Raw genomic sequence first — 41,507 nt, forward strand, 5'->3', positions numbered from 1 at the left:
CATGGAGCCGATCTCCGACGTTCGCCATCATGGCTCCCATTATCGGGGACAGTGGTGCACATCACAACCCGTTCGGTTCTGCTATGGCGCGCGCGACGGCGGTCTCGATCAGGTGGCGGCTCTGCTCCGCGGTGAAGATCTCGGGCAGGGTGAGCCGGTCCACGATCAGCCAGTTCAGGGCCAGGTAGAGCAGTAGCACCGTGTCCTCGTCGCCGGGCATGCCCGAATCGATGTGGTTGCGGACGTTGTATTCGATATCGGCGCGAACCCGTTCGGTGAGTACCTTGCGCAATTCCGGCCGCCGGGTCGCCTCCAGGCGCAGTTCCAGTAGGGCGAGGGAGCCGGTGCGGAACGTTTCGAGCCGGTCGACGACGTCGGTCATCAACTCGGTGACCGTCTCCCTGGTCCGCGGTCCGCCGAGTTTGGCCATCATCGCCGGGCTCGGCTCCAGTCGTTCATAGAACCGGCTGCCGGTCTGGGTCAGCAGATCGTCGCGGTTGGCGAAATAGTTCGACGCCGTCCCCGCCGGGACGCCCGCCTCCTTGTCCACTGCGCGAAAGGTCAGCCCGCGCGCTCCCTCGCGGGCGAGGACTTCGATCGCCGCGTCGACCAGCGCTTGCCGACGTTCGGGGTTGGTCCGCACTTGACACCACTCCATTCGTAGTACTACGTTGAAATCACTACAAACAGAGTACAACACATCGGGTGGTGCAGATGCGAAAGCTTGTCTACTACGTTGCCGTCTCACTGGACGGATACATCGCGGGTCCGGGCGGTGAGTTCGACTTCTATCCGGGCAGCGATGAGTACACCGAATGGATGTGCGCCGAGTTCCCGGACTCGATACCGAGCGATATTCGGCCGCATATCGGGATGCCGGTGGATACGCCGAACAAGCACTGGGACATGGTGCTGATGGGTCGTAGTACCTATGAAGTCGGCGTGCGCAACCCCTTTCCGCCCATGAAGCAGTACGTCATTTCCAGCACCCTCGAGGGCGCCGATCCTGCCGTAGAGGTGGTCTCCGGTGATCCGGGCGCTCTTGTGCGGGAGCTGAAGCGAGCCGACGGTCTCGACATCTGGCTCTGCGGCGGCGCCACACTCGCCGGCGCGCTGCTCGACGAGATCGACGAGTTGATCATCAAGAGCTACCCGGTCGTCGCGGGCTCAGGCATCGCAGCCTTCACCGACGCGTTCAATCCGACCCTGTTCGTCCCCACCGAGCGCAAGAACTTCGACAGCGGAAACCAGGTCACCTGGTACTCGCGCGCCTGAATCGGCCACCGACACACGCTGAACTCTCCGAGAAAGCAGGACCCCCTATGCGAAAGCTCGTCTACTACGTCGGCATGACCCTCGACGGCTACATCGCCGGCCCGGACGGCGGCATCGAATTCTTTCCGCTCCCACCGGACTTCACCGAATGGATCGGCGCCGACTACCCGGAAACCCTCCCGACGCACGCCCAGCCCCATTTCGGTGTCGCGCCCGGCACGCCGAACAAGAACTTCGACACCCTGGTGATGGGCCGCGGCACCTACGAACCCGGCCTCGCCGTCGGCATCACCAGCCCGTACTCGCATATGCGTCAGTACGTCGTCTCCACGACGCTCGAGCGGATCGAGGACCCGGCCGTCGAACTGGTGTCGTCCGATCCGGTGGCGCTGGTGCGCCGGCTGAAGCAGGAGGACGGTATGGACATCTGGCTGGCGGGCGGCGGCAAACTCGCGGGCGCACTCATCGACGAGATCGACGAACTGATCATCAAGAGCTATCCGGTATCGGCAGGCGCCGGAATCCGTGCGTTCGACGGCCCGTTCCGCCCGACGCTGTTCACGCCGAGCAAGCGCCGGGAGTTCAGTAACGGCACGCAGGTCACCTGGCTCACCCGGGCCTGAACCGGCTGGTCGAACAGGCCGGTCACCGGCGGCAATAGCCCGTCGGCATCGATATCAAACGAGATCCGGTGCCGTTGTGTCCTTTTCCACAGGCTCGGAGGTAGCCCCGAAATGCCTGGATCAGGGCCGGTACGCTGAAGCACTGGAATCAGCTTGTTTGTCGATCTGGGAGGACCCTGACGTGGCTCTCGTTGTTCAGAAGTACGGAGGATCGTCGGTCTCCTCGGCCGAACGCATCCGGCGCGTCGCTGAACGGATCGTCGAAACGAAGAAGCAGGGGCACGAGGTGGTCGTGGTCTGCTCGGCAATGGGCGATACGACCGACGAGCTGCTGGATCTGGCCCAGCAGGTCTCCCCGGAGCCGCCGGCCCGCGAGATGGACATGCTGCTCACTTCGGGTGAGCGCATCTCCAATGCCCTGGTCGCGATGGCAATCCACACGCTCGGCGAGCAGGCGCGCTCGTTCACCGGCTCCCAGGCGGGTGTCATCACCACCGGCGCGCACGGTAAGGCCAAGATCATCGACGTCACGCCGGGTCGGCTCCGGGAAGCGCTCGACGAGGGACTGATCGTTCTCGTCGCGGGCTTCCAGGGCGTGAGCCAGGACAGCAAGGACGTCACCACCCTCGGTCGCGGCGGCTCCGACACCACCGCCGTCGCATTGGCCGCGGCGCTGAAGGCCGATGTCTGCGAGATCTACACCGATGTCGACGGCGTGTTCACCGCCGACCCGCGGATCGTCTCGGACGCGCAGAAGCTCGAGCAGGTCTCCTATGAGGAGATGCTGGAGATGGCCGCGTGCGGATCGAAAGTCTTGATGCTGCGTTGTGTGGAGTACGCGCGGCGCTACAACGTGCCCGTGCATGTGCGCTCGTCGTACACCGACAAGGTGGGCACCACCGTTTACGGATCGATGGAGGACATCCCGATGGAGCAGGCAATCCTGACCGGCGTTGCGCACGATCGCAGCGAGGCCAAGGTGACTGTCGTCGGCCTGCCGGACGAACCGGGCTACGCCGCCAAGGTGTTCCGGGCGGTCGCCGACGCGGAAATCAATATCGACATGGTGTTGCAGAACGTCTCCGAAGTGGAGACCGGCAAGACCGACATCACCTTCACCCTGCCCAAGAGCGAACTCGTGCGCGCGGTGCAGATCCTGGCCGAGCGTAAGGCTGAGATCGGCTTCTCCGAGGTGCGCTTCGATGAGAACATCGGCAAGGTCTCGCTGGTCGGCGCCGGAATGAAGAGCCATCCCGGCGTCACGGCGACGTTCTGCGAATCGCTGGCCGAGGCCGGAGTGAACATCGACCTGATCTCCACCTCGGAGATCCGCATCTCCGTGCTGGTCGCGGAATCCCAGCTCGACGAGGCGGTCAAGGTGCTGCACCGGGCATTCGACCTCGGTGGCGACGAGGTCGCCGTCGTGCACGCGGGAACGGGGCGCTGATCATGGGAGTACGGGTAGGTGTCGTCGGCGCGACCGGTCAGGTCGGCGCCGTCATGCGCGCGCTGCTGGAACAGCGGAACTTCCCGGCCGATGAGGTGCGGTTCTTCGCCTCGGCCAGGTCCGCGGGTAAGACGCTGCCCTGGCGCGGCGGCGAGATCGTGGTGGAAGACACCGAGACCGCCGATCCGTCCGGGCTCGATATCGCGCTGTTCTCCGCGGGCGCCACGATGTCGCGGGTGCAGGCGCCGCGCTTCGCCGCCGCCGGTGTGACGGTCATCGACAACTCCTCGGCCTGGCGCAAGGACCCCGAGGTCCCGCTGGTGGTCAGCGAGGTGAACCCGGAGCAGACCCGCAATCTGGTCAAGGGCATCATCGCCAACCCCAACTGCACCACCATGGCCGCGATGCCGGTGCTCAAGCCGCTGCACGATATCGCCGGGTTGCGCAGGCTCATCGTGTCCAGCTACCAGGCGGTGTCCGGTAGCGGTCTCGCCGGTGTGGCGGAGCTGGCCTCACAGGCCCGCGCCGTGATCGACGAGGCGGAGAAGCTCACCCACGACGGGGGTGCGGTCGATTTCCCCGCACCGGACAAGTACGTCGCGCCGATCGCATTCAATGTGCTGCCGCTGGCCGGATCACTGGTCGACGACGGCTCCGGTGAGACCGATGAGGATCAGAAGCTGCGCAACGAGAGCCGCAAGATCCTCGGCCTCCCCGACCTGCTGGTGAGCGGCACCTGTGTGCGGGTTCCGGTGTTCACCGGGCACTCGCTGTCGGTGAATGCCGAGTTCGCCGAACCGCTGTCGGTGGTTCGGGCGCAGGAGATCCTGGCCAAGGCGCCCGGCGTAAAGCTGGTCGACGTTCCGACGCCGTTGCAGGCGGCCGGTGGCGACGAATCGCTCGTCGGCCGGATCCGTCAGGACCCCGGTGTGCCCGACGGCCGCGGTCTCGCGCTGTTCATCTCCGGTGACAATCTGCGTAAGGGCGCCGCGCTCAACACCATTCAGATCGCGGAAGTTCTGCTCGCCGACCGCTGAGTCCGAAACGACGGAGCCCGGCCGCCGCTGCCGATGCGCAGTGGCGGCCGGGCTCTCGTTGTCAGCGGATACCTGGTGTGCGTGGATCGGGTCCGAGGCAGGCCAGGATCGCGCAACCCGGTGGTGCGTCGCTGAAGGGTGGTCGCAGCGGCTGGTTCAGGCAGTCGAAGACATTGCAGCCCGGATAGGCCGACGGGCCGACGCCGACGATGGCGAGCAGGATATCGGTATCGATGAAGGCGTTCGGGTCCAGCGTCAACGGCGGTTCGACGTACGGTCCCGGATCGGGCACCGGCGGCTCGTGGAAGGCGGCGAACAGTCGGCGGAAGAACTCGTGCGGCAGTTCGGCCATGTTCTGGATCACGCCGGACGGTCCGTACGCGCTGACGTTGCCGTACATCCCGGTCCACATCACGGTCAGATCCTGGCTCGGGAAGACGAAGACGTTCTGCATACCCATGCCCGCCATGGAGTACATATCCGGCGGCAGGAAGCTCGCGTTCTCCGCGCAGGCGGGCCCGATCCAGAACAGGTACCCGTAGCAGTGGTTGGTCGCCGACGGGCTGCGGGCCTTGTCCAGATAGCCCTGTGAGACCAGTTGCCTTGCACCCCAACGTCCGTCGTTGGCGACGAGCAGCCCGAGCTTGGCCAGATCGTCGGGCGGGATCATCAGATGCGCGTAGCCGTAGGTGTGTCCGACGCGGTCGCGAGCCCAGTAGTAGTCGCTCCGTGCGATACCGAGCGGATCGAACAGCTCACGCTGCGCGAACTGCTGGAGCGGCTCGCCGACGGCCAGTTCGATCACATACGACAGCAGATCGACATTGCGCTGGCTGTAACTGAATACGGTGCCGGGTTCATGGTCGAGTGGCACACCGAGGGCCTGTACCGCGCTGTTCGGATCGAGCGGAATCACGCCGGTGATTCCTTCGGTGACCACGCCAACGCGCATCCCCGACGATTCGGTCAGCAGATTCTCCACGGTGATCGCGCGCCGCTGCTGATCACCCAGTTCCGGCGGAAGATACCGGCCGATCGGTGCCGAGATATCGAGTTTTCCCTGGTCCGAGGCGATTCCGGCGAGCAGCGAGACGATGCTCTTGGTGACGCTCCAGACATTCCACGCCACCTGGCCGGTCTGATCATTGGTCGGGCCCTCGCCGATGAGACAGTTGTGCCGGAAGACCTGAACGTTCAACCGATTCCGGGTGCTCGCGAAGGCGAGTGCGTCGGCGAGCCGCTGCGCGTCGAGTCCGACCGCTTCGGGTTCGGCTCGCTGGGGGTCGCGACCTGATTGCACGGAGCATTCGACGGTCGCGGCGGCGGCCGGTGCCGCTCCTGCGGATGCGGCGAATACGTGCCCCGCTACCAGTGCAACAGCCGTGACTCCTACGAGGAGTCCACCCAAACGCCCCATGCGGATCAGATTAACGCTCCCACCCCCACCGGGGCGTCATATGCGAAACGCCGCCAGGTCGGGGGAAACCTGGCGGCGCCTGGTCGCCGGACGTCACGCCGACGTCACGACTCACGAGTCGATGCCCGGCAAGCGCCTCTCGGCGAGTGGTCGCTCGTAGCGACGAATGGGGTGAGGCCCGGGGCTGCTCGGACACCGACAGCGGGTATCAACGAGCGCCTGTCGAGAACTATTCCGGGCCACAGAAGTGATCGGTATCACTACACTGGGCCGCGCGTCATCGACTCGGCAATCGTCCGGTTATTTTCTTGACTAATTCCAGAAAAGGTGGAGACTCGACGTATGCACACCGACGGCACCGATACCCGCGAGCAGTTGCGCGCGGCCGGTCTGCGGGTCACCGCCCCGCGGGTCGCGGTGCTCGACGCGGTCGCGGCTCGTCCGCATTCCGACGCCGACACCCTCGCCGTCACCGTCCGCGAACATCTGGGCTCGGTCTCCACCCAGGCCGTCTACGACGTGCTGCACGCCTGCGTCCGCGCCGGCATCCTGCGGCGCATCGAACCGGCCGGGTCGGCGGCGCTCTACGAGGCCAGGACCGGGGACAACCATCACCACCTGGTGTGCAGAAACTGCGGCACGGTCGTGGACGTGGACTGTGTCGTCGGCAGCGCCCCCTGTCTACAACCCGACGACGAACACGGTTTCGCCATCGATGAGGCGGAGGTCGTCTTCTGGGGCCTGTGCCCGAACTGCCGTCCGGACCGACGGCCGACACCCTGACAGTCCCGGGTCAGCCCACCCGGGTCCGTTGAACAGCTGAGGAGGCTTCGATATGACCAAGCCGACAACCACCAACTCCGGCATCGCCGTCGAAAGCGATAACGAATCGCTGACAGCGGGTACCCAAGGCCCCGTTCTGCTGCACGACCACTACCTGATCGAGAAGCTCGCCCAGTTCAACCGGGAGCGGGTGCCAGAGCGCATCGTGCACGCCAAGGGCGCGGGCGCCTACGGCGAACTCGTGGTGACCAACCCGGAGATCGCGAAGTACACCAAGGCCAAACTGTTCCAGCCCGGCGCACGCACCGAATCGCTGGTGCGTTTCTCCACCGTCGCCGGTGAGCAGGGCAGCCCCGATACCTGGCGTGACCCACGGGGTTTCGCGATGAAGTTCTACACCGAGGACGGCAATTACGACCTCGTCGGCAACAACACCCCGGTCTTCTTCATCAAGGACTCCATCAAGTTCCCCGACTTCATCCGTTCACAGAAGCGTCTGCCCGGCTCGGGCCTGCGCGACCACAACATGCAGTGGGATTTCTGGACCCTGCGCCCGGAGTCGGCGCATCAGGTCACCTGGCTGATGGGCGATCGCGGTGTGCCGAAGAGCTATCGGCATATGAACGGCTACGGTTCGCACACCTATCAGTGGATCAATGCCGAGGGCCAGCGGGTCTGGGTGAAATACCACTTCCGCACCGATCAGGGCCAGGATTTCCTGACCCAGGCCGAGGCCGACCGGCTTGCGGGCTCCGACCCCGACCTGCATCGCAAGGATCTGTGGGATGCCATCGAGCGCGGTGATTTCCCCAGCTGGACCGTCTATGTGCAGATCATGCCGCTCGATGAGGCCGAGAGCTACCGATTCAACCCGTTCGACCTCACCAAGGTCTGGTCCAAGAAGGACTACCCGCTGATCGAAGTCGGCAAGTGGACACTCAACCGCAATCCGCGCAACTTCTTCGTCGAGATCGAGCAGGCCGCGTTCGAGCCGTCGAACATCGTGCCCGGTATCGGCTACTCGCCGGACAAGATGCTGCTCGGCCGGGTGTTCGCCTATGCCGACGCCCACCGCTACCGTATCGGCACCAACTACGCCCAGCTGCCGCCCAACGCACCACGCGCCGCGGAGGTCAACTCCTACTCCAAGGAGGGCGCGATGCGCTACGACTTCAATGCCCCGGAGGTCCCGGTGTACGCGCCGAACTCCTACGGCGGCCCACACGCCGACCCGGAACTCGCCGGTGACGGCGGCCTGTGGGAGTTCGACGGCAAGGCGGTGCGCGCGGGCTACATCCAGCACGCCGAGGACGGTGATTTCACCCAGCCCGGCACCCTGGTCCGCGAGGTGCTCGACGATGAGCAGCGCGACCGGCTGGTGAACAATATCGTCGGCCACGTGCTCGACGGTGTGCGGGAGCCGGTGCTGAGCCGGGTCTTCGAGTACTGGAAGAACGTGGACGAAGATCTGGGCAAGCGCGTCGAGGAAGGCGTGCGGGCCGGTCTCAACGGCAACGCCTGACCGTATCGACGATGATGCCCCCGAGCCGCACCGGCCGGGGGCATCACTCGTATCCGGCTATGGCGCGGCTATTCGCGCCCGCCGATCGTGGCCGGAGTGATGCCGTCGAGGATCAAACCGAGTTCGTGGATGAACGATTCATCGCGCGAACGTGGGTTCGCTACTTCGTCCGGTCGCACGAGATAGCGTTTGTGCACGGTGGGAAAGGGGCGGGCGGCGGCTTCGGCGGCCGGCCACAGCCGACGCATCCACTCCACCTCGTCCATCCCGCTGCGCGCGACCATGATCATCGACGCCGCCTCGACCGTCGCGTTGCCGAGGACGTAGGACGAGACTGTGTTCATGGCGTGATCGGCTTCCTCCATCGTGAATCCGGCCGCCTCCAGGGTGGCCAGCACCGAATTCGAGACCCGCATCATGTTCGGTCCGAGGTAGAGCGTGCCTACCTCGCCGACCACCGCCGCCAGCCAGGGATGGCGCAGGATCGTCGCCCTGAGTTCCTGGCCGAACCGCATGGTCGCGGCGCGCCATCGGCTCGGGTCGGGCACCGACATGGTGGGTAGTTCGCCGAAGACCTCGTCGGTGACCAGTTCGAGCAGCTCGTCCTTGTTGGCGACGTGCGTGTACAGCGATGTCGCCCCCGCATTGAGCTTGGCCCCGAGCTTGCGCATGCTCAGCGCGGCAATGCCCTCGGTATCCAGTAGCCGGATCGCCTCGGCCACGATCTGGGCCCGGCTCAGCGCCGGCTGCTCCCGCTGTCGCCGCTGCGGGCGGGCCCATACCGACGGAACCTCATGCTTCTCGACGGCCACGCTTCCTCCTTTTGTCGCTGCTTTCCCAGCATAGCGGTCTCCCGCACGGTGTTCGCTTCTCTGAACGGCGTTCAGTATTGCGAACACTGTGCGGCGACCGTACAGTGTTCGGAATAACGCACGCTGTGCGGAACGATTACCGGGAAGGTTCACGAAATGACCGACAAGACGGAAGTGAGCGCACCGCAGCAGCGCGATCCGCGCCGCTGGCTCATCCTGGTGGTGTTGTGCCTGAGCAGCCTGGTGCTGGTCGTCGACAACATGGTGCTGAATGTCGCGGTGCCGCAGATCGCCACCGATCTGGACGCCGACGCACAGGACATCCAGTGGATCATCGACTCTTACATCCTGGTGTTCGCCGGACTGCTACTGACCTCGGGCAGCCTGTCCGACCGCTACGGAAGGCGCTTGGTGATGGTGGTCGGGTTGATCCTGTTCGGCGCGTCCTCGGTGCTCGCCGCCTTCGCCACCACCCCGGAACTGCTGATCGCGGGCCGGGTGATCATGGGCATCGGTGGCGCGCTGATCATGCCGAGCACGCTGTCGATCCTGATCACCGTCTTCGACGAGCAGGAGCGCCCACGCGCCATCGCGGCGTGGAGTGCGGTCTCGGTGGTCGGGCTGGTCGGTGGTCCGGTGCTCGGCGGCATGCTGCTCGATCACTTCTGGTGGGGTTCGGTCTTCGTTCTGAACGTGCCGATCGTGGTGTTGGCGATCGTGGCCGCGCTGGTCTTGATGCCGGAGTCGAAGGGGCCGTGGCGTAAGTCCGATCTGCCCGGCGCCGTACTCTCCATCGTCGGTATGACCGCGTTGGTCTGGACCATCATCGTCATCCCGACCGACGGTTTCACCGCGCCGGGCACCCTCACCGCGCTGGTCGTCGCGATCGTCGGTCTCGGCGGATTCGTGATCCGCGAACTCAATACATCCGCGCCGATGGTGCCGCTCGAGCTGTTCGCCGACCGGGTGTTCACCGGCTCGAGTTTCTCGTTGGTGCTGCTGACCTTCGCCAATGGCGGTCTGCTGCTCGTGCTCACCCAGTACCTGCAATTCGTGCTCGAGTACTCGCCGATGGAGACGGCGCTGGCCTTCACGCCGATGGCCGCGACCGTGCTGGTGTTCAATGCGCTCGGCGCGAGCCTGGTCGGCAAGGTCGGTCATCGCGGCGTCGTCGCGACCGGCATGTTGATCACCGCCGGCGGCTTCCTGGCGCTCGCCACGCTCGATGTCGGTGTTCCGTTCTGGCGGCCCGCAGCCGCGGTCGCGGTGCTCGGCTGCGGTATGGGCCTGGCCATGCCCGCGGTGATCGGCGCCTTGATGAGCGCGGTGCCGGGAGAGCACGCTGGCATCGGTTCGGCGGTCAACGACACCGTCCAGCAGGCAGGCGCCGCGCTCGGTGTCGCCGTTCTGGGTGCGGTGCTGGCGAGCACCTACACCGGCAAAATGCCCGAAGCGGCCCCCGACGCCGCTCGCGAGTCCATCACCGACGCGCTCGGTCTGGCTGCGGCGGCGGGCGACGGCGCCCTGGCCACCGCCGCCAGAGACGCCTTCACCTCGGCGATGTCGGTGACGTTCGTGGGCGGTGCCTGCGCGGTGCTCGGGGCGGCCGTGCTGTCACTGCTGCTGATGCGTGGCCGTATCGCGGCAGCCGACCCGGTCGAACCCGAGGAACCTGCCACCGTGCCGGTCTCCTGATACGCCCCGGAAAGCATTCCGCCCCCGACCGTTCCGGTCAGGGGCGGATTCTTCTGTCCAGCGGGTGCCACGAGGTCGTTACAGCATCCCGAACCAGTACATCACGCAGGCCAGCATCCACACGACCACGGTTTCCATCGACGCTCCCAATCTTGTTGCCGCACTTGTTTCCATCATGGCGCGAATCGGGCACCCGCGCCGCAAACCGGTCCAGTTTCGCTGATCGGAGCCGCTCGACCTGGGATTTCGACGCTGCAAGTTCTTCTTAAGGGCGCGCCAAGCCGGGGGCGGCATTGTTTGTGTCAACACCGGAACACACCGGAAAAGAACAGACCGAAACCCCGAACAGGACGTAACGACGATGATCGGCAAGCTGACCACCGCCCTCGCTCTCGCCACCACGACCACCGCCCTCGTTCTCGGCGCAGGCACCGCCTCGGCTGCCACCGAGGGCAACCCCGGCGCCGCCGTCACCGGCCAGGCCACCTGCACGCACAAGGGTGACAAGATCCGGATCGAGATCGACTCGCCGGTCGTCTACGCCCAATCCGGCTACCTGCCCGGTGAGAACCAGCAGATCCGCTACCGCACAGTGATCATCGACGCCGCCCAGGGCACCCTCGCCGGTGCGGGCGAATGGGAGACCGGCAAGGCCACCGACACCAAGTCCGCCGATATGGACGACACCAAGATGGATGTCCTGCGCAACGACCCCAACGCCTACCTGGTGATTCAGGAGGTCGAGTGGCTGGCGCCCGACGGTGAGAACCCGGTCGCCAAGACCGATCTGCGCGCGACCAGCTACCTGATCAAGGATGGTCGCACCGAGCTCGGCACCTTCGACTACTGCCAGTAGTCGCGAGGTCCGAAAACGGGGGAACGCGGCGCCGTCATCGGGGAGGGTGAACGCTGCGGGCGCCGGACCGGGGAGATCCGGCGCCACCGGGGCCGGGCCGGGGAGGGCCCGAGGGTATCCGAGCGGAGCAGGCCGGGGAGGACCTGACGGGGACGGATACCGGGGTGGGGCCCCGATCGGGGGATCGGGGGCGCGCCGGGAGGGGTGTCATCGAGTGCGGGGACTCGATGGACAGGACCGGCGGGGATCGGTGACCTCCTGACTGCCTAGGGGGTGGGCAGTCAGGAGGGGCCGATGGGGGCACTCGAGATCCGGAATGTCGGGTCCGAGGTCGGATGCCCGGAATGTGGGATCCCATGAGTCGAATCCGTAAATGTCGGGTCGACGACAGCCCGCAGAGTGGGCTCGCGATATCGGCGCGCGGTCGGGACCGGAATGTCGGTCCGAAGGTGGGCCGCCGCGACGGACGGATGGCCTCGCATGGTGGGGCATCCGGGAGGGGCCGGATAGGGGGACCAGGGGGAGGGGGAACAGGGCTCGGCCTGTCTCGCGGGGTGACAGGCCGGACCCGGGCCATATCGGCCGGACCGGTCTCGCGGGGTGATCGGTCCGGCCGGGCAGGTCGACGAGACACGTTGCGGCTCTTCCAGACGCTGAGCAGGAGCAACCGGACCACGATCCAGAGCGATGATCGCGCCGGGCTCCGCCGCCGCCGAAGGTAACCATCCAGGTGTTCGCCGACCGATCGCGCTGCCTGTGCGGACCCGGTACCTGCCGACCCGATCCTCCGTGGAGGGTTCGGAGAACGAGTGATGGACGAAAGGTCGCCACACTCGCACGGCCGACCGAATGTCGCGAGGCCGAAGATAATACGGCGTCGCCGCTCACCATCTGGTGGACGGCGACGCCGTATTTCAGCGGGTGGGCGTGGTAGCCGGATAGTCGGGCAGATCGTAGGTCTCGGTCGTCGACAGCATGCGCATCATCAGCGGCTTCATGATCGGCGCGGTCATCAGCTTGCTCACCAGCAGTCCGGCTCGGATGCCGAAACGGGTCTTCGGGGTCATCGCCCGCAAGCCGCCGAATTGCAGTTCTTGGGCAAGGGCGACGAATGGACGCAGCACCCGCTCGTAGTTCTCCAGTGCCCGGCGCGGATCCTCCCGGCGCGCGGCGATCTCACCGGCCAGCACATAACCGCCCACCAGTGCCATGGCGGTGCCCTGCCCGGTCAGCGGGGAGCCGCAGTAGCCGGCGTCGCCCACCAGGGCCACGCGGTTGTCGATCCAGCTCGGCATATCGATGCGAGCCAGTTCGTCGAAGTAGAAGTCGCGGGCTTCGGCCATTGCGGCGGTGATCGCCGGTGCGGCCCATCCGCCACCGGCGAGCCGGTCGCGGATGAGGCGCTGCTGTGCGTCGATATCGCGGCGCAGCGCGGGGTCGGCCTCGGCGCGGATCACCACCAGCGCTTTCGACGTCGACGGATCGGCATCGGGACGCATACCGAGACCGGTCGCGCCGGGCAGCGAATGCATGCTGAACCAGTGCGGTTCGATACCGGCGGGGGTCGGCATGGTGAAAAAGGACATGTAGCCGCCGAGGTAGGTGCTGAACTGCTCCTCCGGACCGAAGACCAGACGGCGAGTCGCCGAGTGCAGGCCGTCGGCGCCGATGACGAGGTCGAAGCGTTCGGTGCTGCCGGAAGCGAAGGTGATCGCGACGCCGTCATCGTCCTGGTCGAGTGCTTCGATCCATTCGCCGTACCGGTAGTCGAGGCCGCCCGCGGCCGCGATGGCGTCGAGCAGGACCTGGTTCAGATCACCGCGGGTGATCTCGATCTCGGCGACGCCGCCCTTGCCGTCGAACATGTCCGCGGGCATCCGCAGGAGTTCCTTGCCGTCGGCGTCCACATGCAGCATGCCGCGTTCGTCGAGCTGATGGGCGCGGATACCCGGCATCAGGCCCATCCGTTCGGCGACGTCGCGGCTGGGTCCACGCAGGTCGACGGCTTGGCCACCCGGTCGGGGAGCGGCGGCGCGTTCGATCACCGTCACCGGGATGCCGTACCGGAGTAGTTGCAGCGCAACGGCATTGCCGCCGATACCGCCGCCGGAGACGAGAACACGCGGGCGGGCGGCGGGCAGTGGGGAGTGGGTGCTCATGGTCTCGTCCTTCGTTTGCTCGAACGTCTTAGACAAATGTCTAACAGATGATTTGCACGTCTGTCTAGTACGAACGTTCAAGACGCACGTACAGTGGTGCGCATGGGAAACAAGGAGGATCTGCTCGCGGCGGCTCGGACCTGCGTGTACGAGCGTGGATTCGCCGCGACGACGGCCCGCGACATCGCCAACGCCGCGGGGGTGAGCCTGGCCGCGATCGGCTACCACTTCGGTTCGAAGGAGCGCCTGCTCACCGAGGCGCTCACCGCGGAATCGGGTCGCGAGATCGGCGACGCCCTCGATGAGCGGATCACCGCGGCCAGTGCGGACGGCCGATCACCGGCCGAGGCGTTTGCGATGGTGTGGAACGGTTTCGCCGAGGTTTTCGCACGGAACCGGCAGATGCTGGTGGCGAGTGTGGAGAACGTGATCAGGATTCACCGCACGCCGAGCGAGACGGCGCATATGGCCGGACTGCTCGCCGAGGCCGTCACGGAACTGGCGAATCTGGTCGCCGAATCGCATCCCGAACTGACCGCAGAACAGGCACGAGCGATCGCGCGACTGTACTTCGCGCTGTTGAACGGGCTCGCGCTGCAATGGATCACGGAGCCGGACGGTGAGCTACCCAGCGGCGATGAACTGGCCGTCGCCATCGCCGCCCTTGCGCCGGGGAACTGAGCCGTACGGCACCGCCGCACCTGCACCGAGCCGACCCGCGGTGGCGGGTGGGCTCGGTGCACGCGCCGTACAGGCTCAGCTCAGTTGTTCCAGGTACTTCTTCCATCCACCGAATTCGGTGATGTCGGTGGCCGCAACGGCGGCGTCATAGGTGCAGGCGAAGCCGACCACCGTGCGGCCGTCCTCGAGTTCGATGCTGGTCAGCGCCATCGGTGCGGGCAGCGCGGCCAGGAAGGAACCGAGGCCCGCGGACGAGAGCTGGAACAGCTCACCCACGATCGGCGCGCCCTGCCCGTCGCCGTGCCGGACCAGGCCTGGCTTGGGTGGTGTGGTGTCGAGTGCGGTGAGTCGGTAGGCGTCGGTGGTGCGGATCTCGCCCGCGAAACGCGCGCCGATCTGCTCCAGTTGCCAGAACAGCGGCTGGCCGCGTAGATGCGCCCCGAAGACGGCGAGTTCGGCGTCATGGGCGAACAATGCGGGCGTGCTGTCGGTGCCAACCAGCCGGGCCGCGATATCGATCGCGATCTGATCGGCGAAGGCGGGCACCACCACCATCACGCCGAACGGCGCACCCGCTGCCGTCGGCGCGCCCGGTACGGCCACCGCGGCCATATCGAGCAGATTGCAGAAGTTGGTGTAGGTGCCCATCCTGCGGTTGATGGCGAGGGGGTCGGCCTGCACCGCGGCGATGCTCGGATGTTCGGTGGTGGTCGGCAGCAGTAGGCCGTCGTAACCGTCGAGCAGCACTGTCGCGGCGGCGCGTGCGGTGACGAGAGCGTCGAGATCGGCGGCGAAGCCGGGGCCGGTGGTGTGCTCGGCGGCGCGGATGATGCCCGCGACGGTGGGGTCGAGCGCATCGGATGAAGCGGTGGCGAGGAAGTCGCCGACCGCCGCGTACCGCTCTGCGACGATCGCGCCGTCGTAGAGCAGCAGAGCCGCATCGAGCAGCACCGAGATGTCGATCTCGGTGACGGTCACACCGGAATCAGCCAGTCCGGCAACGGTTCTGGTGAACGCCGCGCGGTATGGCGCACTCAACGCGGTCAGATCGGCGGCACGAGGAATCGCCACCTTCGGCTGCTGCGGTGCGGATAGCAGCGCGTCGGCGGGGCGGGTTCGGCTGCGCGGATCACGCGAATCCGGACCCGCCATGATTGCGGCCGCTGCCACGGCACGTTCCAGATCGGCGGCGAAGACGGTGACGGCGTCGAAATCCGCGCACGCGGGCACCACACCGTGGGCCGGGATGACGCCGAGGGTCGCCTTGATCCCCACGAGGCCGTGCAATGCGGCGGGCACCCGTCCCGAACCCGCGGTGTCGGTGCCGATGCCGATATCGGCAATCCCGAGCGCGACCGCCACCGCCGAACCCGAGCTGGAACCTCCGGAAACCAGTTCGGGATCGAAGGCATTGCGCACCGGGCCGTAGGGGCTGCGCGTGCCGACCAGTCCGGTGGCGAACTGATCGAGATTGGTCTTACCCAGCACCACAGCGCCCGCCGCGATCAGCCGCTCGACGGCAGCGGCGGTGACCTCCGGTGTATAGGCGAACTCCGGGCAGCCCGCGGTGGTGGGCAGCCCACCGACGTCGACATTGTCCTTGACCGCGACCAGCAGGCCCGCCAGCGGCAGATCGACGCCCGCGGCCAACCGCTGTTCCACCGCCGCGGCGTCGGCGGCGACTTCGTGTTCCTGGCGCAGGGTGATCCACACCTCCGGCCGATCCACCTCCGCGATACGGCGATAGGCGGCGGCGACGCGCGCGGTGGGCGAGCCGGAGACGGCGGTATCGCCGAGGATGCCGGTGGACATTCAGTCGACTCCGATCACTGCTAGAGGGGTTCCGGGTTCCACTTTGGCACCCGGAGTGGCGAGCACCTTCAGCACCGTGCCCGCGTCCGGACTCGGTACCGGCAATTCGAGTTTCATCGCCTCCAGCACGGCGACCGCCGCACCGGCGGTGAGTCGTTGTCCCGCTTCGATTTCCACCCGCCAGACGTTGCCGATCATCGGTGCGGTCACCACCACGGCGTTATCGGGCATACCGGCCAGCGGATCGTCGACGGTCTCGGTGACGGCATCGGCGTCGGTGCCGCGGTCGAATTCGCCCGCGGCCCGCCAGGCCTGTTTCTCGGCGTCGAACGCGGCCGCCTGTCTGGTCTCGAACTCCGCGATCGACTCCGCTTCGTCGCTGAGCAGCCGCAGATGGTCGGCCAGGGCGAAGGTGCCGTCGCTGATCTCGGCGTCGAACCGTCCCGCGGTGGCGGCGGCACGGTATTCGAGCAGCTGTTCGGCGCTCACCGGCTCCCAGACGATGCGGTCGAAGAACCGGAACAGCCAGGGTGTGCCGGATTCGAACGGTGCGGGCTGCCGATAGCTCGACCAGATGGGGACGGTCCGGCCGATGAGCTGATAGCCGCCGGGGGAGGCCATACCGTAGACGCACAGATACTTTCCGCCGATGCCGACCGCATCGGACGGCGTCCAGGTGCGCGCCGGGTTGTACTTCGTGGTGACCAGTCGGTGGCGCGGATCGAGCGGAACCGCGAGCGGCGCACCGAGATACACATCGCCGAGGCCGAGCACCAGATATTCGGCGGCGAAGACGGTGGCGCGCACATCGTAGACGCTGTCGAGACCATTGATGCGGCGGATGAATTCGGTATTGGACGGCAGCCAGGGCGCGCTGTCACGAACTCCGCTGCGGTAGCGGTCGATGGCCTCCGCGATGGACGGATCGTCGAACGAGAGCGGTAGCCGGATGGTGCGGCTCGGCACCACCAGATCCTGGGTGGCGGGCAGTTCGGACTCCAGCTCCGCCAACACACCGAGGAGCCGATGCTGGGCCAGCACATCGGGATCGAAGTGGATGTGCAGTGAGCGCACGCCGGGTGTGACGTCGATGATGCCGGGAAGTTCCGCCGCGGCGAGCGCGGTCGAGAGTGCGTGCACCCGCATGCGGAGGCCGAGATCGAGCACCATTTCGCCGTATTCGACCAGGACGTTGTCGTCACCGCCGCGCAGGTACCTGACCTGTGGCCGTCCGTCGGTGCCGTCGACGCCACCGAGGATGCCGCGATCACCGAGACCGGCCAGCGGATTCGGTACGGCCGCACGGGCGCGAGCCGGGTTGGAAGCACGCAGTTCGCCCGCGGTGGCGTCATCCACCGGTACGAAGCGGACGGTATCGCCGGGACGCAGCTGGCCGAGCTTCCAGCGATGCGCCGACACCACCGTCAGCGGGCAGGCGAATCCGCCGAGGCTCGGGCCGTCGGGGCCGAGCAGGATCGGGGTATCGCCGGAAACGTTCAGCGCGCCGACGCTGTACGGGTTGTCGTGCAGATTCGACGGATGCAACCCTGCCTCACCACCGTCGGTGCGCGACCAGTCGGGTTTGGGCCCTTCGAGTCGGATGCCGGTGCGGTTGGCGTGGCTGCCGACGCGCCATTCGGCGGTATAGAACTGTGCCATATCGGCGTCGGTGAAATAGGCGGGCGCGGTCTGCGGGCCCTCGCCGACGGCCAACTCCCAGGTATGGCCGAAATCCGGGCGCTCGGCCGGTGGGATCGACCGCGGTTCGGCGTCGCCGGCATCGGCCAGATGCAGTACATCCCCGTTGACGAGCGCTTTCCCGGTGACGCCGCCGAAGCCGCCGAGAGTGAAAGTAGCCGCGCTGCCGTGATAGAGCGGTGCGTCGATGCCGCCGCGTACGGCGATATAGGTGCGCAAACCCGCGTCGTCGGGAGCGCCGACATCCAGGACCCCGCCCGCGGGCACGGTGATCGGCTCCCATTGAGCGACGGGTTCGCCGTTCACCTCGACGTCCGCGTGGGCGCCGGTCACGCACACCACGGCGGCGGTGGCGAAGCGCAGCCGCGGACCGTGCAGGGTGCATTCCAGCGCGGGCGTGCCCGCCGGATTGCCGACGGCGATATTGGCGCGGGTGAACGAGAGATCGTCCATCGGACCCGAAGGCGGAATGCCGACCTCCCACAGACCGATCCGGCCCGGATGGTCCTGGATGGTGGTCATGGTGCCGGGCCGCTCCACATCGATGCGCGTGCCGGTCGGGCGGATATCGGCGAGGGTGGCGGTGATGTGGTCGGCCTGCCGAACCGTGGGGTCGGTCGCGGCGGCGCGCAGTTGCGGCAGGTTGGTCTGCACGCCGTGGATCCGGGTGCTTGTGAGCGCATCGGTCAGGGCGGTGAAGGCCGCATCGCGGTCGGTGCCGTGGGTGATCACCTTGGCCAGCAGCGGGTCGTAGTAGGGGCTGACCTCGGTTCCGGTGCCCACCCACGTGTCGACCCTTGCGTCGTCGGGGAACACGGTCTCGGTGATCAGACCCGCACTCGGCCGATAGTCCTGACCGGGGTCCTCGGCGTAGACGCGGGCCTCGACCGCCCAGCCATCGACCGGCGGACCGGTCTCGGGCAGCCCGTCCAGCATCGCGGTATCGCCGCCAGCCAGCCGCACCATCCACGCCACCAGGTCGACGCCGGTCACCGCCTCGGTCACCGGATGTTCCACCTGGAGGCGGGTATTCATCTCCAGGAACGAGGCGGTATCGCGGTCGGCGTCGTAGACGAATTCCACGGTGCCGGCGGAGCGGTAGCCGACCGAGCGGGCCAGCTCGCGCGAGACCGACAGCAACCGCTGCGACAGTTCTTCGCCGAGTCCGGGTGCGGGGGCTTCCTCGATCACCTTCTGATTGCGCCGCTGTAGCGAGCAGTCACGGGTGCCGAGACTGACCACCCGGCCCTGGCCGTCGCCGAACACCTGCACCTCGACGTGGCGGGCTCGCGCCACGAAACGTTCGAGGAAAACCCCCGAGGTGGCGAAATTGGTCGCGGCCAGCCGCTGGACCCGCTGATAGGCGGCACGCAGCTGGTCGGCGTTGTGACAGGCCTGCATACCGATGCCGCCGCCACCGCCGACCGCCTTGAGCATGACCGGGAAGCCGACCCGTCCGGCTTCGGCGACCGCATGCTCGGCCGATTCCAGCAGCCCGGAGCCGGGCACCAGCGGCACACCGACCGCGCGGGCCGCTGCACGGGCGGTGTGCTTATCGCCGAAGATCCGCAGCTGCTCCGGCGTCGGGCCGATGAACGCGATACCGGCCGCCGTGACCTCGGTGGCGAATTCGGCGTTCTCGGAGAGAAAGCCGTAACCGGGGTGGATCGCACCTGCGCCGGTGGCGAGCGCCGCCTCGATCACCCGATCGGTACGCAGATACGACTCCGATGCGGCGCTCGGTCCGAGATAGGCGGCCACATCCGCCATTTCGACATGGGCGGCTCCGGCATCGGCCTCGGAATAGACGGCGACCGTCTTCAGTCCGAGAGCGCGGGCGGTGCGCATGATCCGGCAGGCGATCTCGCCCCGATTGGCGACGAGGACGGTATCGAAATCCAGGCTCACGTCGGGCTCCTCAGTTCGGTACTAGTCGGTGGCCAGTGACATGGCGGCGATCGCGCGGGTGACCCGGTCGAGTACGACGTCGAGCGATTCGCCGATATGGGTGTGCAGCAACCGGTAGGCCAGCGAAAGATCTTCGGCGAGAACGGCATCGAGAATCGCCAGATGCTCGGAGATGGTGGTCTCGACCCGGTTGTTGACCATGAAGTCGTACATCCGCACGTGCCGGATCCTGGAGTTCACCGAGCGCAGGGCGCGCACCATCTCGGCATTGCCGGATGACGTCAGCAGGGTGACGTGGAATTCCTCGTCGCGGACCACGAAACCGGGTTCCTGCGCGGGTGGGTCGGCCTGTAACGCCAGCCAGGCCTCGCGTTCCGCCGCGAGCAGTGTGTGATCGTGCACCACATCCGGGTTGTGCATGGCGCGTTGTAAACCGCCGAGTTCCAGCGTGATTCGAAGTTCGTACAGGTCGCGCACGAGCGGGATGCTCGGACGGACCGGCGAGAAACCGTACTCCTCCCGCTGGAGCAGCCCGTCCGAGCAGAGCACGGTGAGTGCTTCGCGGACCGGGGTGCGGGAGATCCCGAACCGCGCCGAGACCTTGGGTTCGGTGAGGCGTTCGCCGAACTTGATGCCGCCGTTCATCAGCTCCGCGCGCAGTGTTTCGTACACCACGTCCCGCAGCGGTTTGCCCGAGGTATCAGCCGGTGTGGCCACCTGTGTCGACATGCCTGTATACGCTATGGACCTCGCGTTTCCGCGGAATCACCTCGCGTAACCGGCAGGTAAGCGTCTGCTCACCGGTGCATCGCCCGCTCGGAGCGATCGCCGATTCTCCAGTCCTTTCGCGTCGGGAAACCCTTACCGAATTTCCCCTTGTCGCTGGGGGCGCCACCGATCCCGATATAGACAAAGTGGCAATTCTGTCTTACCGTCGGAACATGTTGGACAATGAGTATCGCGTCGATCCGCTGTTCGAACTGCGATCGGGCGCGAGCTGGCGCGAGCCCTGGTCGATGTATGCCGCACTGCGCGAGCACGATCCGGTGCACCACGTGGTCCCCGCGCAGCGACCCGACCACGACTACTGGGTGCTGACCAGGCATGAGCACGTCTACGCGGCCGCCCGCGACAGCGCCACCTTCTCCTCCGGTGACGGTCTGACCGTCGAATACGGTGAACTCGAGCAGATCGGGTTGACCGCCAATCCGCCACTGGTCATGCAGGATCCACCCGAGCACACCGAATTCCGCAAACTCGTCGCGCGCGGTTTCACCCCGCGTCAGGTCGAGGACGTGGAGCCGGTCGTGCGGCGTTTCGTGCGCCAACGGCTGGACCGGCTGGCCGAACAAGGTGGCGGCGATATCGTCAAAGACCTGTTCAAGCCGCTGCCGAGCATGGTGGTGGCCTACTACCTCGGGGTGCCGGAGGCCGACCGGGATCGTTTCGACGGCTGGACCGACGCGGTGGTCGCGGCCAGTACCGAACGCACCGCCGACGCACAGCAGGCGTCGATGGAGATGCTCGGCTACTTCGCCGAGCTGATCAAACGCAGGCGCACCGATCCCGGCGACGATACGGTCTCGCTGCTGGTGCAGGCCGGTATGGCCGCCGACGACACCGATGTGAACGGTCTGGTCCAGATTCTGGCCTACACCTGGACCATGGTCGCCGGCGGTAACGACACCACCACCGGCCTACTCGGTGGTGCCGTGCAGCTGTTGCAGCAGCATCCCGAACAGCGCGCGGCGCTCGCGGCCGACCCGGATCGGATCAAACTCGCCGTCGAGGAGTTCGCCCGGTTGACCTCGCCGGTACAGGGGCTGGCCCGCACCGCGACCCGTGACGTCGAACTCGCGGGTGTCACCGTGCCCGCCGGTCGTAAGGTGCTGCTGGTGTACGGGTCGGCGAATCGGGATGAGCGGGCGTTCGGCGCCGATGCGGCCGAACTGGATATCGACCGCAATCCGCAGCGCATCATGACCTTCGGGCACGGGCCGCACCACTGTCTCGGCGCCGCCGCAGCACGGATGCAGGCGCGGGTGGCCCTGGAAGAGTTATTGGATCGGTTCCCCGCGTATCGGGTCGACGTCGACGCGGTGGAGTATGCGACCGGGCCTTATGTGCGTCGGCCGACGACGGTCCCATTCGCCTGTGTGGCATGAGTAGCGTGACTCTTACCGGCGGCGCCCGGTGGAGTGTGCGAGCCCGAGCGGGCCGGGAAGGGAATTGGCGTGAGTAGTGACTGGCTGGCCGGTGGGCGGGCCGAGTTGGCGGCGGAACGGATCCTGGACGCCGTGCGCACCCTGTTCCTGGACAAGGGTGTCACCACGGTCGGCATGGCGGAGGTAGCCGAGGTGGCCGGCTGCTCCCGTGCGACGCTGTACCGCTATTTCGACAGCAGGCAATCGCTGTATGTGGCGTTCGCGGGCCGCGAGGCGCGCCTGCTGATCGAGCGGGTGTGGCGCGAACATCGGCTGGACGGTTCCGATCCCGAAGGCCAACTGCTCGATGTGCTCACCGCGATGCTCGCCGAAGTGCGCAAGACCCCGCATCTTGCGGTGTGGTTCGAACCGGCCAATGCCGGGATCGTCGCCCAGCTGTCACAGTCTCCGGGCGTCATCGACACCCTGACCACCGGATTCGTACACAACTTCCGCACCGACCTCACCCCCGAAGCCGCCGTTCGCCTCGGCCAGTGGGCAGTCCGCACCATGGTGTCCCTACTGACCCTGCCCGCCATCACCGAAGACGAAGAGCGCGCCCTGCTCCGCAACTTCCTGCTGCCATTCCTGCTCGACGATCGCCTCGAGATCACCTGAGCGGCCGGTAGAAAGAAGGAAACCCTGACCAGCTGTGCTGATCAGGGTTTCCATCGTGTCTCAACCACACGAGTCGGGGTGGCGGGATTTGAACCCACGACCTCTTCGTCCCGAACGAAGCGCGCTACCAAGCTGCGCCACACCCCGTGAAGCGGACCTGAGGTAGCTTACAACAGGTCGGGTCCGGACGTTAAACCGGCAGGTCAATCAGTCTTTCAGGGGGCGGATGCTGCTGAGGATGCGCTGGGCGGTCGCGGTGTCGACGGCGTCGGGGACGCCGGTGTCGGCGGCGAGGACGAGCACGATGCTTCCGGTGCGGCCAGGGATGGCGTAGGTGTAGACGGAGAATTCGGTCGCGCAGCCGGGGCGGCCGGTGTCCAGCTTGCCCGTCGTTTCGACCAGCATGCCCTGTTGCGAGCCGTCGACCGAGGCGAGCGGGCGGGCGGCGCCGGAGCTGACGTCACGACTGCCCGAGTAGGCAACGGTAGCGGCTTTGGCACCGAGTTCGGTGGCCGCGGTGGCGGGGTCGGTAATGTCGGAGCCGGTGATGAAGGCGACGGTGCGGGTGGAGCCCGGGCAGTAGTCTTCGCCGTCGGTGGCGAGGCCGCTGCCGACGACGCCGTCCGGTGGTTCTCCGAAGCCGCCGACATTGCCTTCGGGCGCTACCCGCCACCCGGCGGGCACGTCGTAGACGGCGCTGCGGTTGGGTACGGCGACCGGCTGGAATCCGGGGACGATCGGGCCGACGCGGGCGGCGGGCGGGGCATCGCTGGGGCGTGGCCCAGCGGTGGCGCCGACCGAGGTTCGCGGCGACTTCGATGCGGATTCGTCGGTCGTCAACGCACTGACCATCGAGGGCGTCGACCCGCTCGCCGTGGATTCCGCGGACCCACCGGTGGTCACCGCGACGATCCCGACTCCGACCGCAATCACAGCCATCGCCGCCGCACCGTATGCGACGTACTTCCCACGAGCACCTGATTGTCGAGTGGGCGCGCCCCAGCCGGGCGTCCCGATGGGCTGGCCGCCCCGGTACGGCTCGATCGGCGGCACCTCCCCGTATCGATCGAACCCTCGGGGTGCGCTCGGCGCGCTCGGATCCGTCCAGGTCTTCGGCCCGGCCACAACCTCGGGATTCGCCCGATGCTGCCCGCCAGCCACCCCCGACCCGGTGTACATCGGTGCCACACCGGGCTGCTCCGCTGTCGTGCTGGATACGGGATTCGCGAATCCTGCCCCCGATCCCCACGGCATCCCCTGCACCGGGACCGCTCCGGGCGGAACCGGCTGCCCCCGCCACGCGCGCTCCCCGGCCTGCGTCACCGCCGCTTCAGGCGGGCTCGGCTGCCATGGCCCAAGTACGAAGCCCTCTGGCCCGCCAGGTATCCGCTGCCCGGTTTGTGTCGGCGCTGCCTCGGGCGCGATGGGCTGCCCTTGCGTCGGTCCGGATGGGGGTGTGGCGGGTCCGCCGGTCGGCGCCCACGGCCCACGTTGAGTAGATGCTGCTTCGGGACCGGAACCCGGCTGAGGTCCAGACGCGGGACCCGCGAGTCCGGAGTCATCCGGTGCCCACTGCCCGGCCTGCGTCGGAGCTGCTTCCGGCCCGACGGGTTGCCATGGCGCTGGTCCAGGTAGGGGACCGACCTGCCCCCGCTGCGTGCCCGGTCCACCCCCGTTGCTGGGGTCGAAAGTATTCACGGTCGTCCTCTTGCCCGACAAAGTCTCGGCAAGCGACCCTAGCGGGCGACGGTCTCCGAGGTGGAAACGCCCTGTGCGGTATCGGAGTTCGGGCGCTTCGGGGGTGCGGCGACCAGGGTGAGCAGGGTGGCTTCCGGGCGGCAGCAGAACCGGTACGGAGCCCATGGTGAGGTGCCGAGTCCCGCGGAGACGTGCAGGCGGGTGTGCTCGCCCCACTTCGACGGGCCCTTGACCCGCGACCGGTCGATCGCGCAGTTGGTGACCAGCGCGCCGTAACCGGGTAGGCAGAGCTGCCCGCCGTGGGTGTGCCCGGCCAGCACCAGGTCGTAGCCGTCCTCGGCGAAGCGGTCGAGTACGCGCGGCTCGGGGGAATGGGTGAGACCGATCCGCAGGTCGGCGAGCGGATTCGGTGCGCCGGCAATGGTGTCGTAGCGATCGCGTTGCAGATGCGGATCGTCGACGCCGGCGGTGGCGATGCGGATGCCCGCCACCTCGAGGTCGCGGCGGACATGGGTCAGATCCAGCCAGCCGCGTTCGGTGAACGCCGCACGCAGGTCTTTCCACGGCAGTGGCGCGCCGTGTACGCGGCGGTGATCGGTCTTGAAGTATTTCAGCGGGTTCTTCGGCACCGGCGCGAAGTAGTCGTTGCTGCCGAAGATGAAAAGTCCTGGGCGCGAGAGCAATCCGCTGAGCGCCTGGACCACCGCCGGCACCGACTTCTGATGCGAGAGGTTGTCACCGGTGTTGACGACCAGATCGGGTTCGAGCCGATCCAGCTCGCGTAGCCACTGCTGTTTGAGCTTCTGGCCTGGCATCATGTGCAGATCGCTGATGTGCAGCACCCGCAGCGTCGCCGAACCCGGCCGCAGCACGGGCATCGTCGCCTCACGCAGCACGAACGCATTGCGTTCGATGAGGGAGGCATAGCCGACTCCGGCCACCGCGGCTCCGGCGGCGCCGAGCGCGGTTCGGCGGACAGCGGAGGTCGAGATCACGGGCATTTGCCCAGCATAGGTGACGGTGCTCGCGAACGCGGCGTGTGTTCAGGCACAGGTTCATCGACCGGCCGGGCAAATGTGGTGGGCCGGTTCCGGCGCAGCGGCTACCGTGTGGCACATGTCGGAACTGAAATCGCAGCTGCGCGCGGATATGACCGCCGCTATGAAAGCCAAGGACACGCTGCGTCTGGCCACGTTGCGGATGCTGCTCGCCGCCATCCAGTCCGCCGAGGTCGCGGGCCCCGAGGCACGTGAGCTCTCCGATGCCGAGGTCGTCGCCGTGCTGTCGAAGGAATCGAAGAAGCGCAACGAGGCCGCCGAGGTGTACACCCAGGCCGGTCGCGGTGAGCTGGCGGCCAATGAGCACGCCGAGGCCAGGATCATCGACGAGTATCTGCCCACCCAGCTCACCGAGGCCGAGGTCGCCGACCTCGCCGATACCGCGATCGCCCAGGTCGCCGAGCAGATCGGGGAGCGGCCGGGTATGCGCCAGATGGGGCAGGTCATGAAGATCGCCACCGCGCTGGCCGAGGGCAAGGCCGATGGCGCGCGGATCTCGGCCGCCGTCAAGGCGCGGCTGTAACCGTTCGACGACCAGTACAACGAAACGCCGACCCGGTCAGACCGGGTCGGCGTTGTCGTCATCGGGGGAAGGGCAGCGGGATCGGGATGGGGATCGGTGGCAGTCGCGGCGGTGGCGGCAGCCCCGGTACGCCCGGCGGTGGTCCCTGCGGTCCCGGTGGCGGCGGGGTGCGCACCGTGCCGTCACTGACGTAGATCGTCACCAGTGACCCTGGAATGGCCGACCCGTTGGGTGAGGACCCGGTGACGGTGCCCTTCGGCGCCGATCCGGACGACTCCTGCGGGGTGACCTTGAAACCGGCCGCGATGAGCGCGGCCGTCGCCTCACCCTGTTTCATACCGACCACATCCGGCACCTGGGCGTTGTTGGCGCCGCGGACGTACTTGTCGTCGAGCGGCGGCAGTACGGGCGGCGGGAACTGCCCGACCACGGGTTTGATCGCGTTGAACCAGGTTCTCGCGGGTTCGTTACCACCGAAGAGGCCGTTCGCATCGCTGGCTCCGCAGTTGCGCAGCGGGAAGGAGCAGATCTCGCCGGGGGTCGGGCTGTCGCCGTAGACGTAGACCGCCGAGGCCAGCGAGTTGGTGAAACCGACGAATGCCGAGGAGCGGTGGCTTTCGGTGGTTCCGGTCTTACCGGCCATCGGCAGTGTCCAGCCGGCGTTGGCGGCAGCACCGAACGCGGTACCACCGGCCTGGTCGTCCTTGCTCATGGCGTTGGCGAGGGTGTTGGCCAGGCCGGGCTCGACGACCTGCTCGCAGGCCTGCTGGGTCAGCGGCACCTGCCGACCGCTGCGGTCGATCACTTCCTTGATCGGCGAGGGCGGGCACCATTTGCCGCCCGAGGCCAGCGTGGCGGCCACATTGGACAGCTCCAACGGGTTGATCGGCACCGGTCCGAGGGTGAACGAACCCAGGTTCTGGCCCTTGATCATGTCGGCGAGGCTCTGGTTGCCGTGCCCCGAGGTGCCGGGCTCGGTGTAGGAACGCATACCGAGGCGCACGGCCATATCGACGGTCGGCGTGACGCCGACCGCCTGGATGAGCTTGACGAACGCGGTGTTCGGCGAGGTCGCCAGCGCTTCGGTCACCGACATCGGCGATTTGTAGCGGCCCGCGTTCTCGACGCAGTAGGTGGCGGGCGGGCAGCCGGGCGCACCACCGTTACCCATGCCCTGGGCGTTGAACCGGCCCGGCACGTCGAGCTGGGCATTGATGCCCATGCCCTTCTCCATCGCGGCGGCCGTGGTGAACAGTTTGAACACCGAGCCCGCGCCGTCGCCGACCATCGAGTACGGCTGCGCCAGCAGCGTCTCGTGCGCCTCGCGGTTGAGGCCGTAGGTGCGGCTACTGGCCATGGCGAGTACCGGATGGGAATCCTGACCGGGGCCGACCACCGACATCACCTCGGCGATGTTCTCCAGATCCGGCGGCGCGGCCTCGGAGACGGCGCGTTTGACCGAATCCTGCACGGCCGGGTCGAGGGTGGTGCGGATCAGGTAGCCGCCCTTGTCGATCTGCTCCCGGCTGATCCCGGCGTTGGCCAGGTATTGCAGCGCGTAATCGCAGAAGAAGCCGCGGTCGTTGGCCGCGATGCAGCCGCGCGGCAGGCCCTTGGGTTCGGGCAGCACGCCCAGCGGCTCGGTCTTGGCCTTGCGGAATTCGTCGGCGCGGCTGGGGATGTTCTGGATCATGGTGTCCAGCACGGTGTTACGGCGGGCCAGCACGCCCTCGGTGTTGGTGTAGGGGTTGAGCTTCGAGCTGCTCTGCACCATGCCCGCGAGCATCGCCGACTGCGCGACGTTCAGCTCGGCGGCGTCGATACCGAAGTAGGTCTGCGCAGCATCCTGGATGCCGTAGGAGGAGTTACCGAACGGGACGAGGTTCAGATACCGGGTGAGGATCTCGTCCTTGGTCAGTTCCTTGTCCAGTGTCAGCGCCATCCGGATCTCGCGGATCTTGCGGGCAGGGGTGGTCTCGATGGCGGCGCGGCGCTCGGCGTCGGTCTTGGCGACGACCAGCAGTTGGAAGTTCTTCACATACTGCTGGTCCAGCGTCGACGCACCCTGCTGCACCTCACCGCTGGTGGTGTTGGTGAGGAACGCGCGGAGCGTGCCCTGCCAGTCGACACCGTCGTGGTCGGCGAAACGGCGGTCTTCGATGGAGACGATCGCCAGCTTCATATCGTTGGAGATCTTCTCGCTCGGCACCTCGAAGCGGCGTTGTTCATAGAGCCAGGCGATCGGATTGCCCGCCGCGTCGACCATTGTCGACACCGCGGGCACCGTGCCCTCGACCAACTCCGCCGAGACGTTGTCGACGGCGTCGGCGGCGCGGTTGGACACGAATCCGAAACCGCCTGCGAGCGGGAACAACAGCCCGGCGACGAGCACGGCGGCCAGCATGCAGCTAACGGCCAGCTTCGCGAGCGTATGTCTGATCGGCACGGGACCAGCCTAAGGGGTGGGCCACCAGCTCTTGCGGGTGTGTTTGGCCCGAATTGCTGGATTGCAGGTCGGGGCCGGTGCGACACCGTATCGAGGTGGTGGCGACGGGGCAGTGGGCATCTCGTTCGATCGAACACCCGATAACGGTCGATTCTGTGGTGTGTCGCGATTGGATCACTGGCGTGTCGCGTGGTCGCGGCACGGACGTACCAAAAAATCACAGCTCGGTCTTGACCTTCCCGCATACCTTTACCTAGATTGAGAACCCAGTGTGATAGAGGTAACACTCAAAGTGGAATGTGGTGCAGTTCGCAGCGGGGTTTGGGTTGCTGCGATGCTGACACGCGATTCTGGAGCGCCGTTCACCGGTGTTCGGACAGCAAAGGGGCACACCAAATGCACATGACAACCCCCATCGCTCGATTGGACGTAGAGCAGGCCGAGGCGAGGATCGCTTGGGTATCCGAGGCTCGATGCAAGGAAGTAGACCCCGATCAGCTGTTCGTACGAGGCGCGGCGCAGCGCAAAGCGGCAACGATTTGCAGGCACTGCCCGGTGTTGATGCAGTGCGGAGCCGACGCACTCGACAACCGGGTCGAGTTCGGCGTGTGGGGCGGAATGACCGAACGGCAGCGGCGCGCGCTGCTCAAACAGCACCCCGAAGTGACGTCATGGGCCGATTTCTTCCAAGCCCAACGCCAACATCAGGTGGCTATGTGACCGGAACGGCCGAATCCGAGGCCGGAGTCCGGGTGAGCTGATCGCCGACCGCGCGGAGCGCTTCGAGATCGGAGACCTCGAAGGGCAGCGCGGTCACCGGCACGATCGGCACCCGAGGGTGGGCCCCGGTGAAGCGCAACAGCAGGTGTCGTTCCCGCTTGGCGGTGGCCACCCGGTGCGCATGGATCCGCAGCACCGCCGCCGTCAGCGGGTTCGATTCGGCCAGCTGATCAGCGGCGGTCAGCGCGTGATCGGCGGAGAGCGCGCTCAGCACCGGATGGGTCCGATTCAGCACCAGCCCGGCCAGCGGCATCTTCTCGGTGGAGAGCCGGTCGACGAAGAACGAGGCCTCACGCAGGGCATCCGGTTCGGGCGCCGCCACCACGAGGAAATGCGTACCCGGTGTGGACAGCATTGCGAAGGTCCGGTTGGCCCGGTCCTGGAAACCGCCGAACAGTGATTCCAGTGATTGCAGGAAAAGCGAAGCGTCCTTGAGCATTTGACCGCCGACGATCGTCGACACGCCGCGCACCGCCAGACTCATCGCGCCGGTGACGAACCGGCCGACACCGCGGCCCGGCGCCATGATCACGCGGATCATCCGGCCGTTGAGGAAATTGCCGAGCCGTTTGGGCGCGTCGAGGAAGTCGAGCGCGTTGCGCGATGGGGGAGTGTCGACCACGATCAGATCCCACTCACCCCGGTTCGCCAACTGGCCGAGCTTCTCCATCGCCATGTACTCCTGCGTCCCACCGAAGGACGATGCGACCGTCTGATAGAAGGGGTTGGCGAAGATCTGCTCGGCCTTGTCCGGGCTGGTGTGCTCGAGCACCATATCGTCGAAGGTGCGGCGCATATTGAGCATCATCGCGTGCAGTTCGCCCTTGACCTCCGGACCGAGTTCCACCCGCTGCGGGGTGTTGTCGAGATCGGCGACACCGAGCGATTGGGCCAGTCGGCGCGCCGGATCAATGGTCAGCACGACCACCTTGCGTCCGGCCTCGGCCGCCCGCAACGCGATGGCCGCCGCGGTGGTCGTCTTTCCGACACCGCCGGACCCGCAGCACACCACCACGCGTGCGGTCGGATCGCCGATGATCGTCGAGATGTCCAGCTGTGGGGCGCCTGCCTGCTGCGGCGTGCTCATCGGACTCCCTGTGCGGTGAGATGTTCGGCCAGCTCGTAGAGCCCGCCGAGATCCATGCCATCGGTGAGCGCGGGCAGCGAGATCCTGGCGATATCGATGGTGGCGAGTTCGCGCGCGCTCTCGTCCTGGGCGCGCAGCGTGGCCGAATGCTCGACGGTCTCGGTGATCAAGCCATGGAAATCGTTGTCCGACAGGTTGATTGCCGCGCTCTCCAGCCCGGCTCGCACCTCGGCGATGTCGATATCGCCTGCCGCCGCGAGATCGCGTTGTTCTGCGGGCAGTTCGTCACGGCTGGCGCGGTTGACGATCACGGTGCCGATGCGCAGGTCGGCTTCGGTCAATTCGGCGATCGCGTCGGCGGTTTCCTGTACCGGAAGCGCTTCGAGCAGCGTCACCAGATGGATCATGGTCTGATCCGAATGCAGCAGCTTCGATACACCCTCGGCCTGTGCGGCGATCGGCCCGCCCTTGGCGACCTCGGCCATGGCCTGGGTGACATCGAGGAAGCTCGCGATCCGTCCGGTGGGCGGCGCGTCCACCACGATCTCGTCGTAGACCGGCTTGCCCGCCTTGTCCACCCGGACGGCGCACTCCTTGATCTTGCCGGTCAGGATCACATCCCGCAGACCGGGCGCGATGGTGGTGACGAACTCGATGGCCCCCATTCGGCGCATGGCCCGGCCCGCGAACCCGAGGTTGTAGAACATGTCCAGGTATTCGAGGAAGGCGTGCTCGATATCGAGCGCGAGCGCCACCACTTCACCGCCACCGTCGGCGGTGGCGATCCTGGTTTCGGTGGGCGGCAGCGGTGGCAGGTCGAACAGCTGGGCGATGGACTGTCTGCTCTCCACCTCGACCAGCAGCACCCGACGTCCCCCCGCGGCCAGCGCCAGCGCCAGCGACGCTGCCACCGTGGATTTTCCGGTCCCGCCCTTACCCGACACATAGTGCAGGCGGGCCTTGGCGGCGCGGTCCGGCCAGCCGGTCGACGGCTCCGGATCGGCCGAAACCGGCGCTGTTGTTGGTGCTCCCACGTTCGCGAGCCTATAACCCGTTCTGAGATCGCGCCCCAAGGATCCCGATACCGAAGGTGTGGTGTATCAGACAGTGACGTTCGCCTCGTATGACCCGTGGCCGGTCCGGCCGCGGTCGGAACGTGGCACGCCGCACCCATTAGGCTCCAGCCATGAGCGATGTGACCCTGTGGGAGTACGCGACCGTTCCGCTGCTCACCCATGCGACCAAGCAGATCCTCGACCAGTGGGGCGCCGACGGCTGGGAACTGGTGACCGTGCTGCCCGGCCCGACCGGTGAGCAGCACGTGGCGTACCTGAAGCGTCCGAAGCAGTAGGGCGGGCCGATATGGCTATCGAATCGCCCGCGGCCGAACCCGCAACCCCCTGGCAACGCAATCTGGCCCGGCTCGGACTGAGCCTGCCCGAGGTCGCGGCGCCGGTCGCCGCCTACCTTCCCGCGGTACGCACCGGCTCGCTGGTCTACACCTCGGGGCAGCTGCCGTTCGTCTCGGGCGCGCTGTCGGTGACCGGCAAGGTCGGCGCCGAGGTGTCGCTGGAGCAGGCCGCCGAGGCCGCCCGGCTGTGTGGGCTCAACGCGCTGGCCGCGGTGCACGATCTGGTCGGGCTCGACGAGGTGGTGCGGATCGTGAAGGTGGTCGGATTCGTCGCGTCGGCGCCCGGTTTCACCGATCAGCCGCTGGTCATCAATGGCGCCTCGGAGTTCCTCGGTGAGGTCTTCGGCGCCGCTGGCACGCATGCGCGCTCGGCGGTCGGGGTGTCGGAGCTGCCGAAGAACGCGCCGGTCGAGGTCGAACTCATCGCCGAGGTGCGGTGATCAGGAGGTAGGTCCATGACGCTGAGCCATCCCGCGTACGGACAGGTGCGGCAGGTCACGCCGACGGCGGCGGTCCTGCTCGCCGACAATCCCGGCCAGATGACCCTGGACGGGACGAACACCTGGATCCTGCGGGCGCCCGGCGGCTCCGGGTACGTCGTGGTCGATCCGGGTCCGAAGAAGCGTGAGCACATCGAGGCCATCGCACGGGCGACCGACGGCGATATCGCGCTCACCCTGATCACGCACCGGCATTCCGATCACACCGACGGTATCGATCGCCTGGTGAAGCTGACCGGAACGCCGGTGCGAGCCACCGACGGCGCGTATCTACGCGGCAGCGACGCGGTGCTGACCGACGGTGAGGTGATCGTCGCCGCCGGACTGCGCATCAGCGTGCTGCACACCCCCGGCCATACCGGGGATTCGGTGAGTTTCGTGCTCGACGATGCCGTGTTGACCGGCGATACCATCCTCGGTCGCGGCACCACGGTGCTCGATTCGACCGACGGGACGCTCGGCGATTACCTGCGATCGCTGGATCGGTTGGTCGATGCGGGTGCCGGTAAGGCGCTGCTGCCCGCGCACGGCCCCGATCATCCCGATCTCGAACCCGTCGCGCGCTACTACATCGCGCATCGTCACGAGCGCCTGGAACAGGTGCGCGCGGCGTTGGTCGAACTCGGACCCGATGCCGGGCCGATGGCGGTGGTCCGCAAGGTGTACGCGGATGTGGACAAGAAGCTGTGGCTGGCGGCACGCAGTTCGGTGCAGGCTCAGCTGGAGTATCTGCGGTCGCAGTCCTGACCGGTCGCATGTTCGAGGCCCGGTCCGCAATAGGCGGCCGGGCCTCGAACGATTATGCGGATGTGCGTGCGATCAGCGCGCGCGACGGGCCAGACGCTCGGAATCCGAGATCAGCACGCTCTTACCCTCGAGCCGCAGCCAGCCACGATGCGCGAAGTCGGCGAGCGCCTTGTTCACGGTCTCGCGGGAGGCGCCGACCAGCTGGGCGATCTCTTCCTGGGTGAGATCGTGCGTGACGCGCAGCGCACCGGCCTCCTGGGTGCCGAACCGCTGGGCGAGCTGCAACAGTGCCTTGGCGACTCGACCGGGGACGTCGGTGAAGATGAGGTCGGCGAGGTTGTTGTTGGTGCGGCGCAGGCGGCGGGCCAGCACGCGCAGCAACTGCTCGGCGATCTCGGGGCGCTGGTCGATCCAGGACTTGAGCGCCTCACGGTCCATGGTGACCGCGCGGACCTCGGTGACCGTGGTCGCGGTCGAGGTACGCGGACCGGGGTCGAAGATCGACAGCTCGCCGAACATGTCCGACGGGCCCATGATGGTCAGCAGGTTCTCCCGGCCGTCCGGGGAACGGCGACCGATCTTCACCTTGCCGGACGTGATGATGTACAGCCGATCGCCGGGCTCGCCCTCGTTGAAGATGACATGGCCGCGCGGGAAATCCACGGGCTGTAGTTGTTTGGCGAGTGCCGCCACCGCGGTGGGCTCCACGCCTTGGAAGATGCCTGCTCTGGCGAGGGCCTCGTCCACGAATGTGCTCCTTATGGGAATTGGCTGTAGTCCTGGACCGAAGTGGGTCGGCCGACAGTGCAGTCTACGCGGCATTCATGGCGCGTAGTGACAGACACCACGTAATGACCGGATTACGTGGTGTGAACGTCGTATCGTTCGGGCTCAGCTGGCCCGGGCGATGTCCAGCTCTTCCGTGCGGGAGCGGCGCCTGCGCATGCGGGCCACCGCCGCGGGCAGACCGAGCCTTGTCAGCTCTTTCACCTCGGCGTTGCTTGCCTTGTCCAAGTACAGCTGAACTTCTTCGTCGGGTTCGAGAAGTTTGCGGAGCCGGTTCTCGACCCGCTCCATACCCAGGGCGAACAGCATCAAAGCCACTGGGAAGAGCACCACAGCGAGTCCTTGCATGCCGAGCAGTAAACACTGTCCAGGTCTCAGATGGAACACGGCACCAGATCTCGGAAGGCAACGATGTCGGTGCGTTCCGTATGGTGGACGGGTGCCTGCCTCCCCCTCTACCGCCGCCGGGATCGGGCCTTCGGCCACCGCGGCGGCGGCTGGTCCTGCGGCAGCGGCCGCAGGCGCGTCGAGACCGAAAACCCGCGCTCGACCGGCGGAAACCCGGCTCGGTCTCGTGCGCCGTGCCCGCCGGATGAACCGGAAACTGGCACTTGCATTTCCGGACGCGCATTGCGAATTGGATTTCACCACTCCGCTGGAATTGGCGGTCGCGACAATACTTTCCGCGCAGTGCACCGATGTGCGCGTGAATCTCACCACGCCCGCGCTTTTTGCCAAGTACCCTGACGCCCGCGCATATGCCGAGGCCAATCGCGCCGAGCTGGAGGAGTACATCCGCCCCACCGGCTTCTATCGGAACAAAACGAACTCGCTCATCGGGCTCGGACAGGCCCTCCTGGAAAATTTCGATGGTGAGTTGCCTCACACCATGGAGGAACTGGTCCGGTTACCCGGCATCGGGCGCAAGACTGCCAACGTCATCCTCGGCAACGCGTTCGGGGTGCCGGGTATCACCGTCGACACCCACTTCGGCAGGCTGGTGCGCCGCTGGGGATGGACGACCGAAGAGGATCCGGTCAAGGTCGAACACGCCGTCGGCGAGCTGATCGAGCGCAAGGAGTGGACACTGCTGTCCCATCGGGTGATCTTCCACGGTCGCCGGGTCTGCCATGCGCGCAAACCGGCCTGCGGGGTATGCCTGCTGGCCAAGGACTGCCCCTCGTTCGGGATCGGGCCGACCGATCCGGACGTCGCCGCCGAGCTGGTGAAGGGGCCGGAAGCGGAGCATCTGCTCGAGCTGGTGGGCCGGTGAGCCGAGTTCCCGTCGTCTGGCGCTGGATGCTGTCGGCGCTGATCGTGGTGATCGCGCTGGCCGTGGCCCTGTGGCCGCGCGGCACCGACGACGCCGACCGCGTGGCCGACCACGCCACCTCGGCAGCACGGGTCGATCCGCAGTCGCGCGCCGCCGCCGGTCTCGCGCCGTGCCCGCATCCCGCCGACGGCTCGGTGGGTTCGGGCCCGCTGGCCGGACTGTCGCTGACCTGTGTGGCCGACGGACAGCCCGTCGACCTCGCCGCCGCTCTCGCGGGTAAGCCCGCGGTCCTGAATCTGTGGGCCTACTGGTGCGAGCCGTGCCGGACCGAGCTGCCGATCCTCCAGGAGTACGCGAACAGCGTAGGTCCGGCGGTGACGGTGCTGACGGTGCACAGCGATCCCGACGAGAACAAGGCGCTGGCCATGCTCGCCGCATTGAACGATGAGCAGCGCACCGCGGGTCGACCACCGTTGACCATGCCTGCCGTCGAGGATCCGGGCGCCGCGGTACGCGCGGCCGCCGGTGCGCCGACCGCGCTGCCGATCACCGTGCTGGTGCGCCCGGACGGTTCGATCGCCGAATACCTCGCCCGTCCGTTCCACGATGTCGCCGACATCGCCGACACCGTCTCCGGGGCGCTTGGAGTCTCACCATGACCGATATTCCGCCCTGGCTGGCCGGTGTCACCCAGTCGCAGACCGACTTCTCCGACACCCTGGCCAAGGCCCGCGCCCTGCGCCGGGTCATGACCTTCACCTCCGAGCCCCGCCAGGCGGCGGTGCTCGTGCTGTTCGGCGGTTCACCGGAGCCGGACCCGAACGCACCGGGCGGACTACCCGCCGACGCCGAGGTGCTGCTGACCCAGCGCGCCTCGACCATGCGCCAGCATCGCGGGCAGATCGCCTTCCCCGGCGGTGCGGTCGATCCCGGTGACACCGGCCCGGTCGATACCGCGTTGCGGGAGGCGTGGGAGGAAACCGGCCTGGATCGTGACGGTGTACAGCCGGTCGCGGTGCTACCGAAATTGTTCGTTCCGCCGTCGCGCTTCGATGTGGCGCCGGTGGTGGCGTATTGGCGCACGCCGAGCGAGGTGCGCGTGGTCGATCAGAGTGAAACCGAACGGGTGGTGCGCGTGTCGTTGTCCGATCTGCTCGATCCGGCGAACCGGTTCCTGGTGCGGGGCAGCCTCGGCTACCAGAGTCCCGCCTTCCAGGTGGACGGGATGCTGGTGTGGGGTCTGACCGGCGGGATCCTCGCCGGGCTGATCACCACGCTCGGCTGGGAGCGCGAATGGGATCGCGCCGATGTGCGTGATCTGGAGACCTCCCTCGCCGCGGTGGGGATGACCCTGTGAGCGCATCGACCTGGCTCGATATCGCGGTGGTCGTCCTCGCGCTGCTTGCCGCCTCCTCGGGCTGGCGCCAGGGCGCGGTCGCCTCGGCGTTGGCGTTCCTCGGCGTGGTGCTCGGCGCGGTCGCCGGCATCCTGATCGCGCCGCACATCCTGATCCATATCGGTGAGGGTCGCAGCCGGGTGCTCGCCGGTGTGCTGCTGATCGTGGTGCTGGTGATCGTCGGCGAGGTCGCGGGCATGGTGCTCGGGCGCGCGGCCCGCGGCGGTATGCGCCATCCCTTCACCCGCAGCGTCGACAGCGTCGTCGGTGCGGCGCTACAGGCGGTGGCGGTGCTGGTGATCGCCTGGCTGCTCGCCCTGCCGTTGGCGACCTCCTCGCAGCCGTCCATCGCGACGGCGATCAATGGCTCCCGGGTGCTGGCCGATGTCAACGACGTCGCGCCGAACTGGTTGCGCAAGCTGCCCAACGAGTTCTCCAAACTGCTGAACACCTCGGGCCTGCCCGATGTGATCGGGCCGTTCGGCCGCGCGCCGATCGCAGCCGTCGAGCCGCCGGACCCGAGTGTGCTCGCCAGCCCGGTCGCCGCCGATCTTCAGCAGAGCGTGCTGCGCATTCGCGGAGTCGCGCCGAGTTGTCAGCGGGCGCTGGAAGGTTCGGGCTTCGTTATCGCCCAAGAGCGGGTGATGACCAACGCGCATGTCGTCGCGGGCACCACCAGCGTCACCGTCGACACCGCCACCGGTCCGCTGGAAGCCGATGTGGTGCTGTTCGATCCGTCCACCGACGTCGCGGTGCTCTCGGTACCCGGGCTCACCGCCCCGGTGATCCCGCCGGCCGCGTCCCCCGCCCGTTCGGGCGACAGCGCGATCGTGCTCGGCTATCCGGGCGGTGGGCGCTACACCGCCAGCGCGGCCCGAGTCAGGGAGACACTCGATCTGACCGGCCCGACGATCTACCGCGACGGCACCATCGAACGCGAGGTCTACACCGTGCGCGGACAGGTGCGCGCCGGCAATTCCGGTGGGCCACTGGTGGATGCCGAAGGCAATGTGCTCGGCGTGGTGTTCGGCGCCGCCGTCACCGATGACGACACCGGCTATGTGCTCACCTTGCATGAGGTCGAGCGTCAGCTCGCCGCGGCGGTCGGGTCGACGGCACCGGTCGCGACGGGGCCGTGTGTGCTGAGCTGATCGGTGCGCCGCGGTCAGGCCAGCAGTTTCGCCAGTTCGGTGGTGACCGCGTCCGGGTTCTCCTGATGCGCGAAGTGTCCGGCATCGGGAATCGTCACCACGCTGCGCCGCGGGGAGAGCCGGTGTCCGCGATGCAGGGTCGCGGCCAGCACATATCGGTCCTGCTCACCGTGCAGTGACAGCACCGGGATCTCGATCGGCTTGCGCATGATCGCCATGAACCGGCGACCATCCGGCCGCCACTGGCTGCGGAAAGCCCAGCGCTGATATTCCAGGGCGCAATGGGCGGCACCGGCGATCTGGATGGCCGAGCGCATCCGGCGCGCGGTATCGGCGAATTCGGCGTCCTCGGTGAAACCGGCGCGCGTCCGCTCTCGCAGCAGCCGCTCGACCTCGGCCCCGTCACCGCGGGTCAGCAGATGCTCCGGGTATCGGGGCAGCTGATAGCGCAGGAAGTTCGGTAGCCAGGTCGTGCGCTGGGCGCGGTCGCGCAGGACCGCGCTCTTGAGCGCGGCGGGATGCGGTGAGCCGATCACCGCGATGGCACGGACCAGCCGCGGATGCAGTACCGCCGTCGCCCAGCACACCAGGCCACCGTCGGCGTGACCGACCAGGGCGGCGTCGGTATGGCCGAGGGCGCGGATGAGTCCGGCGATATCACCGGCCAGGGTCCAGCCGTCGTAGCCGCGTGGTGGTTTATCGCTGTCGCCGTAGCCGCGCAGATCCACCGCGACGGCGCGGTAGCCGAGGTCGGCGAGGCCGGTCAGCTGATGGCGCCAGGACCACCAGAAATCGGCGAACCCGTGCAACAGCAGCACCAGCGGCGCGTCCGTGCGTTCGGCCGCGGCCTCGACGATATGGAAGCGGATGCCGTTGGCGTGAACGTCGCGGTGCGTCCACGGACCGTCATAACGGACGCTGGACGGGTCCGGCAGGAAGTTCGACGCCACGCCGATCGAGCGTAGTAGGCGCGGGCCCGGCGCGCGCGGCCGACCCGCCTCGGATCAGGGTCGAAGGATGTCCGATCGGATCCGAAGCGGGGCCGGTCGCGGCCGGAATGGTTCAGCGGGTGGGCTTGTCCATCGCGATCTTGTCGGCGGTCAACTCGTGCTTACCGTGCGCGCCGAGCCCGCTCGGCAGCACCGTGCGGGTCTGCTTGAGCGAGTCGATGGTCTTCTCCGGCGCCCGCAGCTTCTTGACCTTGCGGTAGCCGAGGAAGGCGAAGGTGACGGTGGCGATGACCATCAGCGCGAACACGATCCAGAACGCCGCCCACCGGTACAGCCAGATATCGAGCGTTTCGGCGACGGCGAAGAAGAAGAAGAAACTGCTGAACAGCAGGATGGTCAGCGCCACGATGAAGAAGACGCTGCCCTGGAGCCCCTTCTTGATCTCACCGGTGACCTCGGCCTTGGCCAGTTCGACTTCGGCGCGCACCAGCGTCGAGACCTGTTCGGTGGCATCGCGCACCAGGGTGCCGAAGCTGGCCGATGCGGTCGGGTCGACCTCGGACAGGGGGATCGCGGTCACGGTGCGTCCGGGATCGTGCGGAGAGCCGTCTCGATGCGCGTCGCGTCCGTTACCGCCCTGTGTGACACTCACTTGGTCGACCCTTCTCCCTGTCCAGGCATCATTGTTCTCGTTCTAGCGCACGCGCGTCACGCCGCGCCTGGTGGACACGCCCACGCCGCAACAGTAGCGCCGATCCGGCCAGCGATGCCGCCATAGAGGTCACTAGGACCGCTGCCTTGGCCAATTCCACGGCGGCTTCGTCATTCAGCGCGAGTTCTGCCACCAGCAGGCTAACCGTGAACCCGATCGCACCGAGCACCGACAGGGCGAACATATCGCGATATCCGAGATGGGCGGGGCGTTCGGCGATACCGATCCGGATGGCGAGCCAGCTCGAGCCCATGATGCCGATGGTCTTGCCGAGCAGCAGCCCGGCGATGATGGCCAGCGGCAGCCGGTCGGTGAACATCTCGCCGAACACGTTGCTGTTCAACGGAACTCCTGAGGCAAACAGTGCGAACAGCGGTACGCACAACCCGGCCGAGATGGGCTGGAACAGATGCTCCCACCTGGTGGCGGGCGCTTCGGATTCCTCGGGGTCCGTGCGGACGCGTGTCAGTAGACCCATGCCGACACCCGCCAGTGTCGGGTGCACCCCCGCTTCGTGCAGGGCGTACCAGGCCACCAGCGCCAGCGGGATGTACACCAGCGGTGTGCGCAGACGCATGTGCTGCGCCAGCCACCATCCGATGAAGCAGGCGATCGCGGTGAGCAGCCACAGCAGCGACAATCCCGCGGTGAACAGCACCGCGATCAGAATGATGGCCAGCAGGTCGTCGACCACCGCCAGACTCAGCAGGAAGACCCGCGCGGTGGCGGGGATTCGCGAACCGGTCATGGCGAGTACGGCGAGAGCGAACGCGATATCGGTGGCGACCGGTATGGCCCAGCCGCGGTCCATACCTGGGACGCCGTAGCCGATCGCGTACGCGATGATCGCGGGGGTGATCACACCGCCGACGGCGGCGATGATCGGTAGCGCGGCCCGTTTGCGGTCGGCGAGTTCACCGACGACGAGTTCGCGTTTGAGTTCGAGGCCAGCCACGAAGAAGAAGACCGCGAGCAGCCCGTCCTTGGTCCAGTCGGCCAGGGTGAGTTCCAGATGCAGCGGTGGGATGGCAAGGACGGTGTCGGTCATCGTCCGATAGGAATCGCCCCACGGCGAGTTCACCCACAGCAACGCCACCGCGGCCGCGATGAGAAGTAGTGAGCCACCCACGGTTTCGGTGCGTAGATAGCGGGACAGCTCCGATCGCGCCGCTGTGATCACGGGAAACCTCTCGACAGGTCGGCCAGGACCGCGCACGCGCCGCACCAACCATTCGGTCCGCTGCCGCACATCCGCGCGCCGACCAGACTTCCCGGCACACCTTACGCAATTCTAACGGTTACGCCCGATGACAACCGAAGCCACCGGGCGTAACCTGCCGATCCTGCCGGAAGAACGCCGGGTCGGTTCAGGCGCGCGAGGCTCGGATCGCCTCGAAGACATGCGGATCGACCAGCGTGGAGGTATCGCCGAGTTCGCGGCCTTCGGCGACGTCGCGCAGCAGCCTGCGCATGATCTTGCCGCTGCGGGTCTTGGGCAGCTCCGGCACCACATGGATCTCGCGCGGCCGGGCGATCGGACTGATCTCCCTCGCCACTTCGGCCTCGAGTTCGTCCACCAGCGCCGCGCCGGTGTCGGTGGCCTCGGCGGTGAGGATGACGAAGGCGACGATGCCCTGTCCGGTGGTCTCGTCATTGGCCCCGACCACCGCGGCCTCGGCCACCCCGGCATGTCCGACCAGGGCGGATTCGACTTCGGCGGTGGAGATGCGGTGCCCGGAGACGTTCATGACGTCGTCGACGCGGCCGAGCACCCACAGATCGCCGTCGGCGTCGAGTTTCGCGCCGTCACCGGCGAAGTACCAGCCCTGCTCGGCGTAGCGATCCCAGTAGGTCGCCTGGTACCGCTCCATATCGCCCCAGATGCCGCGCAACATGGACGGCCACGGCTGATCGAGGACCAGGTAGCCGACGACCGCCGAATCGCCCGCCGGGCGCACGGGGCGGCCTTCCTCGTCGACGACCTGTGCGGAGATGCCGGGCAGTGGGGTCATGGCCGCGCCGGGTTTGGCGGTGGTGACACCCGGTAGCGGGGAGATCATGATGGCGCCGGTTTCGGTTTGCCACCAGGTGTCCACGATGGGTGTGGTGTTCGCGCCGATGACTTCGCGGTACCAGCGCCAGGCTTCGGGGTTGATGGGTTCGCCGACCGAGCCGAGTACGCGCAGTGAGGACAGGTCGTGGGCGTCGGGGATGTCGCGGCCCCATTTCATGAAGGTGCGGATCAAGGTGGGGGCGGTGTAGTAGATGGTGACGCCGTATTTTTCGATGATCTCGAAATGTCGGTGTTCGTCGGGGTGGTTGGGGGTGCCTTCGTAGACGATTTGGGTGGTGCGGTTGGCGAGGGGTCCGTAGACGATGTAGCTGTGTCCGGTGACCCAGCCGATGTCGGCGGTGCACCAGTAGATGTCGGTGTCGGGTTTG

39 protein-coding genes and 1 tRNA gene (1 of these 40 only partly in view) are annotated in these 41,507 nt (G+C 67.1%); 20 read left to right on the plus strand and 20 right to left on the minus strand.

Annotated features, from left to right (window positions below):
• Positions 1–40 carry the beginning of a DUF1918 domain-containing protein gene (locus QH168_RS13845; protein ID WP_432421091.1) on the minus strand. Its footprint begins 161 nt before the window's first position, so 40 of the gene's 201 nt are visible here — the first part of the coding sequence; the start codon lies at positions 38–40; its stop codon lies off the left edge, out of view.
• A gap of 21 nt (positions 41–61) precedes the next feature.
• Positions 62–643: a TetR/AcrR family transcriptional regulator gene (locus QH168_RS13850; protein ID WP_432421092.1), complete on the minus strand. Its 582-nt coding sequence runs from the start codon at positions 641–643 to the stop codon at positions 62–64.
• A 71-nt stretch (positions 644–714) separates the two neighbouring features.
• Between QH168_RS13850 and QH168_RS13855 the strand changes: the two genes are divergently transcribed.
• The 4 genes from QH168_RS13855 (at position 715) to QH168_RS13870 (ending at position 4,382) form a co-directional block, all read left to right on the plus strand.
• Positions 715–1,275, plus strand: coding sequence for a dihydrofolate reductase family protein (locus QH168_RS13855; RefSeq protein WP_280235035.1), 561 nt, complete (start codon positions 715–717; stop codon positions 1,273–1,275).
• Between the two features lie 47 nt (positions 1,276–1,322).
• A complete protein-coding gene (locus tag QH168_RS13860; protein WP_280235036.1) occupies positions 1,323–1,898 on the plus strand; it encodes a dihydrofolate reductase family protein in 576 nt (191 codons plus the stop codon).
• Between the two features lie 181 nt (positions 1,899–2,079).
• On the plus strand, positions 2,080–3,345 hold the full coding sequence (locus QH168_RS13865; RefSeq protein ID WP_280235037.1) for an aspartate kinase: 1,266 nt from the start codon (positions 2,080–2,082) through the stop codon (positions 3,343–3,345).
• Positions 3,346–3,347: 2 nt separating this feature from the next.
• Positions 3,348–4,382: an aspartate-semialdehyde dehydrogenase gene (locus QH168_RS13870; RefSeq protein ID WP_280235039.1), complete on the plus strand. Its 1,035-nt coding sequence runs from the start codon at positions 3,348–3,350 to the stop codon at positions 4,380–4,382.
• Positions 4,383–4,443: 61 nt separating this feature from the next.
• Here QH168_RS13870 and QH168_RS13875 read toward each other — a convergent pair whose 3' ends face one another.
• The gene (locus QH168_RS13875) at positions 4,444–5,682 is read right to left on the minus strand and encodes a serine hydrolase domain-containing protein (RefSeq protein WP_432421093.1); all 1,239 of its coding nucleotides are present in this window, start codon (positions 5,680–5,682) and stop codon (positions 4,444–4,446) included.
• A gap of 459 nt (positions 5,683–6,141) precedes the next feature.
• On the opposite strand from QH168_RS13875, the gene QH168_RS13880 reads away from it, so the two are divergent.
• The gene (locus tag QH168_RS13880; RefSeq protein ID WP_280235041.1) at positions 6,142–6,582 is read left to right on the plus strand and encodes a Fur family transcriptional regulator; all 441 of its coding nucleotides are present in this window, start codon (positions 6,142–6,144) and stop codon (positions 6,580–6,582) included.
• 52 nt (positions 6,583–6,634) lie between these two features.
• A complete protein-coding gene (locus QH168_RS13885) occupies positions 6,635–8,104 on the plus strand; it encodes a catalase (RefSeq protein ID WP_280235042.1) in 1,470 nt (489 codons plus the stop codon).
• A 68-nt stretch (positions 8,105–8,172) separates the two neighbouring features.
• Here the strand turns inward: QH168_RS13885 and QH168_RS13890 are convergent, their stop codons facing one another.
• Positions 8,173–8,916 carry a TetR/AcrR family transcriptional regulator gene (locus tag QH168_RS13890; RefSeq protein ID WP_280235043.1) on the minus strand — a complete coding sequence of 248 codons (744 nt, stop codon included), beginning with the start codon at positions 8,914–8,916 and terminating at the stop codon, positions 8,173–8,175.
• A gap of 156 nt (positions 8,917–9,072) precedes the next feature.
• Here QH168_RS13890 and QH168_RS13895 point away from each other — a divergent pair, with 156 nt between their 5' ends.
• Both QH168_RS13895 and QH168_RS13900 read left to right on the plus strand, forming a co-directional pair.
• Entirely contained in the window at positions 9,073–10,611 is a 1,539-nt protein-coding gene (locus QH168_RS13895) for an MFS transporter (protein ID WP_280235044.1), read from the plus strand.
• Positions 10,612–10,972: 361 nt separating this feature from the next.
• Complete coding sequence (locus tag QH168_RS13900) at positions 10,973–11,467, plus strand: hypothetical protein (RefSeq protein WP_280235046.1); 495 nt, start codon at positions 10,973–10,975, stop codon at positions 11,465–11,467.
• A 914-nt stretch (positions 11,468–12,381) separates the two neighbouring features.
• Here the strand turns inward: QH168_RS13900 and QH168_RS13905 are convergent.
• Entirely contained in the window at positions 12,382–13,626 is a 1,245-nt protein-coding gene (locus QH168_RS13905; protein WP_280235047.1) for an FAD-dependent monooxygenase, read from the minus strand.
• A gap of 102 nt (positions 13,627–13,728) precedes the next feature.
• On the opposite strand from QH168_RS13905, the gene QH168_RS13910 reads away from it, so the two are divergent.
• Positions 13,729–14,307, plus strand: coding sequence for a TetR/AcrR family transcriptional regulator (locus QH168_RS13910; protein WP_280235049.1), 579 nt, complete (start codon positions 13,729–13,731; stop codon positions 14,305–14,307).
• Between the two features lie 75 nt (positions 14,308–14,382).
• On the opposite strand, the gene atzF is transcribed toward QH168_RS13910, so the two are convergent.
• The 3 genes from atzF to QH168_RS13925 form a co-directional block, all read right to left on the minus strand.
• The gene (gene atzF / locus QH168_RS13915) at positions 14,383–16,119 is read right to left on the minus strand and encodes an allophanate hydrolase (protein ID WP_280235050.1); all 1,737 of its coding nucleotides are present in this window, start codon (positions 16,117–16,119) and stop codon (positions 14,383–14,385) included.
• The gene (gene uca / locus QH168_RS13920) at positions 16,120–19,665 is read right to left on the minus strand and encodes an urea carboxylase (protein WP_432421095.1); all 3,546 of its coding nucleotides are present in this window, start codon (positions 19,663–19,665) and stop codon (positions 16,120–16,122) included. It abuts the gene before it with no gap.
• A gap of 81 nt (positions 19,666–19,746) precedes the next feature.
• The gene (locus tag QH168_RS13925; RefSeq protein ID WP_280235052.1) at positions 19,747–20,454 is read right to left on the minus strand and encodes a GntR family transcriptional regulator; all 708 of its coding nucleotides are present in this window, start codon (positions 20,452–20,454) and stop codon (positions 19,747–19,749) included.
• 212 nt (positions 20,455–20,666) lie between these two features.
• On the opposite strand from QH168_RS13925, the gene QH168_RS13930 reads away from it, so the two are divergent.
• Together QH168_RS13930 and QH168_RS13935 are read left to right on the plus strand one after the other, a co-directional pair.
• Entirely contained in the window at positions 20,667–21,890 is a 1,224-nt protein-coding gene (locus QH168_RS13930; RefSeq protein ID WP_280235053.1) for a cytochrome P450, read from the plus strand.
• A gap of 69 nt (positions 21,891–21,959) precedes the next feature.
• A complete protein-coding gene (locus QH168_RS13935) occupies positions 21,960–22,547 on the plus strand; it encodes a TetR/AcrR family transcriptional regulator (protein ID WP_280235055.1) in 588 nt (195 codons plus the stop codon).
• 73 nt (positions 22,548–22,620) lie between these two features.
• Here the strand turns inward: QH168_RS13935 and QH168_RS13940 are convergent.
• The 3 genes from QH168_RS13940 to QH168_RS13950 all read right to left on the minus strand — a co-directional run bounded on the left by QH168_RS13940 (position 22,621) and on the right by QH168_RS13950 (position 25,246).
• A tRNA-Pro gene (locus tag QH168_RS13940) sits at positions 22,621–22,694 on the minus strand.
• Positions 22,695–22,754: 60 nt separating this feature from the next.
• Complete coding sequence (locus QH168_RS13945; protein WP_280235056.1) at positions 22,755–23,486, minus strand: hypothetical protein; 732 nt, start codon at positions 23,484–23,486, stop codon at positions 22,755–22,757.
• Between the two features lie 797 nt (positions 23,487–24,283).
• Entirely contained in the window at positions 24,284–25,246 is a 963-nt protein-coding gene (locus QH168_RS13950) for a metallophosphoesterase (RefSeq protein ID WP_280235057.1), read from the minus strand.
• Between the two features lie 115 nt (positions 25,247–25,361).
• Here QH168_RS13950 and QH168_RS13955 point away from each other — a divergent pair, with 115 nt between their 5' ends.
• Complete coding sequence (locus QH168_RS13955; protein WP_280235058.1) at positions 25,362–25,826, plus strand: GatB/YqeY domain-containing protein; 465 nt, start codon at positions 25,362–25,364, stop codon at positions 25,824–25,826.
• A gap of 58 nt (positions 25,827–25,884) precedes the next feature.
• On the opposite strand, the gene QH168_RS13960 is transcribed toward QH168_RS13955, so the two are convergent.
• Entirely contained in the window at positions 25,885–28,230 is a 2,346-nt protein-coding gene (locus QH168_RS13960; protein WP_280235074.1) for a penicillin-binding protein, read from the minus strand.
• 438 nt (positions 28,231–28,668) lie between these two features.
• On the opposite strand from QH168_RS13960, the gene QH168_RS13965 reads away from it, so the two are divergent.
• Positions 28,669–28,992 carry a WhiB family transcriptional regulator gene (locus QH168_RS13965; RefSeq protein WP_163827936.1) on the plus strand — a complete coding sequence of 108 codons (324 nt, stop codon included), beginning with the start codon at positions 28,669–28,671 and terminating at the stop codon, positions 28,990–28,992.
• On the opposite strand, the gene QH168_RS13970 is transcribed toward QH168_RS13965, so the two are convergent.
• Both QH168_RS13970 and QH168_RS13975 read right to left on the minus strand, forming a co-directional pair.
• Positions 28,985–30,139 (minus strand): ArsA family ATPase, encoded by a 1,155-nt coding sequence (locus QH168_RS13970; protein WP_280235059.1) that lies wholly within the window; start codon positions 30,137–30,139, stop codon positions 28,985–28,987. The two genes, QH168_RS13965 and QH168_RS13970, sit on opposite strands and share 8 nt — an antisense overlap.
• The gene (locus QH168_RS13975; protein WP_280235060.1) at positions 30,136–31,173 is read right to left on the minus strand and encodes an ArsA family ATPase; all 1,038 of its coding nucleotides are present in this window, start codon (positions 31,171–31,173) and stop codon (positions 30,136–30,138) included. The genes QH168_RS13970 and QH168_RS13975 overlap by 4 nt, the downstream gene beginning before the upstream one ends.
• A gap of 152 nt (positions 31,174–31,325) precedes the next feature.
• Here QH168_RS13975 and QH168_RS13980 point away from each other — a divergent pair, with 152 nt between their 5' ends.
• From QH168_RS13980 to QH168_RS13990, 3 genes are read left to right on the plus strand one after another with little or no spacing between them, the layout of a single operon-like run.
• On the plus strand, positions 31,326–31,490 hold the full coding sequence (locus QH168_RS13980; RefSeq protein ID WP_014348616.1) for a DUF4177 domain-containing protein: 165 nt from the start codon (positions 31,326–31,328) through the stop codon (positions 31,488–31,490).
• Between the two features lie 11 nt (positions 31,491–31,501).
• Entirely contained in the window at positions 31,502–31,990 is a 489-nt protein-coding gene (locus QH168_RS13985) for a RidA family protein (RefSeq protein ID WP_280235061.1), read from the plus strand.
• Positions 31,991–32,005: 15 nt separating this feature from the next.
• The gene (locus QH168_RS13990; RefSeq protein WP_280235062.1) at positions 32,006–32,797 is read left to right on the plus strand and encodes an MBL fold metallo-hydrolase; all 792 of its coding nucleotides are present in this window, start codon (positions 32,006–32,008) and stop codon (positions 32,795–32,797) included.
• Positions 32,798–32,869: 72 nt separating this feature from the next.
• Here the strand turns inward: QH168_RS13990 and QH168_RS13995 are convergent, their stop codons facing one another.
• Both QH168_RS13995 and QH168_RS14000 read right to left on the minus strand, forming a co-directional pair.
• Positions 32,870–33,544 (minus strand): Crp/Fnr family transcriptional regulator, encoded by a 675-nt coding sequence (locus tag QH168_RS13995; RefSeq protein WP_014348619.1) that lies wholly within the window; start codon positions 33,542–33,544, stop codon positions 32,870–32,872.
• Between the two features lie 144 nt (positions 33,545–33,688).
• On the minus strand, positions 33,689–33,916 hold the full coding sequence (locus QH168_RS14000; protein WP_280235063.1) for a hypothetical protein: 228 nt from the start codon (positions 33,914–33,916) through the stop codon (positions 33,689–33,691).
• Positions 33,917–34,157: 241 nt separating this feature from the next.
• Between QH168_RS14000 and nth the strand changes: the two genes are divergently transcribed.
• Genes nth through QH168_RS14020 form a run of 4 tightly spaced genes read left to right on the plus strand, consistent with a single transcriptional unit; the run spans position 34,158 to position 37,403 of the window.
• Complete coding sequence (gene nth, locus QH168_RS14005; protein ID WP_280235075.1) at positions 34,158–34,856, plus strand: endonuclease III; 699 nt, start codon at positions 34,158–34,160, stop codon at positions 34,854–34,856.
• A gap of 26 nt (positions 34,857–34,882) precedes the next feature.
• The gene (locus QH168_RS14010; RefSeq protein WP_280235076.1) at positions 34,883–35,515 is read left to right on the plus strand and encodes a TlpA family protein disulfide reductase; all 633 of its coding nucleotides are present in this window, start codon (positions 34,883–34,885) and stop codon (positions 35,513–35,515) included.
• Positions 35,512–36,213 (plus strand): NUDIX hydrolase, encoded by a 702-nt coding sequence (locus QH168_RS14015; protein ID WP_280235064.1) that lies wholly within the window; start codon positions 35,512–35,514, stop codon positions 36,211–36,213. The genes QH168_RS14010 and QH168_RS14015 overlap by 4 nt, the downstream gene beginning before the upstream one ends.
• Positions 36,210–37,403 carry a MarP family serine protease gene (locus QH168_RS14020; protein ID WP_280235065.1) on the plus strand — a complete coding sequence of 398 codons (1,194 nt, stop codon included), beginning with the start codon at positions 36,210–36,212 and terminating at the stop codon, positions 37,401–37,403. Before QH168_RS14015 ends, QH168_RS14020 begins: the two co-directional genes overlap by 4 nt.
• A 14-nt stretch (positions 37,404–37,417) precedes the next feature.
• On the opposite strand, the gene QH168_RS14025 is transcribed toward QH168_RS14020, so the two are convergent.
• The 4 genes from QH168_RS14025 to QH168_RS14040 form a co-directional block, all read right to left on the minus strand.
• A complete protein-coding gene (locus QH168_RS14025) occupies positions 37,418–38,353 on the minus strand; it encodes an alpha/beta fold hydrolase (RefSeq protein ID WP_280235066.1) in 936 nt (311 codons plus the stop codon).
• Between the two features lie 112 nt (positions 38,354–38,465).
• Entirely contained in the window at positions 38,466–39,005 is a 540-nt protein-coding gene (locus QH168_RS14030; protein WP_432421094.1) for a phage holin family protein, read from the minus strand.
• 28 nt (positions 39,006–39,033) lie between these two features.
• Positions 39,034–40,245, minus strand: coding sequence for a Na+/H+ antiporter NhaA (gene nhaA, locus QH168_RS14035; protein ID WP_280235068.1), 1,212 nt, complete (start codon positions 40,243–40,245; stop codon positions 39,034–39,036).
• Positions 40,246–40,432: 187 nt separating this feature from the next.
• The coding region (locus tag QH168_RS14040) for an AMP-binding protein (protein WP_280235070.1) at positions 40,433–41,507 on the minus strand (1,075 nt) is incomplete at its 5' end.

The sequence above is a fragment of the Nocardia cyriacigeorgica genome (assembly GCF_029868385.1).
GTDB classification, from domain to species: Bacteria; Actinomycetota; Actinomycetes; order Mycobacteriales; family Mycobacteriaceae; genus Nocardia; species Nocardia cyriacigeorgica_F.

Excerpts from the sequence above, each read along its gene's own strand:
- QH168_RS13880 (WP_280235041.1), top strand. The coding sequence starts at position 6,142 with ATGCACACCGACGGCACCGATACCCGCGAGCAGTTGCGCGCGGCCGGT.
- QH168_RS13885 (WP_280235042.1), top strand. The coding sequence starts at position 6,635 with ATGACCAAGCCGACAACCACCAACTCCGGCATCGCCGTCGAAAGCGAT.
- QH168_RS13910 (WP_280235049.1), top strand. The coding sequence starts at position 13,729 with ATGGGAAACAAGGAGGATCTGCTCGCGGCGGCTCGGACCTGCGTGTAC.
- QH168_RS13860 (WP_280235036.1), top strand. The coding sequence starts at position 1,323 with ATGCGAAAGCTCGTCTACTACGTCGGCATGACCCTCGACGGCTACATC.
- QH168_RS13855 (WP_280235035.1), top strand. The coding sequence starts at position 715 with ATGCGAAAGCTTGTCTACTACGTTGCCGTCTCACTGGACGGATACATC.
- QH168_RS13955 (WP_280235058.1), top strand. The coding sequence starts at position 25,362 with ATGTCGGAACTGAAATCGCAGCTGCGCGCGGATATGACCGCCGCTATG.
- QH168_RS13925 (WP_280235052.1), bottom strand. The coding sequence starts at position 20,454 with ATGTCGACACAGGTGGCCACACCGGCTGATACCTCGGGCAAACCGCTG.
- QH168_RS13945 (WP_280235056.1), bottom strand. The coding sequence starts at position 23,486 with ATGGCTGTGATTGCGGTCGGAGTCGGGATCGTCGCGGTGACCACCGGT.
- QH168_RS13950 (WP_280235057.1), bottom strand. The coding sequence starts at position 25,246 with ATGCCCGTGATCTCGACCTCCGCTGTCCGCCGAACCGCGCTCGGCGCC.
- QH168_RS13895 (WP_280235044.1), top strand. The coding sequence starts at position 9,073 with ATGACCGACAAGACGGAAGTGAGCGCACCGCAGCAGCGCGATCCGCGC.
- QH168_RS14015 (WP_280235064.1), top strand. The coding sequence starts at position 35,512 with ATGACCGATATTCCGCCCTGGCTGGCCGGTGTCACCCAGTCGCAGACC.
- QH168_RS13905 (WP_280235047.1), bottom strand. The coding sequence starts at position 13,626 with ATGAGCACCCACTCCCCACTGCCCGCCGCCCGCCCGCGTGTTCTCGTC.
- QH168_RS13930 (WP_280235053.1), top strand. The coding sequence starts at position 20,667 with ATGTTGGACAATGAGTATCGCGTCGATCCGCTGTTCGAACTGCGATCG.
- QH168_RS13990 (WP_280235062.1), top strand. The coding sequence starts at position 32,006 with ATGACGCTGAGCCATCCCGCGTACGGACAGGTGCGGCAGGTCACGCCG.
- QH168_RS13970 (WP_280235059.1), bottom strand. The coding sequence starts at position 30,139 with ATGAGCACGCCGCAGCAGGCAGGCGCCCCACAGCTGGACATCTCGACG.
- QH168_RS13900 (WP_280235046.1), top strand. The coding sequence starts at position 10,973 with ATGATCGGCAAGCTGACCACCGCCCTCGCTCTCGCCACCACGACCACC.
- QH168_RS14010 (WP_280235076.1), top strand. The coding sequence starts at position 34,883 with ATGCTGTCGGCGCTGATCGTGGTGATCGCGCTGGCCGTGGCCCTGTGG.
- QH168_RS13980 (WP_014348616.1), top strand. The coding sequence starts at position 31,326 with ATGAGCGATGTGACCCTGTGGGAGTACGCGACCGTTCCGCTGCTCACC.
- QH168_RS13985 (WP_280235061.1), top strand. The coding sequence starts at position 31,502 with ATGGCTATCGAATCGCCCGCGGCCGAACCCGCAACCCCCTGGCAACGC.
- QH168_RS13965 (WP_163827936.1), top strand. The coding sequence starts at position 28,669 with ATGCACATGACAACCCCCATCGCTCGATTGGACGTAGAGCAGGCCGAG.
- uca (WP_432421095.1), bottom strand. The coding sequence starts at position 19,665 with ATGCGCACCGCCCGCGCTCTCGGACTGAAGACGGTCGCCGTCTATTCC.
- QH168_RS13960 (WP_280235074.1), bottom strand. The coding sequence starts at position 28,230 with ATGCTGGCCGCCGTGCTCGTCGCCGGGCTGTTGTTCCCGCTCGCAGGC.
- QH168_RS13870 (WP_280235039.1), top strand. The coding sequence starts at position 3,348 with ATGGGAGTACGGGTAGGTGTCGTCGGCGCGACCGGTCAGGTCGGCGCC.
- atzF (WP_280235050.1), bottom strand. The coding sequence starts at position 16,119 with ATGTCCACCGGCATCCTCGGCGATACCGCCGTCTCCGGCTCGCCCACC.